This is a genomic window from Desulfitobacterium dichloroeliminans LMG P-21439 (assembly GCF_000243135.2).
Lineage (GTDB): Bacteria > Bacillota > Desulfitobacteriia > Desulfitobacteriales > Desulfitobacteriaceae > Desulfitobacterium > Desulfitobacterium dichloroeliminans.
Genome location: NC_019903.1, coordinates 1194776 through 1252446, shown reverse-complemented (window position 1 = coordinate 1252446; position 57671 = coordinate 1194776). Strand labels below are relative to the sequence as shown.

Here is a 57671-nt window from a genome sequence, read left to right as displayed (position 1 = left end):
CCGACCTGACAAAGGATCTCGAATGGCACCGCCTAAGCAGGTAGCCGCTCCCCCGAAGGGCTCTATCTCTGTGGGATGGTTATGGGTTTCATTCTTAAACATCACGAGCCATTCTTCGGTTTTGCCATCGACATCAACATCTACCACAATACTGCAGGCGTTAATCTCATCGGACTCATCCAAATCCTTTAGGATTCCCTTTTTCTTTAACTCTTTCATGCCGATCACGGCCAAATCCATTAAACAAACATCTCGCCCCTGTACCTTATCCCCGTATACAAACTCTCGGGAAGCAAGATAATCTTCATAGGCATTGCGGATAGGTGAGCTGAAATCCCCTTCCTCGATGGCAATGTTTTGTAGCTGGGTGAAGAACGTAGTATGCCGACAATGATCGGACCAGTAAGTATCAATGACGCGAATCTCCGTGATGGTAGGGTCGCGTTTTTCCTCATCTCGGAAGTAGCCTTGACAGAAGGTTAGGTCCTCCGGACTCATAGCAAGCCCTGCCCCTTGATAAAATCTCTCTAGCTCTCCACTGTTCATCTGGGTAAAACCTTCGATAATCTCGACATCATTCGGAGTTTCTACTTCTAAGGCCAGACTTTCTGGCTTTTCCAAGCTGGCTTCCCGAGATTCTACTGGGTTAATGGAATAATTCTTAATGCGGTTGAACTCATGATCTGTTAATTGTCCCTTCAGAACAATTACCTTCGCTGAAAGCACTTCCGGCCGCTCTTTTTGAGTGAGAATCTGAATACATTGGGCCGCTGAATCAGCTCGTTGGTCATATTGACCAGGCAGATACTCCATAGCAAACACGCGATCTGAAGAGGAAATCTCTAGCTGTTCATCATAGATGAAGTCCACAGTCGGCTCTGCGAAGATAATATTCCGGGACTGAGCATACTCTTCATCGGTAATTCCGGCAATATCATAGCGATTAATAATTCTTAAGTCTTCTAAGCCTTTCATACCAAGATTCTCTTGGATATCCTGCAATAATCCTTGGGCTTCGATATTAAAGCCACGCTTCTTCTCCACATAAAGACGCTTAACAGCTTGCTCTAACATGATTACCTCCTAAATTAAATCCTTTGGTAATTAAATCCTTTCTTCCTATCCTTCCCCAAAATGCTAACAGATAATGAAATTAAAAATGCCCAGACGGATAGATTCCACTTTAGAAAAAAGAGTGAAACCTTCCCGCCTGGGCTTTTGTCCCTTCGGTGTAATCCAACGGCAAAGCTAAGATCCACTCTTAAGTGAATCCACCTTTCTATCAACAACCATCAGACCTGTGCCGCTCGGGAAAATACCCTAGGCACACTTTCGCTCATAGTCAGGCTATTTACGGCAGCCCGGTAGAAACTTGCAGACCCTATCTCCGCGATTATATGAACGCAATATTAAGATGTTAAAAACTGACATGAGAAATATATCCTCTGAAATCATTGTAGCTTTTCTTGCTGAAATGGTCAATACTTTTTCGAACATTTCCCTGTTTTTAATCTGAAATGTTCGATTCTCGATTCATCCCTATTTCAGAATGTTTTCATTCATCAATGGTTAAAGTAATAATAATTTAACACAGCAAGGAGGTTAACTATGAACTTTGTAGATAAATTTAATGAGGACAAAAAGAAAGCAGAAGAAAATAAAAAGCATCAAGGTAAGGGTAATCCTGACCGAAAGCTGCCCAATAAGCAGCATAGCACCAATAAATAATATTCGATTCCAAAAAGGGAGTGTCCGTCTGGACACTCCCTTTTTGGATTAACTAAACATTTTCCATTTACCTTTCCCGTGACTGATTCGATAAACCCATCCCTCTCTATGTCCTCATATGCCCTTTTCGATAGCTTTTCTAATTCGTAGCCTTTTCGCAACACACAGTCACTCACCTGAATAAGATACCTCAGGCTCTCTGAAAGGAGGTCGGACACGTAATGACTCTCACTCCATTGGCATGGGTAAGCTTATCGGGAATCGATCCCTCTTTACCCGGAGATGTAATTGCTTATCACCCGGATCAAGAGAAAATCGTGGGGATGATTCCTGTGGGTATTGATCCTCGCTATTTGGCCTGGTTTCCTGCAGAAGATAAGATCTATGTTCCTAACTATGGTAGTGACACGATCTCAGTTATCCTTTGCAATTCTTTAGCTGTTATAAAAACGATTTCTGTTGGCAAAGGACCCCATGCCCTAGTCATTGACTCGATTGGTCATAGGGGGTATGTAGCAAACTCTGATGACCACAGCATTTCGATCATTGATCTACATCAAGATAGAGTAATCGCTACGATTCCTATGGATCTTAAGCCCCTTGGTCTTGTCCTCTCTGGCGATGGTAAGCGACTTTATGTGACCCAGCACTCCAGCCCCTCTGTTTCCCTAATTGATACGGATACAAAGCAAGTGGTCGCCACCTACCCTTTAGGTTCTTATCCCTACAATCTTGCCTTATCTCCCAACAAAGAATTGCTCTATATCGTTCTCAGCGGTGATAATCGAGTTTCTGTCTTCGATCGTGAGCTACAAAATACAATTGCTTTGATTCCGGTAGGCGCTAACCCGCAACGGATTGTCCATCATCCCCATAGACCGTTGGTTTATGTTGCTAATTTCGGAGATAACTCCATAAGTATTATTTCTACCAGCGAAAATAGGGTTCTAACGACTATCCCTGACATCCATGGTCCCAGGGATCTTGTCCTCGTCCCTGATGGGTCCAAGCTCTGGGTTACTAACGATTATCAGTTAACCCTTATCGATACAGAGGATCATACTGTAGAAAATATTCTCTATGCTCCACCCTCAGCACAAATCCGGCAAGGATTAGCTTATGGAGAATCTAGCCAAGAACTGATAACCCAAGAGGCTTCCCGGCATAGATCCCTAAGGCCCTCTTCTTTTGTAACAGAAAAGATCTATTTTAAACCGCCAAAGCCCTTTGATACTACTCTTCATTTTCAATTCCCCACCCCGACCGCCAAAGCCGAAGGACTAGTCTTTGCCAATCCGGAAGTCAAAGCGCATTCCGTGAGCATCCTCGCAATCCCTCAGCGTCCCAACTATTTTCATATAACCTTTTCCTTTCGAATACCCATCATAGTAACTTATAAGGATCATCTTAATCAGCTTCTAGAGCTACATGATACGATCCACCATGTTGCTTCAGCTGTAGAAATTCATCTGACCCCTTCCCGCGTCAGCGAAAACCTCAACCTAAAAATATCAACACAATCAGAGTTGATAGACAAGTCCCGCTTGACACCGGATTCCTTAGACCTCACCCTCCGAACACATCTTCTATCTATGCAGACGGTTCACTTTATAAAATAAATATTATAACTAAATTTGCACAACTAAATTGCATTACTAAAGTGCATGACTAAATCGCATAACAGTCGTTCCCCGATTAATCAGGCTCCTTAACCCAACTAGGGGCCAAGGAGCCTAATCTTTTCTTGATTGACAATAGAGATTACTAGCCTCACAGCTAAACCGTAATGATGGGTACAAAATCACCGCTTTGATCAATGATATGAGATTGCCTCTGAACAAATATGGAATTCACATTCCATGTATGATCCATGCGGTCTCCATGGCGCCTATAGACGTAATTATAGCGGTCTGCGCCATATATCGATATATCTTTCTTGGTGCAGTCCTGCAAAAACTTAATGTCCTCTCCTAAATTAACCGATTGAAATCTCACCTTGTTAAAAACTTCTCTTTTGACAATAAACGTTCCACCCGCTAAAGACGGACCACGCGTATAGCGATTTTCATAAAACGCTCCTTCGGCTGTCGAATAAGGTATAGCAACAGGCAAGCGAACTCCTAAAGCACGATTCGATTCGAAAAAAACAAAATGCACACCCTTGCCGACAATCTGAGCGTAAGTGTATTGAAAAGCTAACATGAGATCCTCTAGAAAGCAGGCCCCATAATAGTCGTCATCATCCATTTTTCCGATATAGTCATATTTCGCCAGATCAACCCCATAGTTGAGGCAATCTCCTAAAGTGTAGCCTTCATCCAGAGCCAAGAAACGGATTCCTTTCAAATCCTGAAACCGCTCATGATAAACTTGAGGGTTGACACGGGAGTTATTGATGATGACAATATACTCGACCTTAGGATATTGAATACGCCTAAGATTCTCAAAGATATTTTCAAGATATTTGGGTTTGGAGGTGGGTAAAACGATGGATACCCCAGGCCTCTCCGCCTGTTGGTATTTCTCCCGAATCAATCTGATCTGTTCCTTTTCTTTCTCCATTCGAGACCACTCAAACAATGCGCTCGCTCCAATCGAAAGTCACCCTTATGAATTGACAATTACTCTGCTCCATTCTATGCAATTGCTGCCTTTTGTCGCCACCCCCCAACAAAGATCGGAGTTCTTAAGCATAAAAAATCTATATCGCGTGAAAAAAAGGAATCCGTTATCTTACTGTGAATATATACACTTAAAGGGGGGAGACACTTGAAAAAAGGAAGCAAAATCGTACTCATATCCATACTCTTTTTCTTTTTTCCCTTTTTAGGAGAATATGCAATTAAAGCAAGTGAAGTTGCTCCCATCCTCACTTATCAAGGAGCCAATGGCCTAGAAATCCGCAGCTATGTTCCAAGCTACTCCAAAGAAAAGCTTCAATGGATTTATGACGAATTCACGAAAAACACCATGGGCGAAGAAGTTGCTTATTTATCCCATATCAATCTCTACCCAGATTATAGTCGAGGGAAACACACAGTAGGAATGTGGCATGGGGAATGGATTAATGAAAAACTCTCCCCCGACCGATATATTGACCTTTACGGAGTAGGCGACGATAATCCTTACTATTTATTGACCCTAGCTCATGAATATGGCCATCATTTCATTTATTATTACCTAAATAAAAAAGAAGATCTTCAAAATGATCTCTTAGCTTCCAACTATGCAAAAATCCGCGGGTTAAACCAATACGAGGAGCTGAACCAGGGCGAACATCGGTGGGCAGCTTCTGAGATAGCCGCAGAGGATTATGTTCAGTTCTTTGGCAGCCCGACTCTAGCCCAAAACAGCACATTTCAGTACAGTCCCCAGGAAAACACAGCTATTCCCTTAGCCTGGGAGGTCCCCGGACTCTATGATTATTTTGTAGAGCTCTCCGGACTTCAGGGAAAAGCTGACCGGGAAGCTCCCGCTAAACCCTTCCTTGAATTTTTAGAAATTACTCCTGAAGAGCTTATTTTTAGGTGGCAAGAGACAACCGATGATTCAGCAGAGCCTCTTATTTATACGACTGTCGGGGTTACGTATCCTGAAAAAGGCTCTCAACTCAATTTCCTCATGAATACTACGAAGGATAACCAAGAATTTCGCTCATCCATCAATCGAAATCAATTAAGTTATTATAATGTTGAAGAAGTCTTGGTTAAGCTAGTTGTTATGGATCAAAGCGGAAATGCCGTTTCCAGTGAAATTATGGTCGATTTAAATAACCCAGAAGAATCCTTCACCTATATTTTTCCTGGTCAACGAATTGGGGGAGAAAATCGTTATCAAACTTCAGTGGCCATTTCCCAAACAGCCTATCCTAATGGTTCTTCCTACGCTATTTTGGTCACTGGTGAAGATTTTCCAGATGCCCTCTCGGCAACCCCCTTAGCCAAAAAATATAATGCCCCCATCCTCCTCACCCCTCCCGAAGCTCTTGATCCTAATATTGCTGAAGAGATCAATCGTTTAGGCGTAACGAATATCCTTATTATCGGTGGTACCGGAGTAGTCTCACAAGGAATCGAGCATACTCTAACTGCTCATGGAATCTCTACCCGAAGAATCGAGGGTGCCACGCGCTACGAAACCTCACTGGCGATTGCCGAGGAGCTTGGTGATTTCCAAAAAATCTTCGTCTGCACAGGTGAAAATTTCCCCGACGCTTTGTCGGCAGCCGCAGTAGCAGCCAATGAAGGCATACCCATCCTGCTAACCCCAGCCCATGACTTACAGGAAGGATTAGCAGAGTTCATCAACAAGCAAGAACTCACCCAAACTTATGTTGTTGGCGGCACTGGAGTGATTAGTGATCAGGTTTTTGATCAACTTCCACAGGCCAAGCGTTTGTCGGGAGGGGATCGCTATGAGACGAACTTAGCTATCCTTGAAGAATTTCGTTCCAAACTCACCGGCGATACCGCCTATCTTGCTACAGGAATGAATTACCCTGATGCTCTCTCAGGATCTGTCTTAGCCGCCGAAAGAAAATCCCCTATACTATTGATTGGATCCGGTGAATCAGCAAAAGCCAAAGCCTATCTACGCGCTGCCGAATTAATCGATCTAAAAGTACAGGTTATCGGTGGCGATAGCGTAGTTTCCAACAGCTTGTTAAAAGGGTTGTTTGATTAAATTAAAACCATCGACGAATACATTGCCGCCCAGCCCGAAGAGGTTCAACCGCTCTTGAACCAAATTCGCGAGACTATAAAGGCCGCCATCCCAGACACCGAAGAGAAGATCTCGTGGAGTATGCCCACCTTTTGGCGCAAGCATAATATCATTCATTTCGCAAGCTTCAAAAACCACATCGGCCAATACCCAGGCCTTATCATAGGTGCAACCCTGAAATTTGCAACTAAATATTAGTTGCAAATTTATTGCATAATGCTATACTAATATCAAAAGAGGTGAGGCAGTGGGAAAGAAAGAGAAATTGATTGAACGATTGAAAAGTCAGCCGAAAGATTTTTCGTTTGATGAGATGCAGAGTGCTCTTGAATCAATGGGTTTCGAATTATTCAACAAAGGCAAGACAAGTGGGTCTCGAGTGAAATTTCTTAAAGACAATATAGTCATCAGCCTGCATAAGCCGCACCCTCGCAAAGAATTATTGGAGTATCAGATAAAACAGGTTTTAGCAATCTTGGAACAGGAGGATTTAATATGAGTAATCTGTTAGAGTATAAAGGATACTTTGGCACTGTCGAATTTTCCGCTAATGATAAAGTGTTGTTCGGGAAGGTTATTGGATTGAACAGTCTGATTTCCTTTGAGGGCGAAAGCATTGAAAGTCTGCAAAAGGATTTTGAGGCTGCAGTCGATGATTACCTTGACTTATGTGCAGAGAAAGATTTAGAGCCGGAAAAAGTATATCGCGGAAGTTTTAATGTACGTGTTACTCCTGAACTTCACAAAAATCTGGTACTATATTCCGCTTCTCATAGTCAAACATTAAATGCCACTGTTGAGGAAGCCATCAAACACTATATTTTGCACAATTTATAATATTATTTTGTACTGAAAAACAAACAACCTCGGAAACCCTTTAATTTCAAGGCTTCCGAGGTTTTCTTTGTCTCTATTCCCACTCGATCCCAAAATCTATAACTTAAACAATTTTGTATAGATTATTTAGTTCATGGTATTTCTAATATATCAGTTATCCATATATTTTGGGCTCTCTTATTTTTTGTTGCCAGATTGTTGCCAGCATAATAAACTTTCAATTTCCTCTGCTTCAAGGTAGCTCTGGCAAACCAAGTTCCTTCAAGAACTGATTATGCTTTGCCTTTGCCCTTTTTATGGCATCTTCAGTTTCGTCAAGGTTCTTTTTCACATCCGCAAGATCAACAATTTCTTCTTGCGCAGCTGTGCTCACATATCTTGATATGTTGAGATTGAAACCGTTCTTTTCTATCTCTTCCATTGACACGCGACGAGAATATTTCTTGTCCTCTTCTTTACGGAACTGATAGGTGTCAACAATCTTGTCGATATGCTCTGGTAGCAAGACATTTTGACGCTTATCTTTATCAAAGTATTCGCTCGCATTAATAAATAGCACGTCGTCGAATTTCTTGCACTTTTTAAGCACAAGAATGCATACCGGAATGCTTGTTGAGAAAAAGAGATTTGCGGGTAACCCAATAATAGTATCGATATTCCCATCTTTGAGTAGCTTCGTTCTGATTTTTTCTTCTGCGCCACTACGGAATAAAACACCATGAGGCAAAATAATTGCCATTGTGCCTTCATCACTCAAAAAGTGAAATCCATGTAGCAGAAAGGCAAAGTCAGCCGCTGATTTTGGGGCAAGTCCATAGCTTTTAAAGCGGAAATCTTCAGCCAGGGTATCGTTAGGCTCCCAACGGTAGCTGAAAGGAGGATTTGCTACGACTGCGTCACATTTCAATTTTTTTGCCGGGTTCATCTCGTTTAAGATATCCCAGTCATTTAACAGTGAGTCCCCATGAAAGATTTGAAACTCAGAATCCTTAAATCCATGAAGAAGCATGTTCATGCGTGCAAGGTTGTAAGTTGTTATGTTCTTTTCTTGCCCATATATCTGGCTAATACTGTTTGGTTCAAGATGCTTTTTAACATTGATTAACAGCGAAGCTGAACCACAAGCAAAGTCCAACAAATTATTAATATATAGCTTTTTGCCTGTACTGGGATCTTGGCTATCAAGTATAACAATGCGTGACAGGATGTTCGAGATCTGCTGAGGAGTATAGAACTCTCCAGCTTTTTTGCCTGAGCCTGCCGCAAACTGGCCAATCAAGTATTCATAGGCATTTCCCAAAAGATCGGTTTCGTTAGTAAACTCAGAAAGCCCCTCGGCAATTTCAGTTATGATTGAACACAGCATGGTATTTCGAGCTTCATAATTTCTTCCAAGCTTGTCAGAATCGAGATTGACCTCGGAAAACAAACCGCGAAATGCGCTGTCAAAGGACTCATTTTCTATAAACTTAAAACCTTCTTGCAAAGTTCGCAAAAGATACTTGCTTTGAGTGCGGGCTAATTCGTATATGTTGCTCCAAAGATAGTGAGGTTTGATTACAAAATGAACTTTACGACGCATTTGTTTTTCAAACATCACAATTTGATCTAAATTTTTATTATACCAAACAATAAGCGGGGTTAACTTTTTACTTTCAAACAATACAAGATGATCGTCAATCATCATATTTTTAACATTTTCCTCTAATTCCTGTTTGATAAAATAATCCGTTACCTGTTCTTTCAATACACTAATAGTCTCGTCTTGTTTGCCAGCATTATTAATACTTTCTATTTCATTTTCACATTGCAAATAATCGCTGCCAAGTTCTTTTTTTGCTGCTTCCTCATAATTGTCAGACAGATAGCGCAAGAAAAGAAAGGACAGCATATAATCACGGAAGTCATCGGGATTCATGGCCCCGCGCAGCTTGTCGGCTATAGCCCATAGAGTTGCGCCTAATTGTTTTTGTTGTTTGTCGTTCATTCTTGTGCCTCCTATGCCTCACCAAATAATTCGGTGTTGAATTTGTAAGTTTCTAAAAATCCGTTCAGAATTTCTTTGAAAATCCTCTTATTATCTTCAACCATTTCAACGGGTTCAAATATTGAATATGCTCCGTGACTTAACAGGTTTGTCATTCGTAAATGGATAGAACCATCCAAGTCTGTTTCGTCTTGCTTAATACAAGCAGAAAATTTATCAAACCCATGAAATGAGGCTGTTTTTTCAAGGATATTTCTTAGAATATTAAAATGATAGGTATAAAGCTTTCCTGAGTCTGCAACCTCTTTCAATTGCTTCAACAGTTCGACATGATGAAAAAAGGGAGTATCCCCGGTATCACGAACAATGTATTTACTAGTATCACCTTTTTTGCTAAGAAAGCGTTTGACTGTGCTGTCGCGTTTTAGCTCGTTATACATTACATTGAAAAACAAAGCATGGTGCGTAGAGACAACTATTTTCATCTCACTACTCTTAATCAGTTGCGCAAGATGGCAAGCGACAGCGACAGCGTTATTATCGTCTAATGATGATATTGGATCATCTATATAGATATACTTGACCCAATCATAAGCAGGTTCTCTGTCAATTGCCAATTGAGCCACTGCAAGGAAAAAACACCAGATAAAAATGTTTTCTTCCCCGCGAGAGACTTTAATTCGGTCTTCGGTTACTGTGGAAGTTCTCGTTCTAACCTCTCGTGAAAAAGCAACATATCCTTCGTCGAAGAATAGTGTAAAATTAAAATCCGCATATATATCTAGAAGCAGGCGAATACGGGTATCGATTGCAAAGCCATCTAACCCTCTAAAAAAGCGGGAATCCTTGTTAAACAACAACCTTCTATCAGTATCTCCATCAAGATCATTGTTCCAAGTAAAAAGATCCTCTGTAAACGCATTATAATAAAGCGTATCTGCCGTTTTTTCATCGGTTCCGCGGATAGGCTTCTTGCCTAAGTCTTTAAACGCACTGGAAAGCCTTGTTTTTCCGGTTCCATTATACGCAAACAGGAGATAGCACTTTTTATCACCAAGTGTATCACGTATATTTTGTGCTAACTTTTTCAGGTTTGGAAAAGTTTTGCTGCTCATTCGCCCACCTCCTCAATAGAAGGGAATAGCCCTTGCATTAAGCCTTTTTTGTGGAGTTTCAATGCTTCAATCTTTTTGGCTTGCTCGGTTATGATGTCATCAATGCCGGTAAGGCAATCAGCAATTCTTTGTTGTTCTTCAAGCTTCGGGAAATAAAGCTCAATTGACTTAACTATCTCCCCTGAGAGGTTTCCTTGTCCGCCCTGTATATATGTTGAAATTATCCAGAATTTCTTATGAAATAGGTATTGATATACAAAAGCGTTGATATTTTCAGGTCTTAAACAAAGGATAGCCTGATTTATGGCTCCATCAATTTTACACAAGGACACTTCACCACTATTGGCACCATATAATGCAACTAACACATCTCCTGCTTGAACCATTTTAGCGGCAGAGTTATCAAGGCCTGCTTTGGTAATAAATAGTTCTGTTGTTTCTCGGTCAATTTCAGCAGACCTGATAAAGGGGATGTTGCCATTGTAATATTCTCTTTTTGAAGTATCGGGAGTACCTCCACTAAAAGAAGCACATGAAGAGCCTATCGTTTTCTTTTCCCACTCCCCGCTATCCCTAAACTCCGGGAACCTCCACTCAGGTACAGATTTTCCCTCAGCGGGAAACAGCTTCTGCATAAGACCTTTTTTGTGCGCCTTGAGAGACTCAAGTTTTTTGTCTTCTGCGGTGATAAGGTCATCAAGTGAAGAAAGACAATCGGCGATTTTTTGTTGCTCTTCTTTTTTCTTTGGGGTAGGCAGAATAATGCTAAAAAAATCAGAAGCGTTGATATTCAGCAGTCCGTCGCTTCTCGCACCACTCGTGATAAACTTTTTCAATTGCTTACCATGAAAATTGTTCTCAAAATACCCTTTATAAAAACTCGATACATAGTTTTCATTAAAATGAAAACTAATAAAAGCATTGGGCACAGCGGCTTCGTCATACTCTTTAAGCTCATATATACAGCCTTGTGGAAACTTCTTGGAATTACCCTTGTTGTAAGAAAAATCTCCTTTTTTCAAGAAAATGTAGTTCTCATATTGCTTACCAGAAATATCTCGACTAAATTTTTCAGCTTGCGAAACAAAGCCTACTCCTGCTGAAATGCTCAAAGTCGTGAGTTGCCTATCGCCGACTTTCTCCGTAAGCCTGTCAGCTATTTCATCAAGTTTATATACTTGCCATTCACCGGTCAATACAAATTCCGGGAACCGTAGCCTCGGCATCAAAGCCGTTTTGTTATTATTATTCATATGCATTTAACCCCGCAATCACACGTCCTCCTGTAAGTTTTTTTAGCAAGGGAATCAAGTCATCCATCAACTCAAGTTCTTTCTTTGTCCGGTCTCTCCAGGCAAGATTTAACGGAGCCAACAAGTCACTCAGCTTTTCGCCATCAAAAATCATGCGACCTATAATTTCATCCACAAAGACTTGCAACAATGCCGGATGTAAGCCATGCTTGACGGCGAGCGATGCCATTTCCTTTGCCGATTTTTCATCTTTGAATGCCTTATAACCTTCTTTTATTGCCTTTTCGTCCAACCCTTTTCCAGCTTCCAGCGTATTAATATACTCAATAATATCATCGCGCTCATCCATCATGTTTGAATTTGAGCTAAGCAAACCAATGAGCTGTTCACGGCTCATTTTTTCTTTCTTAGGCACATCGGGTTGCGTATATTTTGAAATCAAAGACATGATATAATCATAATCAATTATAGCAGAGGAAAACAGAACAAACTCGAAATCGATCTGTTCAATAACAGGGTCTTTATCTTCAATATTCTTACCCTGCTGCGCTTTTAATTGCTGAGCGGTTTCAATATAAACACCACGGAAGGCACGCAGAGTATCCTCCGGCAATAGCTCTTCAATTTTTGCCACTTGCTCTTCTTTGATATCTGTATATTGGTCAAGCTGTGTTTTGAGGCGCTGCACCTCTTTGAATTTATTGATAAATTCACTTCGTGCGGCATCTCCTTTCAGATTGTTCACTTGTTCAGGCTTGTACTCAAGCCCTTGCGATTCCATAAACTTCTCGAGCACGGTGACTGCCTTGTCCAGCATATCTACGACAACAGGAGCTGGGTCAACAAGCCAGATTTCTTTTGCTCTGCTGCTGTTATCTTTTCCGGAGAACAGCGCAATTGCTTCATTAACCTCTTTTTCTTGTCCTCTAAAGTCAAGAATATTTCCATATGGCTTTGTGTCGTTCAGAATGCGGTTCGTTCTTGAAAACGCTTGGATTAATCCGTGCTGCTTTAAGTTTTTATCGACATATAGGGTATTAAGATATTTTGAATCAAACCCGGTTAAAAGCATATCCACCACAATTGTTATGTCAATTTTGTTTTTGTGAGGATAGTCCGAGTTGGGATATTTTTGGTCTTTGATGCGTTGCTGTACATCCTGATAATACAAATCAAATTCATTAGTACTGTGACTTGTGCCATACATCAAGTTATAGTTATCCATAATGCTTTTAAGGGCCGCCTTTTTCTTCTCCGGCTCTTTTTCATTATCGGCTTTCTCTTGCTGCAAATCTTCTTGCAGCTGCTTTACATCCTTGTTTCCTTCGGCTGGCGGAGAAAATACGCAGGCGATATTCAGCGGCACAAAGTTCTCGCCCTCGTCCTTGCTGCGATCGTCCTGCAATGATTTAAAGAGTTCAAAATACTCAATTGCATCGTTGATAGAAGCAGTCGCAAAAATCGCATTGTATCGTCTGCCGTTGGTTGCGGCGTCATGCTTCGAAATTATCGCTTCGACCACTGCTTTTTTACTCAGAACGTTTGGAGCTTTTGCAGCTTTTTTTACGTCCTCTGGCTTAAAGTAGTCAATGTGAAAGCGGAGCACATTGCGGTCATCAATGGCGTTTGTAATTGTATAGGTGTGCAGCTCCTTTTGGAAAACATCTTCCGTTGTTACATAAGAGCCAACTGTACCATCAATTTTTTTGTAAGTAGCATTATCTTCAAATATTGGCGTTCCGGTAAAGCCAAAAAGCTGCGCCTTTGGGAAGAAGTTTTTTATCGCCTCGTGATTATCACCGAACTGAGAGCGATGGCATTCGTCAAAAATAATGACTATACGCTTGTCAGTAAGCTTTGCTAATCGTTCCTTGTAGGTTAATTCGCCTCTTTTCTTTTTCTCCTGATTGCGTTTGCTATCTTCGTCGAGAGCGAGACCAAGCTTTTGAATTGTCGTAACAATAACTTTATCACGATAATCATCGGAAGTAAGGCGTTTCACTAAGCTTTCTGTATTCGTATTCTCTTCAACACAGCCTTCCTGAAATTTATTAAACTCCAAGCGTGTCTGTCTATCAAGATCCTTTCTATCAACAACAAATAGGCATTTTTCTATTTCAGGATTATCCTTCAAAAGCGTTGATGCTTTAAACGACGTAAGTGTTTTTCCGCTTCCAGTTGTGTGCCAAATGTAACCGTTGCCGCGATTCTGATCGATGCAGTCTACAATAGCCTTAACGGCATAAATCTGATAAGGACGCATAATCATCAATCTCTGCTCACTTACAACAAGCACCATATAGCGGCTTATTAGTTGCCCAAGGGTGCATTTAGGCAGAAACTTTTCAGTAAAATCATGAAGATGCGTAATTTTGTTGTTGTCTTCGTCTGCCATTTGATAAATTGGCAAAAACCGCTCGTCGGCATCGAAACAGAAATGTTCCTTTGGATTATTAGCAAAATAATATGTGTTGCTCTCATTGCTTACAATAAAAAGCTGCATAAAGCAAAGCAACGAATTTGTATAGCCGTTACCCGGATCATTTTTATATTCTACAATCTGTTCCATTGCCCTTTTAGGTGTAATTTGAAGTGACTTAAGCTCCACCTGAACAATGGGAACTCCATTTATAAGTATAATGACATCATAACGGTGATTGCTGTTTTCTGTGTTAATGCGCATTTGGTTTATCACTTCAAATTCGTTTTTGCACCAGTCTTTGATATTAACAAGGGTGTATTGAAGTGGCGTATCATCATCCCGTTTGAAGGTGTTTACTTCCCGTAAAGTTTTGGCCGCAGTGAACACTTCTTGTGTGATAATCGTATCTCTGAGACGCGCATATTCAGAATCGCTTAACTTTACACGATTTAGTCTTTCAAAATGTCCTCTAAAATTAGCTTCAAGTGAGGCCCTATCCCTAATGTCTTCGCGGTACGTGTATTTTAAATCCTGAAGCTTATTGATAAAAGATTCTTCAATTTGCTTTTCAGCTTTCATTATGGATCTCCTCTCAATTTGATTTTCGTACCAAAAACCGCTGATTCGTAATTCCGATCAGGGCAATCATTTATGTCCAGTAAATCAAGAGTCTGTCTCTTCAAATTCACAAATATCATCCAGCGTACAGTTCAGCACTTTGCATATTTTCCCAAGAACCTCCATTGTGACATTCTCGCCACGACTGAGCTTACGAATTGAAAATGAGCTGATGCCAGCCTGTTCCATCAATTCTTTCTTCTTCATATCTTTATCAATCAGGAGCTTCCATAACTTTTTATAGCTTGCTTTCATTTGGACACCTCTCTGTCGTGATTGGAATATGTAATACTAAATATTGTAACATCAAACATTGGTCAAATCAACCAGAATCATATTGTTCAATACATTATTATATTTAGCAAAACATATAAAGCTATTATTATGCAGCTGGTGCTGAATACAGACCGCCCTTTATCTATTTCGTTTATACAAGCGATTTGTTTGCAATATCAAATAAAAAAGTGCCGCCCATGAGATTGCTCCCTCAGGCGGCGTTATCAATAAGCTCATCTTTCAAATGGTCTGTATACCGTGACAGCTTTCAGGTATTTCTCCGGCTCCCAATTCAGTATTAGATTGGCATATGCTTTCGGGTCATTATAAATTAGCCAGTCTAGTTCCGAACGTTCAAATCGGTTGTCGGCGACCTCATTTTCTGCCGCTGTGCAATTGATGGATATCATTGTGCTATCGCCGAGCCGTAGCTCTACGCAACCTGTATCCATATTAAATTCGCAGGATATAATGTTTTTCATTGTATTACCTCCATGATTTTATTCCATATTCTTTCAATGTCCTGGACGCCTCTTGAGGTTATTTGTTATAGGGGAAATCATCGTAAAACCCGGTCATGCATTTGTCTGGAAATACGTTTTTGCTCTTTTTCAACCCTTTCCTGCTTTCTGACCGCTTCGATAGTTTCCGCTACACGCTCGGGGCCATAAGCGCGACAGACGCGCTCATAATTTTCTGCCACATTCCTTAACTCTTTATTTTCAGAAAAGACGTCTTCCAACCTATCAGAAAGTGTATTATTCTTTCTTATTTCCCGTTCATATGAAGATTGAAGTCTATCAAATTTGCTGACAAGGTCAAGGTATGCGTTATACACCGAGCGCAGGACTTTCACGATTCCCGCCAGAAGTGGTTTAACTTTTTTCTCTCGGTAGTTTCTGGCGCTTTCCAGCGCCCCAGCTTCCGGAAGCAATTTTTCCGGATCATCGGAATATTTTGCGGCAAGCATCTCCATCTTTTCGACTTTCGGAGCAAGATCATTCAGCCGGTCTTTTGCCTCCTTCGCTTCATTTTGAGCATCAGCTTTTTCTTCCTGAAGATGCACAATTTCAGCCTGCACCTCGGTTTTGGCTGCATCCAACTCTTCAAGCCGGTGCTTTTCCTGCTCGACCTTGAACTGCGTAACGGTCAGGTGCTCCTCAGAGCTCCCGCGCTCACCGCGCTCCACATCGTTATACCCGGCTGCTCGCATAAAATTAAAAACATCATCTTGAAGAACACTATAGGATTTTCGCAGCACCGGCTTGCCGTTCTTTTGTAAAATGGGGCTACCGTCGTCGTCAAGTGCAGGCTGAGACAGCCACTTTTTGCTGCTGCTCACCTGCATAACAGTTTCCTTAACCGTGCCGACCAGGGAAGGGTCTTTGCATCGCTTCGACCAAAGTACTTCTTTCTCCACAACGGGGATATATACTACATGCATATGATAGTGGAAAACTTCCTGCTTCAATGCTTCGGACATGGCTCTGTTGCGTTCATCGGCGTGCATAACTGCCGAAAGAATATACTGCGCACCACCAACGATCTCGACGGCTGCTTTATATGCGTCCGCATAAAACTGCTTGGCAAATTCATAGCCGCCGTGATTGTGGAAGTATGCTGAGTTTACATCAAAGATCAGCTCGCCGTAAAGGTTGGCTTCATCTTTCAGGCCTCGGGTAGATATCACTTTGTCAGCTTCCATTTGAGTGAACATCTTTTCATAATTGTTCGTCGGCGATTTGAAATGAATATTGAAATCGCAGCGCTCAGGCACGATATCCGGATTTATATAGGATTCTTTTTCGCGTTCATTATGTCTTTGTGTGTTGCCGATTTTTGCATTTGACAGGTTGACATTTCTTGCACTGATTCGGTCAACACCATCGTTTCTTGCCATAGACGTTGCACCTCCATTTTTGAGTTTATAAATACACAGTAAGCCACCGGGGAATGCACTTTTTCAAAGTGTAATAACCCACTATGACACTTTCATCCCTGCAGGCTGCAAAGTGCCGTGGGCTGCCTGTGGGCAGGGGGTAAGCTTGCGGCTTCTGCGGAAGCCTCTGCCGTGGTTAGCAAGTGCACTCCACTTTGCAAACCAAAACGGACAGCAACCTGTTTTTCGAAACACTCCGCTGTCCGAGGAAGAGAAAAACCGTGATAATTTTCTCTGCACGTCCTCGTAGAAATCTACAGATTACTCCGTGAGGACGAAGATACGCATGGGCTCCCATGACGATCGTGTCGATGGTGACGGTATTTTTAACACCAGGGCCACTCCCGGAAACATCGTCACGACCGACACGCTTCTGGTGAAATAAGCATTAGTCTGATAAATCTCCCTGAGTGGGTTCGGCTACTCTCATAACGGATATCATATTCCTGCATGAGCCGCCCAGCCTTTACGTTTAACCGCAGTGTAAGTACGTTGGGTTTTATATCCAGGTTGAGTGCAGCTACAAGCTCCGTAGGACTGCCAAACCATTCCGGTTTTTCTGCTGTTACCAGCCGGGAAAGAGAGTCCAGAATCCTATCCGGCGGCTCTTTCAACATCTCAGTTTCTGCATGGTCTAGCATCCAGATAAGCCGTTCTTTATCTCTCTGGAGGTAAAGCCGCTGATCCGGTTGATCACGGCCCACAATATCCAGTGTCGCATTGAGGTCTGTGCGATTTTCCTTTTGCAGAAGGAATGCGCCGTCCGCGCAACCGAGAAGTCCGGTCGTACCGGATATCCTTTCAAAATTGTCACCGGCAGGCTGCTTTCTGGTGTGATGCACCAGCAACAGACAGATACAATGCCTGTCCGCAAATTTCTTCATTTGACCAACAATGTCATAATCATTTGCGTAGCTATATACCTCGCCGCCGATCTCGCGTATTTTTTGCAAAGTGTCGATAATAATAAGCTTTGTGTCCGGGTGTTCCCGCATAAATTTCTCAAGCTGCTCATCAAGACCGTTTCCGATCTGTTTAGCATAGACGGCAAAGTAAAGATTATCTGTCCCCTCCACTCCGAACATACGGAACATACGCTCCTGCAAACGCTGGTAATCATCTTCAAGGGCAAGATATAGTACGGTGCCCGTGTGCACCTCAAAATTCCAGAGCGCTTGTCCCGTGCTGATGTGATAAGCGAGCTGTGCCACAAGAAATGACTTTCCGACCTTTGGAGCACCCGCCAGAATGTAGGCGCCGGAGTAGAGCAGACCGCCTATAATAGGTGGTCTGCTCTGGTAGATATTTTCATAGAGTTCATTCATGGACACTGTATGAAGATAAGCCGGGTCGTTCATTTGCTGCATCATCCGCAGCATCTCTTCGTAATTTTTCTCTGGAGGATTGTTTTTAAAATTTTCTTCTGTTATACTTTTCTCAGAGTTTTTTGAAAGCGGCTTTTCCCCGTCTGTTGGCGCAGACGGAACCGGGACAGCCGGTTTTTCTTTTTTAGTCGCCATGCGTTTCCTCCTTCATTCCGTCCATAATGGTGGCAATCCAGCATATTGTGTCGAGCAGTTCATCGTTCATACCGGCACCTGCTTCAATGCGCTGCAGTTCATCCAGCACGGCGGAGAGCTGGTTACGAAGCGCCTTATATACTCTCGGATTACCTTGCACTACAACATCCTTGCAGAGCAGTCGCCGGGTGATGTAATCCTGCTTGGTCAAGCCGGTGAGCTTGACGGCAATCTCGATTTGCTCATCTTCTTCCGGCGAAACACGGAATGCAACGGTTTTGTTCCTCCAGCGATTATGATTGTCTTTGTTTTTTAATGACATGGTTAATCTCCTTTCTCTGTACGCTCAAAGTCCAGCCTGTTCGCCATCTCCGTCTGTCTTGACGGGAATAGATGCGCATAATTGTAAGTAATGTCGATACTTTCATGACCGACACGGTCAGCGATTGCAATGGCCGAAAATCCCATATCTATCAATAGTGAAATCGCGCTGTGCCGAATGTCGTGAATTCTGATGCGCTTGACGTTGACCACCTTTGCACCTCTATCCATCTCGTGATGAAGATAATACTTTGTGATCTGGAAGATGCGATCATTTGGCTCCACATCGTACAGTGAATTGATATAATCTTGCATCTCCCCACATAGGAACTGCGGCATTTTTATCGTGCGGTTGCTTTTTTCTGTCTTCGGATCAGTAATTACATCGCGCCCCTTTAGCCGCTGATATGATTTACTGATTGTGACAGTGCCTTTCTCAAAATCGAAATCGGCGGGTGTCAATGCAAGCAGTTCACCTTCACGAATTCCACACCAGTAGAGCATTTCAAAAGCATAGAAGGATATAGGCTTGTCCATCATGGCATCGGCAAATTTTAAGTACTCATCTTTTGTCCAGAATTGCATTTCCTTGTTCTTAGCTTTGCCCATATTTCCGACTTTAGCTGCCGGGTTTTGTGACAGGCCATAATACTTGACTGCATGATTAAAGATGCAACTGAGCTGGTTATGCAGCGTTTTCAGATATACCGGAGAGTACGCCTTCCCATGCTCATACTTACAGTTAATCATCTCATTTTGCCAGGCAATGATCTCCTTAGGCTGAATCTCACACATTTTTCGCTTCCCGAAGTAGGGTAGCAGCTTCGTGCGGATAATATGCTCTTTGGTTTCCCATGTGTTTTCCTTGATGCGGCTGCGCATATCGGCGGTATAGGTTTCAATAAAGCTCTCAAATGTCATATCCAAATCAGCTGTTGCCTTTTGAAGCTGTTCACGTTCCCATGCGAGGGCTTCACGCTTCGTGGCAAAGCCACGCTTTTGCGTTTGCTTGCGATTGCCTTTCCAGTCGGTATAGCGGTAGACAGCGCGCCAAGTATTGGTGTTCGATTCCTTATATGCCGCCATTCGATCCCTTCCTTTCCAGATTAACAGGTTCGCCGTAGCAAACCATTTTTTCGAAATACTTCTTGTTGACCCTGCCCGCTATGGTCAGGTAGCCCATGTCTTTAAGCTGCTTGTTGAGTCTTTGAACAACTTTGTAGGCATATGATTTTGATACACCTAATTCTGCCGCCACCTCATCAACGCGCAAGAAAGAGTTACTCATTTTTCCCCTCCTTTTACTGTTTGCCATTCTCTCCTATACAGTTTCCTGACAGGCAACCTTAATCAGCTCTGTGTTGCTTTCTCCATTAGCAAGCCCATTTGCATTATGAAAAGTCATGCCCCACTTTTTCAAAAGATAGCTGCTTGGATAGTCATTCAATTTTATTATTAAACAAATTTGTTTAACTTTATTTTGATAATACTAAACATATTTGTTTGTGTCAAGAGGTTTACAAGATAATAACTAAACTTTTTTGTTTATATTCTCTTGTGTATTCTTAAACAAATATGTTATTATACTTACAAAGAACTCATTTACATGTGATTGGAGATAGTAATATGGCTATTGGTGAAAGAATCCGGTTTATCCGCAACTTGCGGGGCATGACGCAAAAATATCTCGGCTTGGCTGCCGGTTTTGATGAAAGAACTGCTGATGTTCGTGTGGCACAATATGAATCGGGGACCAGAACACCGAAGGACAGCATGATCAATTCACTGGCAGTTGCTCTGGGTATCAGCCCAGAGGCCTTAACAGTACCGGATATTGATTCTTATATTTGTGTCATGCACACGCTGTTTGCACTGGAAGACCTTTACGGATTGAGAATAAAAAATCTAGATGGAGAGCTTTGCATTACACTTGATAAATATAATAGTCCGTCTTTTTCAACTATGTTTGATATGTTCAGCACATGGCAAAAAGAGTATGATAAGTTCAAACGCGGTGAGATTACCAAGGATGAATACGATGATTGGCGTTATAACTATCCAAAAATAGAAGCTGGACAAAGCAAATCTTCAAGAAATACAAAAAGGGAAGCGATAAAAAATGAATAAATACGAATCGCTCTCGGTAACTGATAATATTAATAAAGATGATCATCTCTATCGATACATATCGTTAGCACAATTCATTTCCTTAATTGAAAATCAAAAACTTTTTTTAAGGAAAGTTAAGTCATGGGACGATACATGGGAAGCACCCGACGATCAATTGCCCATTATTATGGATGATGGTTCCGAAAGATACGCTGAATCTTTAATTGTTACATCTACTGTTGGTCAATGCTGGACTTATGAAAAAGATTCAGATGCAATGTGGCGTATATACTCGTCAAATCGCCAAGGGATAATGATTGAAACAGATGTTGATAGCTTTTTTGAAATTGATAATTTAAAAAGAGCCGTTCTTGCAAAAGTGATTTACTTTAATAAAAGCAACTATATAGAAAAACGTTATGAAATAGCAAATAATAAATCCTATCATTATGCCGGCGAGATGGCACTAAAAAGAGAAGCCTTTAAACATGAAAACGAAGTTAGACTTTTAGTATGTTTACAAGGATATAGAGATATAGAAAACTGGTGGGATATTCCTGTTGTAGGATTTAACATAAATCCAAATACATTTATTAAATCAATTACTTTTGATCCCAGAGCTGATGAGTGGTTTGTCGATGCAATGAAAAAATACTGCCAATCGAAGGGTTTAATATGTCCGATTGGAAAGTCCACTCTCTATGAAAGAAACTTCTATGAGGAGGCTAAAATTGTTAGACAGTACAAAGTCGTAACCGAGACAGATAAAACTAAAAAATAATGTGCAAAAGAGCTAACTGACACTCAAAATCAGTTAGCTCTTTTCATATGAATAATACAATTAGTGTTGCCAAAACGTTGCCACGGGAGCGTTTGAAAGTCCGAAAAACCGCATAGTTACTAGCTTTTTACTGTCCTACAAATCATTCCCACTCAATCGTGCCAGGGGGCTTGGAGGTTATGTCATACACTATCCGGTTGACACCCTTCACTTCGTTGACGATGCGCGTAGATATTTTCTCTAGGAGGTCATAAGGCAGTCTTGCCCAGTCGGCAGTCATGGCATCCTCACTGGACACCGCACGGACGACGATAGGATACTCATAGGTCCGTCCATCTCCCATTACGCCGACGCTTTTAATAGTAGGAAGTACAGCAAAGGATTGCCAAACCTCTTTATAAAGTCCTGCGTTGCGAATCTCTTCGACGATAATGGCATCCGCTTCTCGGAGAATATCTAACTTTTCCACCGTGATTTCGCCAAGAATCCGGATTGCCAACCCCGGTCCCGGGAAGGGCTGCCGCCAAACGATTTCATCAGGAATTCCTAGTTCAGCTCCTACTTCTCGAACTTCATCCTTAAAGAGCATGTTCAAAGGTTCGATCAGCTGAAACTGCATATCTTCGGGAAGTCCGCCCACATTGTGGTGACTTTTAATGGTCTCCGCCGTATCGGTTCCACTCTCCACGATATCCGGATAAAGTGTGCCTTGTACTAAGAAATCAATCTCACCTATCTTGCGAGCTTCATCTTCAAACAGGCGAATAAATTCATTGCCGATGCCAATCCGCTTGGTTTCCGGATCAGAAACTCCGCCAACCTTAGCCATAAAACGTTCCTTGGCGTCTACGCAAATCAGGTTGAGATGGAATTGCTCAGCGAATATTTTCTTAACCTGTTCAGGCTCATTCTTGCGCATGAACCCATGATCGACGAAGACACAAGTCAGTTGGTCTCCGATGGCCTTATGAACAAGGACGGCAGCCACGGAAGAGTCCACTCCGCCGCTCAGGGCGCAGAGCACCTGACGCTCTCCCACCTTCTCCCGGATTGCTTTGACTTGAGCATCAATAAAGGATTCCATGGTCCAATCTCCATGGCATCCACAGATATCAAATAAGAAGTGCTTTAACATGGTTTGCCCATCAGGAGTATGCTTGACTTCAGGATGAAACTGAACTCCATAGAAGTGGCGTTTCTCATCCATCATTGCAGCGACTGGGGTATGATGGGTATGGGCAGCTATTGCAAAGCCTTCCGGCAGCTCTGCTACCGAATCTCCATGGCTCATCCAGCATTGCCGCTCTCCCTCTAAACCTTCCCACAAACCGCTGGCTTGATCTACATAAAGTAGCGCTTTGCCATATTCACTGGCTTCAGGATGGATAACCTTACCCCCCAGTTGTGCGGTCATGAGCTGCATACCATAACAAATCCCGAAGATCGGAATTCCCAATTGGTAAATGGCCTTATCCACTACAGGAGCGCCTTCTTGATTGACACTAGCCGGTCCTCCAGAAAAAATAATGCCTTTCGGGTTCCTCGCCTTAATCTCTTCTACGGGAGTTTTATATGAAATCATTTCTGAGTACACATGGGCTTCCCGGACACGTCGTGCAATGAGTTGATTATATTGACCACCAAAATCAAGTACCAATACGAGCTCTTGAGCCATCCTTTTGCCTGCCTCCCACATCAACCTCTTTTTTAACCTTCAGATAAATAGGCTTCCGGTTTTAGTATCCCCACATAAGGCAAATTACGATACTGTTCATCAAAATCGAGACCATAACCAACTACAAATTCATCGGGTATTGTAAAGCCATTATACTCCGGCACAACATCTGCCTTACGTCGGTCAGGCTTGTCCAGTAAAGTAGCAACCTTTATACTAAGAGGATTCCTTGCCACTAAGTTTTCCTTCAAATATTTTAAGGTTAGCCCCGTGTCGATAATATCTTCGACGATTAAAATATGTACATCCTCGACACTCCGCTCCAAATCCTTCATGATTCTCACTACACCAGAAGAATGAGTCGAAGCTCCATAACTGGAAACAGCCATAAAATCATACTTCAAAGGAGTTTTGATTTCTCGAATTAGATCTGCCATGAAGGGGACTGCCCCTTTAAGAATCGCTACAACTAGCAAATTCTTTCCTTTATAGTCACGGGTAATTTCTTCACCCAGCTCAGCAACACGTTTTTGAATCTCCTCACGGCATAATAAAATTTTGCCTATTTTCTCTTCCACCCTATAAACACCTCCACAGATAAAAAACATTCTAGACATAAAATTATATCAGAGTATTGCTAAAGTAGTCAAACAAAAATCGAACGTTTTCCATTCATCAAGGCCTAAAATTCGGAAGAAAACGCAAGAGGCTCCTCAGAAGTTCTGAAAGCCTCTTGGTAATAATCTATTGTACTTCGAAACGATACATTACTGAATGGGTACGGAGATATTGATCTTTTCGCCGTAATCTTTAAAATTCATTGTTAAGGACATCATCTGACTATCGGTTTTGCTTTTCGCTTCAATGACTACCCGGTGAATCAGTTGATCTCTTTTACCTATAAACACAATATAGGAAAAGTCAGTCCATCCATTCTCCATCGCTTGATTCTGAACTGTGGGGTTGAATTTGATCACCCAAGTCTTGAGATCGTCGAGTTTTTCTTGGCCCTGCAGCACCACCTCACCGTACTCCTTAAATTGCAACGATGCTAATGGATTGAGCTCCGCCAGAAAGACTTCATGGGCAGCCGGGACACTTGGATAACGAATCCACCGTTTCGTAAAGGGGTCCTTCATATAGAGCCCTTCAGTCGTTAGTATCATCTCCACATCTGTGCCCACGATCTCCCCTGAGATTCGAGTGTTCTCACCGTCCTTTTCTCCTATGATTTCATTGAGTATGCGATCTTTTCCTTCTACCATTTGATGTTGGATCATCGCGTAGCGAAAAGAGGTCGCCTGAGTCAATTCTTCTAGGCCGTGTGTTAGCAATTCTATTGGGTCGGGTTTCCATAAAAGTTTCCCCACGATACCCCCGATGAACACGGTGCTGATTAAGATGAGTAACAGTATTCCTCTTTTCTTCATATGCTGGCCCCCCTGGCGGAGTTCTTATCACACTTTATGTGGTTCCAGGTTGCCCTATTCCATGGAAATTTTTACTCTTTAATAGTATAAGTCCGCGGATAAGTTCGTTAAATCCGTAAAAAGTATCCATAAATCTGCTCAATCATTTATTAATGAGGTCTTGGGGGTAGCAAAATAGAAACGTAAAAGCAGGAGGGTTTGCAGATGTCATAACCCTCCTGCTTTTATTTTAAGCAACTAATTGATTCATCATAAGTCAACCTATCATCGGAATTGGCAACGTGTGCAAATTCCCTTTGTGCCATTACTTAATTATTTCAATGCGTTATTTTTGCAACATGAGGTAACCAACCTCGATTAATCATCAATTGCAAGAGACGATAGTTCCAATCTAAGCTTTCATCCAGGAATCTGCGAAACATCATTCCGATATGCAATTGATAGGAATTCTGTAGAGCTGCTAGGATATTGACCTGAGCCGCTTTGGCCATTGTCCCGACTGCGGCCGCAATTTCCATATCGTTCATTCGAGCATCCTCAGGAATATTCAGATTTCCCTTTTGTAATTGGTGATTGGTGAAGTGGAATTGAGGCACCTCCGCATTGCATTCTTTCAAGAGTCCTTCGCACTCTTCGATTAAGGGTCTAGTAAGTTTTTCCATAGCTTCTACAATGCGTTCTTTCAGTTCAGAATCTTGGGCGTGGTTATACATAATCTCCAGGGTACATAGATTATGTCGCCCTTGGGAGATTATTCCGTAAATTGCTCCACCCTCAAGATAGTTAACTGGTTCTCGATCTATCATGCCTTGTACGGTAGCACGAGCAGCGGATTGAACTTTGTCCATTACAGTCATGAGTATTCCTCCTTGAAATAGCTTTCCATAGCTATTAATGTACAAAATTATATATTTTATTCTCTTAAAGGAAATTCGATATATGGTGAAATAGGCTATCACATTCTTGGACATGTTTGAATACTCTATATTAGGCATTATCCTTATTGATTCGAGGAGGTGAAACAACTTGTATTGCAACACTTTGGTAGCTTCTCCTCTGCCAGCAATCATGCGATTTATTGCAGCTTTAATTAGGTTTATCTATAGGGTTTTCACATGATATATAAACCTTAAAAGTGCACTTTTTGGGACGCAAAACTATAAGACTTGTTTACGTGGATACCATCAAAACTATTAAAAAGAGGCCTCCCACAAGTTCAGCGAACTCATAAGAAGCCTCTAATCTTGTCCATACCTGTCTAGGGTATGGATATTTCTATTGGAAAATGGACTACATCATGCCGCCCATTCCACCCATTCCGCCCATGCCACCCATACCAGCCATAGCAGCGCCGTTATCTTTGGATGGGATATCAGAAATCAGGCACTCTGTGGTCAGGAGCATAGCCGCTATGGAAGCAGCGTTTTGCAGAGCAGAACGTGTTACCTTCGCAGGATCAACGATTCCGGCCGCAATCATATCCTCATATTCCTCGGTAAGTGCGTTGAAGCCAACGCCACGTCCGGCATTGCGAACTTTCTCAACGACAATCGAACCTTCGAAACCTGCATTGTTAGCTATTTGACGGAGAGGTTCCTCAAGGGCTCGACGAACGATGGCGACACCGGTCTTTTCATCTCCTACCAATTGGAAGCTGTCCAGAGCTTGAGCCGCATCCACTAAAGCAGTACCGCCGCCAGAGACGATTCCTTCTTCAACTGCGGCGCGTGTAGCAGCTAAAGCATCTTCAATGCGGAGTTTCTTTTCTTTCATTTCAACTTCAGTAGCAGCACCGACTTGGATTACTGCAACGCCACCAGCTAATTTAGCCAGACGTTCTTGAAGTTTTTCTCGATCGAAATCAGAAGTAGTTTCATCGATTTGTTTTTTAAGGGCTTCCACTCGCCCTTTAATATTGTCTTGGGAACCAGTTCCTTCAACAATTGTAGTTTCTTCTTTCGTAACACGAACTTGGCGAGCACGTCCCAACATTTCGACGGTGGTGTTTTCCAATTTCAACCCAAGATCTTCGGTGATAACTGTACCGCCAGTAAGAACGGCGATATCTTCTAGCATTGCTTTGCGGCGATCACCGAAACCAGGCGCTTTTACGGCAACGCAGGTAAAGGTACCGCGAAGTTTATTCAGTACGAGGGTTGCTAATGCTTCACCTTCGATATCTTCTGCAATAATCACTAATTGACGGCCAGCTTGAACGACTTTCTCAAGAACGGGGAGAATATCGGCAATGGCGCCAATCTTTTTATCGGTGATTAAGATGAAAGGATCATTTAAAATAGCTTCCATCTTGTCAGTATCTGTAATCATGTATGCGGAGATATAGCCACGGTCAAATTGCATACCTTCAACAACTTGCAATTCTGTGGTCATTCCTTTGGCTTCTTCTACTGTGATTACGCCGTCTTTGCCGACCTTCTCCATAGCGTCGGAGATAAGAGCACCGATTGTGTTATCCCCGGCAGAGATAGAAGCAACTTGCGCAATAGCTTCTTTGCTTTCGATTGGCTTAGCATTGGTTTTAATATCATTGACGATAGATTCAACAGCTTGCTCAATCCCGCGCTTAATCCCCATGGGATTTGCACCAGCCGCTACATTTTTCAGTCCTTCACGAATGATGGCTTGAGCTAAAACAGTCGCCGTGGTGGTTCCGTCCCCAGCAACATCATTGGTTTTGGTCGCAACTTCTTTGACAAGTTGTGCTCCCATATTTTCAAAAGAATCTTCTAACTCGATTTCCCGAGCGATGGTTACACCGTCATTGGTAATTAGGGGCGCACCAAATTTTTTATCTAATACAACATTGCGGCCTTTAGGTCCGAGTGTGATACGAACAGCTTCAGCCAAAGCATTGACACCACGCTCTAAGGCATGGCGAGCTTCTTCATTAAAAATGATTTGTTTTGCCACTTTAAAGTTCCTCCTAACAATTTGAATAAATAAGTCGATAAAGTCAGTTATAAGTAAGCATTTACTATTTCAGTCCATAAGTGAGTAACAAGATATAGGTTAGCCAATTACCGCTAAGATGTCATTTTCTTTAAGAATGAGATACTCTTGACCGTCATACTTAACTTCAGTACCGGCATATTTGGAATAAATAACGCGATCACCGACTTTAACATCTAAGGCAATGCGCTCTCCTTTTTCCACTCTACCAGGTCCTACTGCGACGATTTCACCTTCTTGAGGCTTTTCCTTAGCCGTGTCTGGCATGATGATCCCGCTTTTTGTTTTTTCTTCCATGGGGAGTGCTTTGATGACTACCCGGTCTGCTAGAGGTTTAATGTTCATTGAAGAAAGTCCCTCCTTAAGAACTAAATATTTTTGTAATTGTTAGCACTCATTCCTATTGAGTGCTAACATCATACTATAATAATATGCAAGGTTGATGAAGAAATCAAATCCTGCCAGAAGCGTTTTTCCTAGATTTATGCTTGAAAATCTCCATTTCCCTCGCATTATCTACCCCTTATTGCCCTGATCTGAAATTGACTGAATCTCTTCCCTTCGGCTTGCAATCACTAAAGAGTATATTGACCAGACCCCGGGGGATTTATTCATAAATTTGGTAAAAAATATAAAAAGAGAGAACACCCGATTTAGCATTCGAGTATCCTCTTCATGTTTACCACGATGAATTTAAACACTTAGCTTCTCATAGCGTTTGCGTATCTCTAACAAGGAGGAACCTATAACATTTTGAACAAGGCTGTGTTCAAGATTTAAAAGATATATCTTTGTTTTTCCTATTTTTAAATTTGAGTCGGCATATTCTCGTTCAAGAAGAATTCCCTCTTTTAAGACATGACGAATCAATTCTTTCACCTGTGACGTAGTTGCTCCTAAGTGCTCTGATAAGGCGGTCCGCGCTTTGGTAGAAGCGATATACGTCATGCTTAACTGAAGGTTTGCTAGAATCAAAATTCCTTGTACAAGATCTTCCTCGGCATTATATTTGAAGCGTTTTTCTTCGGTAAGAGTCTCAGTAAAAAAATCCCCAGAATCACTAAACGTTTGGAGATTGTGATGCATGTTTCCATGGGCACCAATGACCTTTACCTCTTTTCCCCAGGCTTTGATTTTTCGGACCAAAGGTAAAAAATCACCATCCCCAGTCATTAGGAGGATTACATCAAAGGCAGAGGTGCGAGTCAGCAGGATTTCTTGGGCTTCCAGAATGAGTTCGACATCCGCTGCATTTCGCCGTAGCAACGTATTAGAAAAACTGTTCTTACCATAAACATGACGTGTATATATATTAATTTTTTCAAAGGAAGTCTGAGCCCGCCAGAATTCCTCGCGATCAAAGTTAGCATAAAGATAAATAGCCGATAGTATATAGTTATTATTTTTAACATAAAGTTGGAGGGATTCCATGAGAATTTCAGGAGTTAATTCATACCCTTGATTAAAGAGTCCAGTCCATATATTTTCATAATCAACAAAAGCAATAGCCTTCAAAACAAAATCACCCCCGTTTCCACTTTTGCTTACTATAGCGTACGCAGGATTAGGACAGGAGTGACAAGCACAAACATTTATTTAGATTGCATCAATTGCTTTTTTCTTATGCGTGATAATTCAATCTTATTAATGGGAAGGAGTTGCGCACTCGCTAGCCTCTCCTTTTAGAATTTGGATCCCATGAGGCAAAGCAGGTACAAGGGCTACCCAACACTCTTTAACTGCTTTAGGAGAACCTGGCATATTGATGATTAAAGTTTTTTTACGCAAGACTGCAACAGCCCGACTTAACATCGCTTTGGGAGTGATCTTATAGCTTTCATATCGCATTACTTCAGCAATCCCGGGAACCATGCGATCAGCGATAGAAAGGGTGGCTTCTGGAGTAACATCACGAGGTGAGAAACCTGTTCCCCCAGTAGTTAGAATAAGATCTAATCCATCCACATCCACCCACTTTTTCATGGTCTGTGCCAAAATCTCTTGATCATCTGGCACGATGGTATAAAGAACCGCTTCTCCGTCAATCTCTTTGACGAGATCTTTCAGTACAGCTCCAGAAAGATCCACTCTTTGTCCTTGCGAGCCTTTATCACTAGCAGTAATGATCCCTACTCTTAGCATTGCTCCATTACCTCAATAGCATCTCCGACGCTAATAGGTCCGCCTTCCAAAACGCGGATGAATATTCCTTCCTTAGGCATGACACAGTCTCCTGCTTGATAGTATATAGCACATCGAGTATGGCATTCTTTCCCGATCTGAGTCACTTCCCCTACACTAGTATCGCCAATCTTGACTTTTGTGCCAATGGGCAAGCTGACCAAGTCAATCCCCTCTGTGGTTAAGTTTTCAGCAAAATCCCCCGGCCCTACATCAAGTCCCATATCTTGCATTTTCTTAATGCTTTCCATAGCCAATAAGCTCACTTGACGGTGCCAATCTCCACCGTGAGCATCTCCTTCAATCCCAAAATTAACTTTGAGTACCCCTTCGCCCACATTCTTCTTCCGCATTCCTTTTTTCTCGCTAGTGCATACTGCAATAATTTTTGCCATTTTCATTTCCTCCAAATCTTTGTTCGATAATTTATATTAACCGTCAATCTCTTCCTTACGGACAAAATGCCCACTCTTGCCCCCGGTCTTCTCCATAAGACGAATCTCTCCGATGACCATCGTTTTGTCGATAGCCTTGCACATGTCATAGATGGTCAAAGCTGCTACACTAACGGCCGTAAGCGCTTCCATCTCGACCCCTGTTTTTCCGGTAACCTTGACAATTCCTTCGATTTCGATGGTCCCGGGGGGGACAATCTCAAAGTTTAGTTTTGCTCCAGTAATAGCTAAGGGGTGGCACATAGGAATAAGCTGAGAGGTTTGCTTAGCTGCCATAATTCCCGCAACCTGTGCGACCGCTAGGACATCGCCTTTGGCAATCTGACCTGAGCGAATCCTCTCTAAGGTTTCGGGTTGCATTTCTACCTTACCTCGAGCAGTAGCTACCCGCATGGTCTCCGACTTATCAGAGACATCGACCATCCTAGCTCTTCCTTCTTCATCAAAATGCGTTAACTCCATAATTATCCTCCAATCTGGGACATAATCCGCTGACCTTGCCAGGCTTCATCGTTCATGTGATGTTCAGCCGGCTTATGCCAAATAGCTTCTGCCAAAGCTTGTTTGACTTCTTCATCGCTCTTGTTGGATCTCAACAATGAGCGGAAATCTAATTCTTTCGCGCTATGCAGGCACAAACGCAACTTACCATCGGGAGTTAAACGGACCCGATTGCAGGTATTACAAAAATGCTTGCTTAGAGCGCTGATAAAGCCAATGCTGCCTTTAAAACCATCAGAAGTAATATATTCTGCAGGACCACCGCCTCGAATATCATGAGTCGGTTTTAGCCCCTCTAAACCAAGGCGCTCTTTCATCTCATCAATAGAAACAAATTCGTTACGCTTATCCGAGCTAACTCCAATAGGCATGAGCTCAATAAAACGCACATGGAGCGGATAATCCCGAGCCAATTCCATAAAACGTGGTAGCTCATGGGTATTTAAATCGCGAACTACCACCACATTAAGTTTTACGGGATGAAGACCAACCTCTAAGGAGCGATGAATGCCTTCTATAACTTTTTTGACATCCCCTCCACGAGTTATTTCTTTAAATTTTTCGGGATGAAAGGTATCTAGACTAATATTGACTCTGCTCACTCCGGCCTTTTTTAAATCCCCAGCCATCTCCGGAAGAAGCAGACCATTGGTCGTAATCATCAAATCCTCTACTCCAGGGATCTGCGATGCTTTCTGTAAAAACTCGAGAACTCCCGCCCGCACTAGAGGCTCTCCCCCTGTGATGCGAAACCGTTTGAATCCCAGCGAAGTGCTGATCTGCATGACGCGTAAAATCTCCTCAAAGGTCAATATGGAATCGTGGGGAATCCATTGGACTCCTTCTGCTGGCATGCAATATTGACAGCGTAGATTGCACCGGTCAGTAATGGAAATTCTCAAATATTCAATCTTTCGTTGATATTGATCTTGCATAGATTTTCCCATCCTTTGCCTCTTACTTACTTTCTACCCTAGAGTAATCAAAAAAAGCTCCACGGTCTGTAAAACCGCGGAGCTTTCCCGCATTCCCTACAGACTCCTTTCCAAATGGGAGGCATGGCCGTTTCCAGTCATACCCGGTGCTTTCACACTGTCTGGACAACCATCGTAAAACATTAGGCCGCCAGCTTCGGAGCATAAAACGTATTTAGTTAAGTAATAATACAACTCTTGTCAAGATAGTCTCTGCATCTTTACTACATTTTTTTATATATTCAGTATACACCATTTTGCCACTTATGAAAAGCCATTAGAACACCCTACTCCAGTGAATAATGCTCAGAATCGTATCATTTCATTGCAATTGCTGTTTTCGCAGTGCTAAACACTCTTGAGGTGTATTGACACTACTTAAATAACGTTGAATCTCTGGAAAATCTTTAAAATCCTCTTCAGTTAGATAGTGAACACTACATAAACGAAAAATATCCCTCAGGCTTAAGCGATGAGCAAGCAGCTGTTTCTCAAAGACGGTCAGACAACTTTTATGGTAATAAGCATGGAGAGGATAAAATCCTCCAGCGATCTCGGGGGCTAAGATATCCTTACCGTCAATTTCCTCGGCCATAAAACGAATAACATCTGAGTTCAATAAGGGCATATCACAGGCTGCAAAAAATGTGTAATCATAGTGAGCTACTCTCAGGCAAGCTTCTAACCCTCCCAAGGGGCCTTGATTAGGATAGTTATCTTTAATCACTTGCACATCATAGTTAGCGTATAACTCCGGATGATTACTGCTAATGACAACTTCCGAAAAAACCCTGTGAAATATAGCCAGACTTCTCTCAATCAGTGGCACACCATCCCATTCGATAAAGGCCTTATTACAGCCCATGCGAGAACTTTTCCCACCTGCTAAGATGATTCCAGTCATGGGCAGAAGGGTTTGACTGACAATAGCACCCATCTATCATTCTCCCTTGTATCTATCAATGAATTAAACTTCTTTCACTATTTTAGCACAGATAGGCCCATTTTATAAAGAGAGAGTGCCTAAGTATGCACGTTTTACATAGCTTGGCACTCTCTCTACTTATCCACTCCGTTGAACTTAGAAATCTGGCTTGTTTTGCAAGCATAGCCGTGTTATCCATTACGCAATAAGTCAACTAAGCTTCACTTATTGTGCAGGTTGCATAAGTGGTTCCACCCGCACACCACAGACTTTATACTCATAGGTCTTTGTTACTTTATCATACGCCCCATTAGTCAAGACATTCGTTGGTGACTCCTTGTAATGCAGGGTCATAAAGAGAACTCCTGGTGGGACTCGTTTGGTTACCCAGACCTTAGTCACTACCTCGCCGCGGCGGGAAACTACTTTAACTTTCTCACCGTCTTGGATACCCAATCGTTTAGCATCCTTAGGATTCAGTTCCGCCAATTCCTCTGGCGCGTGTTCATCCAGCGCTGCCGAGAAACGGGTGGAGATATTGTAATGTTGCAGTTTGCGGCCCGTGGTCAGCAGGAATGGATACTCTTCATCAGGCAGTTCATCCGGCAGCTGATGTTCAATCGCCATGAACAAGCCTTTGCCGCGAGTAAACTTCCCTTCATGCAGGAACTTCGTTCCCAGATGCTCAGCATGGGGAACGGGCCATTGCAGACCCTGATTGCCTAGACGCTCATAAGTGATTCCGGCAAATGCCGGGGTCAGCGCGGCAATCTCTAGCATGATCTCCGCCGGAGTCTGGTAAGCCATCGGATAGCCCATCCGCGTGGCCAATTCGCAAATAATCTCCCAATCAGCCCTCGCATTGGCGATAGGCTTAATTGCTTGGTTAACCCTTTGCACCCGTCGCTCGGTATTCGTAAAGGTACCATCCTTTTCTGCAAAGCTGGCTCCGGGCAGAATTACATCGGCCAGTTTGGCGGTCTCCGACATAAAGATGTTTTGAACAACCAGAAAATCTAGAGTCTCCAGACTTTTACGCACGTGATTGGCATCGGCATCGGTAAGCACAGGGTCTTCACCCATTACATACATTGCTCTCAATTCCTGTGAATCTAACATATCAGGAATCATAAAGCCCGGATTGGGGTTAAGAGTAACTCCCCAAGCCTCTTCAAACTTAGCTCGTACGGCATCGTTGGCAACGTTCTGATAACCTGTGTATACGTTGGGTAATGCCCCCATGTCACAGGCTCCCTGCACATTGTTCTGCCCACGCAGAGGGTTGACGCCGGAGCTTTCCTTCCCTATATTGCCTGTCAGCATCGCTAAATTGGCCAAGGACATCACATTATCCGTGCCGTAAACATGCTCTGTAATACCCAAGGTGTAGAATATTTGAGCACGGTCTACACTTGTGTAGAGGCGAGCAGCCTCAGTCATCAGCTCGATCGGAACCCCAGTGATTTTGCTAACTTCTTCCGGCGAAAAAGCTTTAAGATTTTCCAAGAGTTCTGCATAACCTTCGGTCCGCTCCTCGATAAAGGCACGGTCCTCCCAGCCGTTCTCCAGTATGATATTCATTATCCCGTTGATCAGGGCAATATCCGTGCCCGGCTTTAACCTCAACCACACATGGGCATCCTCGGCCAGTTCAATCTCCCGGGGATCAGCAACAATAAGCTTGGCTCCCCTAGCCAGAGCTTGCTTCATCTTAGTTCCAATGATTGGATGGGCTTCTGTGGTATTCGAACCGATGACAAACATGACTTGGGCATTAGGTATTTCATTAATGGAATTAGTCATCGCTCCTGAGCCAAATGAAGTGGCAAGACCTGCCACAGTGGGAGCGTGTCAGGTACGGGCGCAGTGATCGACGTTATTGGTGCCGATCACCGCGCGCATAAATTTTTGCATCAGGTAATTTTCTTCATTGGTACAACGAGCTGAACTAAGGGCAGCTATAGAATCCGGTCCGTATTGACCTTTGATCTCTGTGAACTTGTCAGCGATTAAACCAAGAGCTTCATCCCAGCTGGCCGGGACGAAGTCTCCATCTTTTTTGATCAGTGGGGTCGTTAAACGCTCAGGACTGTGAATCAAGTCCATCCCAAAACGTCCTTTGACGCAGAGAGCTTTACCATTCACTGGTGCCTCAGGATTGGAGGTTACCCCAATTACTTGGCCATTGCTGACATTCAAATCAAAGTTGCAGCCTGTACCACAGAAAGGACAGGTGGTCTGGACTTTTTCGATGTTCCAAGCCCGACCCTGGCCAACCATCTTTTTCTCCACCAAGGCTCCTACAGGACAGACAGAAACACAAGAACCGCAGAAAACGCATTCCGACTCACTGTAAGGAACATCAAAGGCCGGTCCCACCTGAGAATCAAAGCCCCGTTTAAAGAAATCTAACACGCTACGTCCCTGAATCTCTTCGCAGGCCCGCACACATTTGCCGCAGAGGATACATTTATTCGGATCTCTGAGAATAAAGGGATTGCTATCATCAAGGGGAAGTTCACGTCGATCCCCTCGGTAATCCTCGCCGGTTACCCCATATTCATAAGCATATTCAGCAAGGGAACAGTCTCCCATCTTCTGACAGGTCATGCAATCCAAGGGGTGGTTCGCGACTAAGAGCTCTAGAATCACCTTGCGGGAATTGCGCACTTTTGGGGTCTGTGTTTTGACAACCATTCCTTGGGTCACCTGAGTAACACAGGACGGGGGCAGATTACGCATGCCTGCGATCTCGACAATACAAAGACGGCAGGCCCCTGCATTGGTAAGTTCCGGGTCCTGACAAAGGGTCGGAACCGGGATATCGTGCATTCGGCATGCTTCTAAAACTGTGCTTCCTTTGGGCACTACAACTTCTTTTTCATCAATGGTTAAATTAAGCCATTCCACCAAATCCACCCCTTCTTTTAGGCCCGGAGGACCGCGCCAAATTTACAGGAATCCATACAGCTTCCGCAACTGATACATTTATCCCCATCAATAACATAGGGGGTATTCTTATTCCCGGTGATACAGTTCACCGGACAATTCTTGGCACAGAGACTACATTTCTTGCATTTCTCGGGATCAATCGAATAGGACAGGAGATTACTACAGGCTCCCGCTCGACATTTTTTAGCTTCGATATGCTCGACAAACTCTTCGCGGAAGTATTTTAAGGCGGCAAGGACGGGATTAGGTGCATTCTGTCCTAAACCACAAAGAGAAGTCTCCTTAATGGTGCGCGCCAGCTGCTCCAGCTTGTCCAGATCTGCCATCTTCCCCTCACCACGAGAAATCCGATCAAGCATCTCCCACATTCGTTTATTGCCCTCACGACAGGGTGTACATTTGCCGCAAGACTCCTCTTGGGAGAAGTTCACGAAAAATTTAGCAATATCCACCATACAGGTAGTCTCATCCATCACGACCAGACCACCGGAACCGACCATAGCACCAGCTTGAGCTAAAGTGTCATAGTCGACAGGCAAGTCCAGCAACTCTGCAGGCAGGCAGCTACCGGAGGGGCCACCGATTTGCACAGCCTTAAACTGCTTACCGTCAGCGACCCCGCCGCCGATATCAAAGATAATCTCCCTAAGGGGCATGCCCATGGGAACTTCTACTAAGCCGGTGTTATTGACTTTCCCTGTCAAAGCGAAAATCTTAGTTCCTTTACTCTTTTCAGTTCCGTACTGAGCATACCAAGGGGAACCATTCCTCAAAATATGAGGGATGTTCGACCAAGTCTCTACGTTATTGATATTCGTTGGTTTACCCCATAAACCGCTTTGAGCCGGAAAGGGTGGACGGACCCTAGGCATTCCTCTTTTTCCTTCGATAGAGGCCATCAAAGCCGTTTCCTCACCGCAGACAAACGCCCCGGCCCCCGCGTAGATTTTCAGGTGGAAGCTAAATTCCGAACCAAGGATATTATCACCCAAAAAACCTGCTTCCGTAGCTTGAGCGATGGCAATCTGAAAATTTCTAATCGCTAAGGGGTACTCAGCACGGCAATACACATATCCTTCATCGGCACCGATCGCGTAAGCTCCGATCAGCATGCCCTCAATAACCGATTGCGGATCTCCTTCGAGAAGACCGCGATCCATGAAAGCTCCCGGATCACCTTCATCGGCATTGCAGATTACATACTTCTTATCACCGGGGTTAGTTCGGCACAAGCTCCATTTCAGACCTGTGGGAAACCCGGCGCCGCCGCGTCCCCGTAGACCTGATGCCTTCACTTCCTCTATAACCTCATCTGGCGTCAGTTGCAAAGCTTTCTTTAAGCCTTCGAATCCACCCTGTGCCAAATAATCCTCGATTTTGTTGGGATCAATAAATCCACAATTTTTAAGCGCTATGCGGCTCTGCTTGGCAAAAAAGTTAATATCCCCATAGGTGACTGCCAGCTCGCCTGTTAGTGGTTCCTTATATAGAAGTCGCTCTACCTTTTGATCTTGAGCCAAATCTTTCTCAACAATCTCACGCACATCTTCCGCTTGGATGTGGCGATAGAACTTTTTCTCAGGTTCGATGAATAAGGTCGGACCTTGTTCACAAAAACCATGACAGCCGGTGGCTATTACATCGACACGTTCTGTCATTCCTTGCCTTGCAATCTCCGCCTGGAGTAAGTCGATAATTTTATTAGCTCCCGAGGCCACACAGCCTGTTCCTGCACAGACAAAAACTTGCTTTCTAGCTTCACTGTTCATCCCTATTCCTCCTACTTATACTCTGCCAGGATTCCCGGGATTTGCTCCGGATTTAGTCGACCATGTACATTGCCATTAATGGACATTACAGGAGCTAAACCACAGGCTCCAATACAGTTGACAATTTCCAGAGTATATTGTCCATCGGCTGACGTCTGTCCGTCTTTGATCTTCGTTGTTTTCTCAATAGCCTCGAGAACCTTGGCTCCTCCACGAACATGACAAGCCGTACCGAGACAAACACTGATGACATTGCGCCCCATAGGGGCAAGTCGAAACTGAGCATAAAAGGTGACTACACCGTACACTTTGGCAATAGGAATACGCAAGCCCCTACTTATACGTTTGATAACATGCTCAGGTAAGTATCCATATAGTTCTTGTGCTTCCTGCAGTACGGGAATTAGCGCCCCTTTCCCATGCTTAAAGCGAGCGATAATACCATCCAATTTTTCTTCTTTTGGATCGATAAGCTCCTTGCACTCCTGACACACTATTATTTTCCTCCCCTTTTCCTTTTTTCCAAAAAACAAAGCGTTAATCAAAACGCATGATACCCCGTTCCGTGATTAAAGCATCTATCTTTTTATCGTAAACCTCAACCGGGATACTTTCGACAATCTGGCAGTGAAAAGCGAGTGCTATCTTAGGTGTTGTTTCTCTTACACGTTCAAATAAACGATCATAATACCCCCCACCATAGCCTAAGCGATTCCCTTGTCTATCAAAGGCTACTCCAGGGACAACTATACAATCAATTTCTTCAGGAAGAACACGTGTGAGACCTTCTAATTTCGGTTCACGAATCCCCCACCTTCCCGGTTCAATATCCTTTTCCAAATCACGGATCTGGGATAGAATAAGCATTCCTTTTGGGGCACAACGAGGCAGAACTAGGCGCTTCCCCAAATCAAGTACTTGCTGAGTCAATTCAGTAGTCTCAATCTCATCGCGAAAATTCAGAAAGAGCATGATTGTGTTGGCTTCTAAAAACTCAGGGGTCTGAGTCACCAAACCCTGAATCTTCTGGCTATACATAGTCCGCTCATCCCGATTCATTGCTGCGCGAAGGGATAGAACCTTTTCGCGAAGTAATCTTTTAGCTTCAGCCACTCTATAATCCCCCAAATCACTAATGATTAAATGTCAGACTATTAATTGAGTTCGGCATATTTTAGAGTATTCCTCCTACTATCATTGATTTTATCCTAAAACTAGGGGAACTAAGACAGGAACAAGAAGGGATAAAGAAAGTCCGCTGATTATGGCCACGATTCCAATCCCCTTCGGACCGACGGCAACCAGTACAGGTAAAGTCGAATCCATTGCCGTAGCACCACTGGGAGCTACCAGTGCGAGAGGACCTAGCTTCTTTGCCAAAAAAGGAGCAAAAATAATTGCTAAGACTTCTCTAAAAATATTGCTTAAAAATGCGATTGTTCCCAAAGAAACCGAATGGAGATCAGAAATCAGAACTCCTGATAAACTATACCACCCAAACCCGGCTCCGACTGCCCCACCTTCTCGAAAATCCCAGCCGAAGCATAGGCCAACCGCCATGGCCGCAATAATACTCCCCAGCACTACACCAAAGGGTGCTAAGAACACCTGCCAACCAACTTTGATCATATGTTTCCAAATCTCACGATTCATTCCCAAATCAATCCCAACCATGACGAGGGTAAAATCAAGGGCAAGATCCGTAATCAAAGGTAAAGTATTCGCCCACGTTTCGGGAAAAAAGGTCATGCCCCATAGAATTCCTAGGGCAAACGCCCCCATTATTGCACCAGTCATCCGGTGTGGATGAGCTGTCTCTGTAGCACTAACCTCCATAGTATCGTATTCGGGAAGCAGAGGAGACTTCCCGATAAATAACTTCTCAAGCAATTGTACTGTCACCACACTGCCTAGAATTGCAGCGACTGCAAAGATAAAGGCCTGAAACCCAAAGTTCCCCAATTGGGAAAGGGTATTTCTGTCTACACCAATGCGTAGACCCATGGTTAATAAAAGGATCAGAACCCCAAACATCATTCCTTTTCCCGCCTGATCAAGGAAGATTTTCGGCAACGCGCGGAACCACCCCATCACCGCTCCAAGGATAAGGCATGCAAACAATACCCACATAGTTGTTCTCCATTCTTATGAAAATTCAATAACGCACGTTTTCATTTTATATCGAACAGCAGGAAAAAGAAAAGGTATTTGTTCTATTACCACTCTTGGAAAGTTATCCCCATCCTCATCCCCGTTAAATTGCTCGGCTTCCCAACTTATCCACACTATCCACAGGACCTGTGGGTAAAGTTCCCCAATTTATCCTCAAATCCTTGAAACTCCTCAATCCGCTAATATCAGTTACTCACAAAGTTATCCACATTATCCACAAAACAACTATCCACAGAACATATTATCCCCCCAAAGAGTCTACTTCCCGAATGGCCTATTACGTAATGACTACTTCAACCTATTTTAAATTCCCTTTTCTTGTTATACTAAAGTTTATCTACTCAAAAAACCATTATTTTTTATCCTGAAAATACCTAAAAGCCCTTAAGATTCACTGATTCTTAAGGGCTTTTAAGGTATTTTAGACTAATCCAAAGTAAGAAAAGGTAATTCCGAGGAAAAACGCCCAAATAGGTACGGAACGGAAAACCATTTTAATACCGGCCAAGAAATTATTCTTCCCCTGATTAGCAAACCGATAAAGTGGCTGCATAATCATAAAAATCGTGAATGAATTACCAATATCGTAAAGAATGAGACGCGTTAACCCCGGATCGCCATAAGAAAGGTAGAAAAACAGACTCAGAAACAACATAATATTGCTGTTCAAAGGGGTTGAGACAAAGATGCATTCCGTATCTTTTTCCAGTTTGAATCTCGGAGCTAGCGACCGAAAAATCCCATACATAGCTAACTGGATTAAGATGGCAACGAAAGGGAACAAAAACGACTGTGATACTGCTTTAGTTCCGCTTGCTGAATAAAATATGGTTGCCGGAAGCGTTATATAGAGCACGATACGTGATAAGACCTGTCCTGCCTGGTCCTCCGAATAGGAAAAATATCTTTTAAATAAATAGCCCGAAAGAAAAAAATCGCAAGTGCAAAGATAATCATATAGTGTTTCCTTCTTCATCTACCGATTGTAAATACCTTGAAATGCACAGGAATGGATGTCATTTTTGAGACATCCATTCCAATTTATTGCTAAACAAGAGCCAATCCCGGTATAGCATTTAAATCCCAAGGAGCGTAATCCTTAGCCAAATAACGATAATACCCAGCTGTGGCGATCATCGCTCCATTATCCGTGCAGAGAATCGGTGGAGGATAATGAAATGCAATTCCGCGTTTTTGGCTCTCCTCTGTCAACCGCTCCCTTAGTAAAGAATTTGCAGCCACTCCTCCTGCAAGGACTAGCGTCGGAGCCTTAGTTTTATCTAACGCCAAAAGGGTTTTGCGCACCAGTACATCGACGATAGCTTCTTGAAAGGAAGCAGCTACGTCTTCGACCTTGACTGTTTCTCCCTTCATTCTTGCCGAATTTAAGGTGTTAAGGACCGCAGACTTAACCCCGCTAAAACTAAAATCCAAACTCCTGGGTTCCAACATAGCTCTTGGAAATTCAAAAGCATGTGGATTCCCTTCTAAAGCAGCCTTTTGAATATAGGGACCACCCGGATAACCCAGTCCCAAGGTCCGAGCCACCTTATCTAAAGCTTCCCCAGCGGCATCATCCCGTGTATGCCCCAGGACTTGATACTTCCCATGCCCTTCGAAATACACCAAGTGAGAATGACCCCCAGAGACGAGAAGAGCCAGCAACGGGAACTCTAGCTCCGGATTGTGGAGGAAGTTGGCATAGATATGACCTTCTAAATGATTAATTCTCAACAAAGGTATCCCTGCAGCATAGGCCATGGCCTTCGCTCCAGCTACCCCCACTAAAAGAGAGCCCACGAGCCCTGGCCCATAGGTCACAGCAATTGCGGACAAATCGGCAAAATCCATATTTGCCTCATCTAAAGCCTGCTCCACTACCCCTTGCAGATGGAGAATATGTTCCCGAGAAGCAACTTCCGGTACAACTCCACCATATTTCTGATGGGTTTTAATTTGGGACGAGATCACATGGCTGAGCAGATCTCGACCATTTTGGAGCACCGCAGCTGAGGTCTCATCACAGCTTGTCTCTATCCCTAATATATTAATATCCTTATCATTCACTGGCACGACCTCCCGGTGGTTGCACTATCGATAATCATTAGCAATATCAAGCCACATAATTAAAGCGTCTTCTCGATTATCCGAGTAATATCCTTTGCGCACCCCCGCAGTCGCAAAGCCTAATCGTTCATAGAGTCTTTGAGCACTAGCATTTGTAGCACGAACTTCAAGGGTCATCCGCTCCATGCCTTCTCTAACCATAAAATCGATCACAGAACGCATGAGGAATTCCCCCCGTCTTTTCCCTCTATACTCAGGGGCAATGGCGACATTAGTGATATGGCCCTCTTCAAGTATGAACCATAGCCCCATATAGCCAATAACCTTTTCCTCGTATTCTAGGCAAAAATAGCGGGCATATTCATTATCCCTCAACTCTCCAACAAAGGACTGAGGCGCCCAAGGGACGGGAAAGCATGCTTGCTCGATTTCCATAATCCTTGGCAAGTCCTTTTCTTGCATGGGACGAATAATCATTTCCCCAGACCTGCCTTCTCTTTCTTAGCCCAGTTCATCTCGGCTTCAGATAGTCGAATGTAATAAGGTTCTACCAGCCCATGTTGCTGATTATTCTCCCATGCATTCCATACACATCGGGCCGTATACCCCCCTCGAGGCAGGCCTAAGTAGTCAGGCAAGAGAACAGCTCGCTCACCTAAATAGTCCTTTATATTTTCCCCGTAGCGCAGAACGGCATCGCCCACAAAAATAAAATGATGATTCTGTGCCGCCAATTCTTCGAGCCAACGCTCCGGCTCAATGGCAAAGGGTTCCCTAGTGCGCACTGGCTTTAGCTCTGCCTCGGACCAGTAGTACTGGGCTGTATACCATTCATTCTTACGAGCATCTAAGATAGGTATAATGGCTTCCTTGCGGCTATGCCCAGCCCAAGCTAAGGAATCTAATGAAAGCACTCCAACTAAAGGTACCTTTAATACTTGTGCTAACCCTTGAGCTGTGGCAATCCCAATACGTATACCAGTAAATGAGCCTGGTCCCCGTACTACACCAATAAAATCCAAATCCTGAAGTTTCCAAGTCGAGGCTTTTAGAACCTGATCCAAGACTGGGATCAGGCGTTCGGAATGATTTTTGGTTGAATGCAAAAAACCTTCCGCCACCAAATGACCGTCTTCAGCCAAAGCTAAAGCCGTAACTTTGGTGGTAGTATCAATGGTAAGATATTTCATGAGACCTCCTCGAATTCCTTTAGGCGTCTCTCCCAGTCATCTGTGTTGGACCGGAAGCTGATGTTGCGCGGTTCCTCGCCTGATCCTTCAATACGAATTTCCAAGCAATCCTTCGGCAAGATATCTGCGGCAATCTCCGGCCATTCAATCAGACAAATAGCATCTTCTTGGAATGCATCCTCAACCCCGATGATCTCCACCTCTTCGGGATAACGCAGCCGATATAGATCCATGTGGATTAAACGAATAGGCTGAGAGTGCGCAACCCCCGCATATTCGTTTTGAAAGGTAAAGGTCGGGCTGGTCATAGGTTCTTGAATAGCCAAAGCTGAGCCAATTCCTTTAGCTAAAGCAGTTTTACCCGCACCCAAATCACCCATGAGGCAGATTACATCCCCACCTTGTAGCAGTTTACCAAGCTTTACTCCTAAGAAGTGGGTATTCTCTGCATTTAGACTTTGGACCACTAGATTCATTTCGAACCTCCTTACCTGTCGGCTAGTCGGTTATCACTTGACCGTTAATAATGACGGTTTCCGGTCGTGCTTTTAAGACAAAGGGGTGTTCACTCCAAAGCACGATGTCGGCATCTTTACCCACTTCAAGGGAGCCAACCCGGTCATCCACACCCAAGATTTCTGCCGGATTAATGGTAATTGCCTTTAAGGCCTCTTCTTCATCCATCCCGGCTCGAGCAACAAGAGCTGCACAGAGCGGTAGTTGTTCAATGGGGGTAACAGAGTGGTCAGTGATAATGGCCACCTTGACTCCAGCCCGGGTAAGAATCCCAGGGGTCTCAAAGGATTTATCCTTTAATTCCACCTTGGCCCGATTGACAAGTACAGGACCGACAACAGCAGGATAGCCATATTCAGCAAGCACATCCGCAATCTTATGGCCCTCTGTGCAATGCTCTATGATTAAATCCACATTAAATTCTTGAGCAATACGGATAGCCGTCATGATATCATCCGCACGATGTGCATGTGCGCGCAGGGGAATTTCCCGCTTAATGACGCGAATCATGCTTTCCATTCCTAGATCTCGTTCCGGGAACTTTTCCGGATCCTCTATACCTTGTTCTAATTTCTCCAGATAGGTTTCAGCATCGACTAAAGCTTGACGTAGCAGAGATGCTGTTGCCATACGAGTCATGGGCATTTTCTTTTGCTCTGCTCCATAAACCGCTTTGGGGTTCTCGCCAAAAGCCACCTTCAAACCTGCAGGTTCTCGCAAAACCATCTTATCTACGACCTTGCCGGCAGTTTTCAGCACGACACCGGTTCCTCCGATCACATTGCCGCTACCCGGAGTGGAAAACACCGTTGTAACCCCTCCTAAACGTGCATCGCGAAATCCTTCATCTTCAGGATTAATACCATCAATTGCACGCAATTCTGGAGTTACAGGCTCTGTCATCTCGTTGAGGTCATCTCCCTCGTGCTGGTAAATCTCCTCACCAAGGCCTACATGGCAATGAGCGTCAATAAAACCAGGTAGAACCAGTTTACCTTCAGCTTCAATAACTTTTGCGCCTTCAGGAGCAACTAACTCCTCGCCCATGGCCTTAATCCGAGTACCTTCCACTAGGATGCTTCCTATAAATTCTTGGCCTTTCATGGTCTTGATGCGACCATTATGAATAAAAAGGCTTGTGTTTACGTTCATACTTACCTCCGAAAATCTTTATTCTCATTGGGAATTATTTCGGGTCGTGCAACTTCACTCACACCGGAACTTCGGCTTTACAAGGTTAGTGTACTTGTTTCCGAAGGAGCTCTGCTAGATAGTGACCAGAGCATCTTTAGGTATTTCTCGCATAGAGAGGCTCACTCGCTCTCGCCCAGAGTCGATGCCTAAAACACGGACTTTGACAATATCTCCGACAGAAAGCACTTCCATAGGATGTTTAATAAATTTTTCACTGATCTGAGAGATATGCACTAAACCATCATGTTTAACTCCGATATCAATAAAGGCTCCAAAATCTACGATATTTCTGACGGTTCCTTCCATGATCATGCCGGTTTGCAAATCTTCAAGATGGGTAACGTCTTGACGCAATTTAGGTTTTGGTAAATCCTCCCGTGGATCCCGGCCAGGTCGCTGGAGAGCGGCCAGAATATCTTTGACTGTAGGAACCCCTGCACTAAATTCTTGAGCACATTCTTCTGGACTTAGTTGGGCAATCCCTAGGCGAACTTCATTAGGACGTTCTTTGAGATCCTCGATGGTAAAACCTGCTTTATGCAAAATATTTCGGGCAAGCTCGTAGGACTCAGGATGCACTGGTGTGTTTTCCAGAGGATTAGTTCCTTCTGGGATACGAATAAATCCAGCACACTGCACATAAGTCTGTTCACCAAGGCGAGGTACCTTCTTTAGCTGATCCCGTTTTTGGAATTTCCCGTGATTCTCTCGGTATGCCACAATATTTTTAGCAATGGTCGGTTTAAGACCTGCTATATATTGAAGAAGGGAGGGTGAGGCGGTGTTTAGATCGACACCAACAGCATTAACAGCCGATTCCACCACTCCATGCAAGGACTCTTCTAGACGCTTGGGTTGAACATCATGCTGATATTGTCCGACTCCTACAGCCTTGGGTTCAATTTTAACCAGCTCAGCTAAAGGATCCTGCAGACGCCGAGCTATGGAGACTGCGCTACGCAAGGAGAGATCAAAATCCGGGAACTCTTCTCCTGCTAGCTTAGAGGCAGAATACACTGAAGCACCCGCTTCACTGACGATTATGTACTCGGCCGCCATGCCACTTTCACGGAGTAACTCTGCTGTTACTTCCTCAGTTTCCCGAGAGGCTGTACCATTACCGATGGCGATCACATCCACCTGGTATTTTTCCATCGTCTTTCTAAGAATATCTTTAGCTTCTTCCCGCTTATTTTGGGGAGGATGTGGATAAATTACCCCTACGTGAAAGAGCTTACCTGTGTCATCGACTACAGCATATTTGCAACCGGTCCGGAAACCCGGGTCTAACCCCAGTACCACTTTCCCACGCACCGGAGGTTGTAGTAAGAGTTGCCGTAAATTCCCGGCAAAGACCTTGATCGCTTGTTCTTCTGCCTTTTCGCTTAGAGAAGAGCGAATTTCTCGCTCAATAGAAGGTGCTATTAAGCGTTTATAGGAATCCTCTGCTGCTGAACGCACGATTTCCGCTGCAGGCCCTTGCTTCACAAAGACCTGTTCAATTAAGAGTAGAATGCGCTCTGCAGGAACTTCCACTTTTACACTGAGAAGTTCTTCCTTCTCGCCACGGTTCAGAGCAAGGATGCGATGAGGAGGTAGCTTTTTCACAGGCTCTCGATAATCGTAATACATCTCATAGGCTGAGCGTTCTTCAGCTTTTTTCGCAGAAGCTACCATATCACCAAGGCGAAACGTTGCTTCCCGTACCCTTTTGCGCATCGTGGCATCATCGGAAATCATTTCCGCGATAATATCCGAGGCACCGTCAATTGCCTCTTCAGAAGTTTCTACTCCGAGTTCCTCATTGATATATTTCTGAGCTTCTTCTAACGGTTGGGCTTTAGGATATTGCTCTATAACCCACAGCGCCAAGGGTTCTAATCCCTTTTCCCTTGCCACCGTTGCCCGCGTCCGACGTTTTTGCTTATAGGGGCGGTAAATATCTTCCACTTCTTGAAGAATAGTTGCCTTGGTTATCTGAGCGGTCAACTCATCTGTTAGCTTTCCTTGTTCTTCAATCAAACGCAAAACTTCACTCTTGCGATGTTCTAAATTTCTTAAATATTCCAAGCGTTCCACAATGCTCCGCAGGACATTTTCGTCCAACTCCCCAGTTGCTTCTTTACGATAACGGGCGATAAAGGGGATCGTATTTCCTGCATCTAAGAGTTGAATCGCCTCGTTGATTTGATGGGTTCGAATACCAAGTTCTTGCGCGATGATTTTTGAAAATTCCAAAGGATAATCCCTCCTGATCGTTCTCAATTTTCTATTATATCATTCTTTCTCCAAAAAGCTAAAGAAAGATGGGAAAAGCAAAAAACAGACCCTATTGAGAGCCTGTTTTCAATCTTTACTAATAGCCACCTTGCCTTGAGTCAATGAGTCTAAACCGCTCAGAGGAACGCGCATCTCACTTTTTTCTAAGCAAAATCCGTTAGCATCGATAAGATTGATGTTCAGAACTAAATCGTCGCCTATTTGTTCAAAATCTATGACCTCTTGATTGAGCTTATGATCGGCTGGATATAGGATTTCTCCCTTGCCCGCGGCTCGATGTATCTTAACCAATTCTCCTCCCTTAGATACCGTTCCATGAGCAAAACCAATAATCGTAATGAATTCATCGTCATTAATCCAGAGAATTTTCTTCTTCGGAGTATATTTACCTTCAGGAGCGTAATAATCCCACAGCCTTACTCTATACTCTTGGTCCAGCTGCAGTCGCGACCAACTACTGTTTGCACTATCTTTGATATAAATATCCCCGATGGTTTCCCACTCATCTGGATAGATATAAGCTGTGTAGCGCTTATCTGGGGAACTTCCATGAACCACATAATTTCCCTGAAGAATAAAGTCAGGAACATAGGGATTGGTAGTCACTCGAAAAAGTTCTTTTGTTGGCGCAGTGCTTTCTGACCGCAGGGACTCTCCTTTTACTAGGCCGCTATTTGTTTCACTTGGATTCGCTACTACAGCGGTCTTTACCTTCTTCACATATGCAGCATAATTGGCTCTTTGTTCTTGCATTCTTTGCTGAGGAGTTTGGTCAGGATTGGTGACTAGGGTTTCTGAATAAGTCAGTTCCTCTGCACTAGGTCCCCTAAAGGCATTTAAAGGAAAGATACCAAAATTCATGAACGCAACACATAGTGCCATTCCTAGGAAAAATAGGGCACCGCGAATAATCCATCGTTTCCTGATAGGGCTCCCTCCTTAATTTCATCTTCTGCCTAAATTAGATATCCCATTATTTACCATTATCTTATGACGAATTCTCTATCTCTATGCCTCTATCCTTCTTTCGACGAAGATATGTCATATCAACTGATAAATCGTGTAGATTAAAAACAAACCAACAAAAAACGAACTAGCCTATACTAGTTCGCTAAAAACACTACAACTATGAGTGAGTCATCAAGTAAAACTATGATGAATAGAGGTAAGAGTGATATATTACAGACACAAGGAATCCATTAATGAATATGCAGTCCGGTGTTTAAACTGCCGCTCCGAAAACCCTCTAGATCTAGGGTAACATAGGTAAACCCTAATTCCTTAAAAGGTTTGACGATATCCTCAGGGTCCAGCTCCATGAGTTTTGGAAAGTCTTCTTGGGGGATTTCCAGTCGAGCCATATCTTGATGATGTCGGACTCTTAAATTCCTAAATCCCAGTTCCTTCAGCAAGGATTCTGCTCTCTCGACTCGCTGAAGCTTCTCAAGGGTTATTTCTTCTCCATAGGGAAAGCGTGAGGATAAGCACGGGCTGGAGGGTTTATCCCAAGTCGAGAGCCCCATTGCCTTGGAAAGTTGACGGATTTCCTCTTTGGTTAAACCTGCTTCTTGCAGCGGGCTTCTTACCCCCAATGCTCTCGCAGCCTGCATCCCAGGGCGGTAATCCTTTAAATCATCTTTATTACTACCATCTAGAACCCACTGGATCTTCTTTTCTTGAGCAATGGCCAGAAGCTTTGAAAACAACTCGTTCTTACAATGGTAACAGCGATTTTGGGGATTTTTCACGAACTCCTCTTTGGTCATTTCCTCGGTCTTTATGATTATATAATTGGCCCCAAATTCTTTCACCTGCTGTAAAGCATTATTATAATCCACAGTAGGCATTGTCTCCGAAGCACCAATTATGGCAAGACAGCTATCTCCTAAGACCTCATGGGTTACTCTTAGAAGAAAGGTACTGTCCACCCCACCCGAAAAAGCAACCACAGCAGATTCCATTTCCTTTACTATTTGCTTCAATCGATTCAACTTTTCTTGCATAATTACCTCCTGCAGCTTTCCCATAAGTCATTCATCCATTTAGAGCAACAACTCTTTTTACGCATCTTCCTTAAGGGTTCGCTTCAAAAATCCTTTAAGATTCTTTATGGTTTCATTAATTGTCTCATGCTTCACACCTGTAGCATCAAATTTCACCCAAGAAAAGATTAACTGTACACAGACTCCGATTCCAAAAGCGGAAATAATTGTACCCATCCCGACGGGTCCGCCTAAAAGCCACCCTACTATGCACACCACTACCTCAATCGTTCCACGACACACTCCGACCGATAATTTGGTTAAACGTTCCAAAGCAACCATTAAGCTGTCCCTCGGCCCCGCCCCGAAACCCGAAGCAATGTAGAGATAGGTAGAAAAGGCGCAAATAAAGAGCCCAAGGATTAACATAATAAGCCCTGATCCAAAACTCTGCATCTCAGGGATAATTTCCAATAATATATCCATATAAATACCAATGGCAAAAATATTAACAATCGTCCCAAAGCCTAACTTCTCACCTAACAGTACAACCACAGCACTGATCACAAGGCTCGCTACTATAGAAACACTCCCGATAGACATCCCGATCGTATCGGAAATACCCCGATGGAATACATCCCAAGGAGCATATCCCAAATTAGCCTGCATCGTCATGACAATTCCCACGGATAATATAAATGTACCCAATACTAAGTACACAATCCTCTTTATATAACTCATCTTTATCGTTCTCCTCATTTAGCCCATTATTTACAAGCCTATTATCTGTGTACCCATCATTGTAATGAAAGCAACTCCATCATATCGTGAGTTGCTTTCTCTCGTTAAAAAAGCCTCGATAAGATAAATAACAGGCTATGAACGAGGAAATAGAAGTAGTAGAAAGCAGCATGAATGTCACCATAATCTGATGCTTAATTGCTGACAAATGCATTCACCCCTATGAGTAAGTGTAGCATTTTGTTGATCCATTATCCAAAATTTGATTTTTTATTTTAAGTTTATTTTTTGATCCACCAATGCTCCTATACCCACCCCGATGGTGTAAGCTGCTAAATCCCTCCACAGAAAACCATATCCCAATACTAACCCGCCCAACGTGGTTTGCCTTAGGGCGTCAATCCACGGAGCATGATAGAGTTGGCTGATTTCAATTCCATAAGCAAAAAGTATGGCTATCGCTGCAACCCCGAAAGTTTCTTTGTTTCGAAAGATGCAAGCAAATAAAAAGAAAATCATAAGAGCCCACAGAGCATCCCCTAAGTAAAAGTTGATAACCTTAGGTAAATACCCTGAAAATTGCCGACTCCCTAGGCCTAGCAGCATCGTGATCACTACTAGGGCAAGGTAAGTCCATCGATTTCTTTTGACAACCACTGTTCTATCCTCACTTAGTTCATTTTCTCTATTTCATAAGACTCATGGATGAAGACACCTTCTGCCTCACTTTGGGCTGCCAAAACCATCCCCTTAGCTACAGTTTCTGCACCAATTGGTTTATACTTCCTCAAGGAGCCTGCAAAGAGGAAGGGCAATCCTTTACTAATCAATGACGACACTGATTCACCCACCCGAAATTCTTTTCTATCTCCCAATAGCAAAGAGGGCCGAAAGATATGTAGAGAACCCATCCCTATTTTCTCAAGTTCCTGCTCGAGGATGCCTTTCATGCGGGAGTAGAACACCTTGGATCGGGCATTTGCCCCCATCGAACTAATCACGAGGAACTTTTCAGCCCCCATTTCCTTGGCGATGCCAGCGATTTCCAGCGGATATTCCACATCAACCTTTTTAAAGGCCTCTTGAGTTCCGGCTTTCTTAATAGTTGTTCCTAAACAGCAGAATACGTCGTTGACTTTGAAATAAACCTTATACTGAGCTAGCTCATCAAATTCTAGCACTACCTCTTCTACTTTCGGATGTTTTAATTCAAGGGATTTTCTGACAAAGATGATTACTTTCTCATATTCCGAGTCATTTAATAATAGGCCAAGCAGTTTAGCTCCTACCAAGCCACTGGCCCCAATTAACAGTGCAGATTTTCTTGCCACAGCTATTCCTCCTGTTCAGGATTCGTCATTTGACAGACTACCTCTAGAATTCCCAGACAAGTCACCATAAATTAATCTTGGGAAGCTAACGATTTTATTTAGGCCGTCTGTCATGATATACTGATTCATTGACAACGTCGGTTGATTTACGCATTAAGCTAGGAGGTTTTACTCATGCAACATAAATTTTCGAGAACGGAAATTCTTATAGGCAAATCAGCTTTAAATAAACTTAGTGAAAGCACCGTCATCATTTTCGGTGTTGGAGGGGTGGGATCTTATACAGCTGAAGCACTGGCACGGGCTGGGGTAGGCCATTTAATTCTAGTGGACTACGACGAGATTTGTTTGACTAATATCAATCGTCAGCTTCATGCCCTCTACTCCACTATTGGCAAAGCCAAGGTTGAGGTTATGAAAGCACGAATTCTAGACATTAACCCTAAAGCGAAGGTGGAAGCCATCAAAGAGTTCTTTTCTGCCGAAAATGCAGAAAGCTTCCTAGGCAGTAAGCCTGACTATGTGGTGGATGCCATTGATACTGTCTCAGGTAAAGTTACTCTGGCCAAAGAATGTATCCAAAGAAATATTCCCCTCATCTCCAGTATGGGAGCCGGTAACCGTCTCTCCGCTGAGAATTATCGGATAACGGATATTTCCAAAACCAGTGGTGACCCTCTGGCGAAAGCTGTACGGAAATTACTGCGTAAGGAAGGGATAACCAAAGGGATCAAAGTCGTTTATTCTCCGGATCTCCCCCTTACGCCGCTGCCTACGGAAGCCGATTGCCGGAATAACTGCATTTGCCCAGGTGGAGATGCCCATTGTGCAATCAAACGGCAAATACCCGGTAGCATTTCCTTCGTCCCACCGGTGTCTGGACTTCTTATGGCTGGGCAAGTTGTTAATGATCTAATCGCAGATTGTGAGCGTGTTAGTGATTAGTCATGGATAAAATTCGTGTGAATGCCTTCTTCCTTTTCAGGGAACTGCACTCCGGCTTTGATTCCTGCCTCTTTACACTTTAAGAACCAAGCCATATTCCTTGCGAGTATACGCATTATCTGCAGACCTTCTAAATCCTTTTTGACATCCTCAGGCGTAACCCCGTGGACCATATTCCAATAGCGGGAGGATATTACAGGCATCTGAGCTATGGTGAAGTATTTGTTAAGTTGATCAAAAGCGGCTGTTGTCCCAGCTCTCCTGGCAGAAACAATAGCTGCTGCTGGTTTTAAGTAAAAGGTATTTCTACCAGCATGAGAGTCTGCATAAAAAATCCGATCCATAAAAGAAGTAATCGCACCACCCGCTGCTGCATAGTGCACAGGAGATCCAAAAACAAATCCATCAGCTGCTTGAGCCAGATCAAGAAACTCGTTGACAGAGTCAGGGAAGATGCAATGTCCTATTTTTGCGCAGGATTTGCAGGCGGTGCAGCCAGTTAAAGGTTTTGTTCCTAGTTGGAAAATCTGTGTAGCAATTCCTTCAGCGTTCAGGGTATTGGCCACTTCTTCTAGGGCAACATATGTACAACCATGGGCATGTGGGCTACCATTGACTAATATCACATTCATCATTATTGACCTCCTTTATAATCGTGTAATTATTTACATATCAAGGATATACATCCTCATAGTAGCTTATCACCTGAGATTAGTCCTAAGCAAGAGTATTCGGTAAATAGAGAGTAAACAATTCATTAATAAACTCCAAAGCAAGAAGACCCAGGGCGAAAAATGATATGCGTCTCCTAGGGGAGCATAGCAATACGCTTGGGTCTTCTCTTTCTTAATTTATTGTCTCTGGAGTTATGCTTCTTGGACACCTACAACTTCGTATCCAACTTCTTCAATGGCTGCTTTGATAGCATCGCCGCTTACATCTTGGTTTGCTTCGACTATAGCATGTTTGCCTTCAAGACTTACTTCAACCTGAGTTACTCCATTCAGTTCACTTAAAGCCTCCCGAACATGATTCACGCAATGTCCGCAGCTCATTCCCTCGATCGATACTTTCTTTTTCATTTGATTTGACTCCTTTCAAATACCGTTAATTATATCTAATCTGCATGTGTATTGGCAGATTATTACTAAGTCCTTTAAAAACTAACGAACGGGTTTAAACCCTTTCAAGCGTAATGCATTCAATAATACAGATACAGAACTAAAACTCATGGCTGCAGCTGCAAACATGGGATTTAGTAAGGGTCCGCCAAAAATGTAGAGAACTCCCATGGCAATGGGTATACCTAGGGTATTGTAACCAAAGGCCCAGAATAAGTTTTGTTTAATGTTCCGTATTGTGCTCTTACTCAAATGAATCGCTGTGGGTACATCCATTAGATCACTTCGCATCAGAACAATATCTGCGGATTCCATGGCCACATCTGTTCCTGAACCGATGGCTATACCGATATCAGCTTGGGCCAGAGCCGGAGCGTCATTAATACCGTCCCCTACCATAGCCACCTTTTTTCCTTCGGCCTGTAGCTTTTTAACTTCATTGGCTTTATCCTGGGGCAAAACTTCGGCTAAGACTCTGTCTATCCCTACGTTTTTAGCAATAGCTTCAGCAGTTCTCTTATTGTCACCGGTAATCATGACGACTTCAATGCCCATGTTATGAAGCCTTTCAATGGCTTTTTTACTATTCTCTTTTACCGTATCCGCTACAGCAATGATGCCTGCCAGTCTATTATCCATGGCGATATACATCGGAGTCTTGCCTTCTTCAGCTAAGCGATCTGATGCTTCTTCCATGTTCTCTAGAGATACCTTGCTTTCAACCATTAGTTTTCTGTTACCCAGCAGAAGGTGTTTTCCTTCGATATCCACTTCAATTCCATGCCCTGGAATGGCTTTAAAGGAATCGAGCTTTTTAAATTCCAAGCCTTTTTCTTCTGCATCTTTGACGATAGCCTCCCCTAAAGGATGCTCTGAACCCTTCTCTGCAGAAGCAGCCAGTTGAAGCAAATCACTTTGAGTTATCCCATCGGCCACCAGCACATCGGTAACCTTGGGTTTACCTTCGGTGATCGTACCGGTTTTATCAAAGACAATGGTCTTTATCTTATGAGTCGTTTCTAAAGCCACACCGCTTTTAATCAAAACCCCATGTTCAGCTCCCTTGCCTGTCCCCACCATAATTGCAGTTGGAGTAGCTAAGCCTAAAGCACAGGGGCAGGCGATGACCAAGACCGAGATAAAGATGGTTAAGGCAAAAACAGTGGACTGCCCGCCTATGAAGTACCAGGCTAAAGCGGATAAGGTGGCAATCCCGATAACGATGGGAACAAAGTACCCGGAAATGACATCGGCAAGTTTAGCTATCGGGGCCTTGGAACCTTGGGCATCCTCAACGAGCTTGATGATTTGGGCTAGTGCCGTATCCTTCCCGACCCGAGTCGCTCGATATTTAATGGTTCCGTTCTTATTAATACTTGCCCCAATAATATTGTCTCCGATATTCTTTTCTACCGGTATGCTTTCCCCAGTAAGCATGGATTCGTCTACGGCCGTATTTCCCTCGATCACTTCACCATCAACAGGCATCTTTTCACCGGGTTTGACGATAATCACGTCTCCGACTTCAACCTCATCGATGTTGATGACAACTTCTTTTCCATCTCTAACGACAAGGGCTGTTTTGGGTGCAAGTCCCATCAGTTTCTTGATGGCTTCTGAAGTCTTACCTTTTGTAACAGCCTCTAGATATTTACCCAGAGAAATTAAAGTAATAATGGTCCCCGCTGCTTCGAAGTAGAGCTGATCAACATAGGCTGCATTTCCGCCAAAAACCTGCACGATAGCATATAATCCATATAGAAAGGCTGCCGATGTCCCCATGGCAATGAGGGAATCCATATTAGGACTTCCCCGGAATAAGGATTTGAAACCTACTGTAAAGAAGCGTCTTCCTGCAATCATTACAGGAATCGTTAATAACAGTTGAGTGAGAGCAAAGTTAAGCGGATTCATCATGGGATCGATGAACAGTGGCAGCCTTAATCCTATAACTTCACCAAACATATGCCCCATAGCCATATAGAGTAGGGGGACTGTGAAGATGGCCGATAATAGGAATCTCCTCCAGAGTTGCTTCCTTTCTTCCTCTTTCCGCTCTTTATCAGTGTCAACTGTAGTCTCTTCTTCTATAGCCTTATATCCCGCTTTTTCGATGGCCTTCTTTATATCCAAAACTTTTACAAGTGATGGTTCATAGTTAATGGTCAGCTTTTCCGTGGCCAAATTCACATCGGCTTCATTTACACCTTCAAGCTTCCGCGTAACTCTTTCTACCGTTTTAGCACAAGCCGCACAGGTCATCCCTTCAATTTTCATTGTTTTGCTGAGTGCATCAGTAAGTGCCTTATAGCCTGCCTTTTCTACTGCAGCTTGAATATCTCCAACGGTCAGCTTATCCTCGTCAAAACTAATATTGAGCTTTTCCGTCGCTAAATTGACATTGGACTCCGTAACTCCTCCGAGTTTTTTGGTGACCCTTTCTACCGTCTTAGCGCAAGCTGCACAGGTCATTCCTTCTATTTTTAATGTTTTACTAGCCACATTTATCCCTCCCTGATATTTTGTCCATTGCGTGGACAAGTCAACTAGGCTTCTGGTGGAGTTTTAACTCCACCAGAACAAGTTTCCTTTATCGTTGTTTTAATATACCCAATTATGGATTTCACACTACCTTTTCATGCGGAATATAGTTTTCAATAGTTCGTCGATGACTTCATCATCACCCTGACTTAAACGATCCTTGACACAAGATTTAAAGTGCTTTTCCAGTAACAACTTAGACACACCATCTAAAGCAGATTGCGCCGAAGTGATCTGATTCAGTACATCATCACAATAGACATGCCTTTCAATCATGCCTTTAACACCACGAACCTGCCCTTCAATTCGATTCAGGCGATTAATTAACTCTTTAATTATCTTTTCGTCATGGTGGGCTGTTCTTGTACCGCTGGTTTCAGTTTCACAGGTAGAACAGTTCTCATTGATTTCGTCACCCATAAGACCCAACTCCTTCGCTGAGTTTATATAGTATAGGGGGGTACCCTATTTCTTTCTACATTTGCATTCTAGACTAGATTTATGATTTTGTCAAGAATTACGTTTGAATTTCCGGACAAATTCACACGATATTCAAATTATCTTCTCAAGCTTTTCATAATCTTAAGCTAAGCTAATAGTGTTAGAAAAATCCAAGTTATTGGATAAAACAATTGTTGGAGGGATATACATGAAAAAGAAAATTGCCTTAGGAGTCCTCACATTATCTCTTATGATCGGTGGAGCCACAACGGCTTTTGCCCAAACAGACTTGTCTAAAGCTGGTGAACTTAAAGACCTCTACAGCCAAATGTTTAATTTGCAAAAACAGATTGTTGAGAAACAAGTAGAAGCCGGTGCAATGAACAAAGAGGACGCAAAATCGGCTAAGAAATTTATCGATCAAAACCAAGAATATCGTAATCAAGCCATTGATAACGGAGACCTTGGAGGTTTTAATGGTCAACATTGCGGAGGCAACGGCCCAAATATGATGAATCAAGGCCCTAGTTCAACAAACTATAACCTTTAAAAGATCCCAATACTCATCTCCAGAACACATTAAATCCATCTCTGAGGTTTGTAAGACTTCCCCATTAATGTCTTAGCAAAGATTACTCCGTCAAAACCTCAAATCTAGAATTTATATCTATTAATGGCCGAACTACCTAACTAAAGGTAGCGGCCATTTTTAGGTATTTATGTACACGTTGATATAAACCAAATTGCACGCCGATGAGATTTAAGCCCAGAACTTACTTATTCTGGGCTTAAAAACTTGCATTATAAATAACTAGACTATGAATTGATCTACTTTCTTCTTTAAGTCTTGCAAAATCGTAACAAAATCTTGAATTTGCGTAGTTATTTCTACCATAGCTGCCGCTTCTTCTTGGCTTCCAGCTTGGATCTGTTCTGCTGACTGATTTACATTGCGACTAGCCAAAGATATCTCTTGAATCGACTTTTCAATAACCTGAGCCTCGGCAGAAATCCGCTGAATGGCTTGGTTAACCTGTTCAACTGTCGTTACAGCCTCGTTGGATGCATTTAATATCTGCTCAAATCCCTCCCCAGATTCCCGAACACTCTCCATCCCCTGCTCGACGACCTGAGTGGTAACTTGCATCACTTCCACAACATTTTGCATACCTTGACGTATCGATGAACTAATTAGGGCGATTTCCTTAGCGGAATTAGCCGATTGCTCTGCCAGTTTTCTGACCTCTTCTGCCACTACTGCAAATCCTTGACCATGACTTCCTGCACGCGCAGCCTCGATTGCAGCATTAAGCGCCAAGAGATTCGTTTGGGCTGCTAATCCCGTGATAATTTCAACAATACTCTGTATCTGTTCAGATTCCACTACTAATTGCTGAATTTTTCCCGTCATTTGCTGCTCTTGAAGGACCATCTTTCCCATCTGATCAATTGCCCTCTGGTTTGTTTCATTTCCTGCTAATGCCTGTATTCTATTTTGCCTTACGACATCTAGTGTCGTACTTTCCATTTGTTCAATTTGAATAATTCCCTCTGCTGTTCGATTAACAGCCTCTACGATGTCTTCAATGCCCTTCTGCTGAGTATGTAAATGACCTGCGACCTCCTCGATGGATGCCGCCATTTCTTCGGATGAAGCCTGGGCTCCTTCCATCTGAATGGCTAAAGTATC

General features: G+C 43.2%; 57 protein-coding genes, 1 pseudogene and 2 riboswitches (2 of these 60 running past the window's edge). Of the genes and pseudogenes, 10 read left to right on the top strand and 48 right to left on the bottom strand.

The features are described 5' to 3' along the window. A protein-coding gene (locus tag DESDI_RS05890) for a phosphoribosylformylglycinamidine synthase (protein ID WP_015261725.1) crosses the window boundary here: on the bottom strand, positions 1 to 1074 show its 5' portion. It extends 2772 nt beyond the left edge of the window; the window shows 1074 of its 3846 coding nt (coding positions 1-1074); it begins with the start codon at positions 1072 to 1074; its stop codon lies beyond the left edge, outside the window. Between the two features lie 245 nt (positions 1075 to 1319). Beyond that, positions 1320 to 1421, bottom strand: a riboswitch (purine riboswitch). A 187-nt stretch (positions 1422 to 1608) separates the two neighbouring features. On the opposite strand from DESDI_RS05890, the gene DESDI_RS05885 reads away from it, so the two are divergent. Together DESDI_RS05885 and DESDI_RS05880 are read left to right on the top strand one after the other, a co-directional pair. Continuing rightward, positions 1609 to 1728 (top strand): DUF4023 family protein, encoded by a 120-nt coding sequence (locus DESDI_RS05885; protein ID WP_015261724.1) that lies wholly within the window; start codon positions 1609 to 1611, stop codon positions 1726 to 1728. Between the two features lie 221 nt (positions 1729 to 1949). Next, positions 1950 to 3347 (top strand): YncE family protein, encoded by a 1398-nt coding sequence (locus DESDI_RS05880; protein WP_015261723.1) that lies wholly within the window; start codon positions 1950 to 1952, stop codon positions 3345 to 3347. A gap of 157 nt (positions 3348 to 3504) precedes the next feature. On the opposite strand, the gene DESDI_RS05875 is transcribed toward DESDI_RS05880, so the two are convergent. After that, entirely contained in the window at positions 3505 to 4290 is a 786-nt protein-coding gene (locus DESDI_RS05875; protein WP_242825445.1) for a glycosyltransferase family 2 protein, read from the bottom strand. Positions 4291 to 4497: 207 nt separating this feature from the next. Between DESDI_RS05875 and DESDI_RS05870 the strand changes: the two genes are divergently transcribed. The 4 genes and pseudogenes from DESDI_RS05870 (at position 4498) to DESDI_RS05855 (ending at position 7287) form a co-directional block, all read left to right on the top strand. Further along, entirely contained in the window at positions 4498 to 6411 is a 1914-nt protein-coding gene (locus DESDI_RS05870) for a cell wall-binding repeat-containing protein (RefSeq protein ID WP_015261721.1), read from the top strand. Positions 6412 to 6414: 3 nt separating this feature from the next. After that, positions 6415 to 6606 (top strand): annotated as a pseudogene (locus DESDI_RS17565) (iron chaperone); the annotation flags it as partial. A gap of 91 nt (positions 6607 to 6697) precedes the next feature. Continuing rightward, positions 6698 to 6949, top strand: coding sequence for a type II toxin-antitoxin system HicA family toxin (locus tag DESDI_RS05860; protein WP_015261720.1), 252 nt, complete (start codon positions 6698 to 6700; stop codon positions 6947 to 6949). After that, positions 6946 to 7287: a type II toxin-antitoxin system HicB family antitoxin gene (locus tag DESDI_RS05855; protein WP_015261719.1), complete on the top strand. Its 342-nt coding sequence runs from the start codon at positions 6946 to 6948 to the stop codon at positions 7285 to 7287. The genes DESDI_RS05860 and DESDI_RS05855 overlap by 4 nt, the downstream gene beginning before the upstream one ends. Before the next feature lie 232 nt (positions 7288 to 7519). On the opposite strand, the gene DESDI_RS05850 is transcribed toward DESDI_RS05855, so the two are convergent. The 11 genes from DESDI_RS05850 to DESDI_RS05800 form a co-directional block, all read right to left on the bottom strand. Next, a complete protein-coding gene (locus DESDI_RS05850; protein WP_015261718.1) occupies positions 7520 to 9274 on the bottom strand; it encodes a type I restriction-modification system subunit M in 1755 nt (584 codons plus the stop codon). A gap of 11 nt (positions 9275 to 9285) precedes the next feature. Next, positions 9286 to 10389 (bottom strand): AAA family ATPase, encoded by a 1104-nt coding sequence (locus DESDI_RS05845; RefSeq protein ID WP_015261717.1) that lies wholly within the window; start codon positions 10387 to 10389, stop codon positions 9286 to 9288. Further along, a complete protein-coding gene (locus tag DESDI_RS05840; RefSeq protein WP_041219770.1) occupies positions 10386 to 11642 on the bottom strand; it encodes a restriction endonuclease subunit S in 1257 nt (418 codons plus the stop codon). The genes DESDI_RS05845 and DESDI_RS05840 overlap by 4 nt, the downstream gene beginning before the upstream one ends. After that, complete coding sequence (locus DESDI_RS05835) at positions 11635 to 14643, bottom strand: type I restriction endonuclease subunit R (protein WP_015261715.1); 3009 nt, start codon at positions 14641 to 14643, stop codon at positions 11635 to 11637. The genes DESDI_RS05840 and DESDI_RS05835 overlap by 8 nt, the downstream gene beginning before the upstream one ends. A gap of 84 nt (positions 14644 to 14727) precedes the next feature. Further along, positions 14728 to 14937: a helix-turn-helix domain-containing protein gene (locus DESDI_RS05830; protein WP_015261714.1), complete on the bottom strand. Its 210-nt coding sequence runs from the start codon at positions 14935 to 14937 to the stop codon at positions 14728 to 14730. Positions 14938 to 15191: 254 nt separating this feature from the next. After that, positions 15192 to 15440, bottom strand: coding sequence for a DUF6061 family protein (locus DESDI_RS05825; RefSeq protein ID WP_015261713.1), 249 nt, complete (start codon positions 15438 to 15440; stop codon positions 15192 to 15194). A 77-nt stretch (positions 15441 to 15517) separates the two neighbouring features. Beyond that, positions 15518 to 16858: a plasmid recombination protein gene (locus tag DESDI_RS05820; protein WP_015261712.1), complete on the bottom strand. Its 1341-nt coding sequence runs from the start codon at positions 16856 to 16858 to the stop codon at positions 15518 to 15520. Between the two features lie 395 nt (positions 16859 to 17253). After that, positions 17254 to 18417, bottom strand: a complete 1164-nt coding sequence (locus tag DESDI_RS05815) for an AAA family ATPase (RefSeq protein ID WP_015261711.1) — start codon at positions 18415 to 18417, stop codon at positions 17254 to 17256. Beyond that, the gene (locus DESDI_RS05810) at positions 18407 to 18739 is read right to left on the bottom strand and encodes a plasmid mobilization protein (protein ID WP_015261710.1); all 333 of its coding nucleotides are present in this window, start codon (positions 18737 to 18739) and stop codon (positions 18407 to 18409) included. Before DESDI_RS05810 ends, DESDI_RS05815 begins: the two co-directional genes overlap by 11 nt. A 2-nt stretch (positions 18740 to 18741) precedes the next feature. Further along, a complete protein-coding gene (locus tag DESDI_RS05805; RefSeq protein WP_015261709.1) occupies positions 18742 to 19824 on the bottom strand; it encodes a site-specific integrase in 1083 nt (360 codons plus the stop codon). Continuing rightward, entirely contained in the window at positions 19811 to 20026 is a 216-nt protein-coding gene (locus DESDI_RS05800) for a helix-turn-helix domain-containing protein (protein ID WP_015261708.1), read from the bottom strand. The genes DESDI_RS05805 and DESDI_RS05800 overlap by 14 nt, the downstream gene beginning before the upstream one ends. Positions 20027 to 20364: 338 nt before the next feature. Here DESDI_RS05800 and DESDI_RS05795 point away from each other — a divergent pair, with 338 nt between their 5' ends. Both DESDI_RS05795 and DESDI_RS05790 read left to right on the top strand, forming a co-directional pair. Beyond that, the gene (locus DESDI_RS05795; RefSeq protein ID WP_015261707.1) at positions 20365 to 20865 is read left to right on the top strand and encodes a helix-turn-helix domain-containing protein; all 501 of its coding nucleotides are present in this window, start codon (positions 20365 to 20367) and stop codon (positions 20863 to 20865) included. Continuing rightward, positions 20858 to 21628, top strand: coding sequence for a DUF2971 domain-containing protein (locus tag DESDI_RS05790; protein WP_015261706.1), 771 nt, complete (start codon positions 20858 to 20860; stop codon positions 21626 to 21628). Before DESDI_RS05795 ends, DESDI_RS05790 begins: the two co-directional genes overlap by 8 nt. A 142-nt stretch (positions 21629 to 21770) precedes the next feature. Here DESDI_RS05790 and guaA read toward each other — a convergent pair whose 3' ends face one another. The 30 genes from guaA to DESDI_RS05640 form a co-directional block, all read right to left on the bottom strand. After that, the gene (gene guaA, locus DESDI_RS05785) at positions 21771 to 23303 is read right to left on the bottom strand and encodes a glutamine-hydrolyzing GMP synthase (protein WP_015261705.1); all 1533 of its coding nucleotides are present in this window, start codon (positions 23301 to 23303) and stop codon (positions 21771 to 21773) included. A 32-nt stretch (positions 23304 to 23335) separates the two neighbouring features. Continuing rightward, positions 23336 to 23881 carry a hypoxanthine phosphoribosyltransferase gene (gene hpt / locus DESDI_RS05780; protein ID WP_015261704.1) on the bottom strand — a complete coding sequence of 182 codons (546 nt, stop codon included), beginning with the start codon at positions 23879 to 23881 and terminating at the stop codon, positions 23336 to 23338. Positions 23882 to 24070: 189 nt separating this feature from the next. Next, a complete protein-coding gene (locus tag DESDI_RS05775) occupies positions 24071 to 24733 on the bottom strand; it encodes a hypothetical protein (protein WP_015261703.1) in 663 nt (220 codons plus the stop codon). Between the two features lie 317 nt (positions 24734 to 25050). Next, the gene (locus DESDI_RS05770) at positions 25051 to 25590 is read right to left on the bottom strand and encodes a DUF3231 family protein (RefSeq protein ID WP_015261702.1); all 540 of its coding nucleotides are present in this window, start codon (positions 25588 to 25590) and stop codon (positions 25051 to 25053) included. A 433-nt stretch (positions 25591 to 26023) separates the two neighbouring features. Further along, positions 26024 to 27664, bottom strand: a complete 1641-nt coding sequence (gene groL / locus DESDI_RS05765; protein ID WP_015261701.1) for a chaperonin GroEL — start codon at positions 27662 to 27664, stop codon at positions 26024 to 26026. A 99-nt stretch (positions 27665 to 27763) separates the two neighbouring features. Then, positions 27764 to 28048, bottom strand: coding sequence for a co-chaperone GroES (gene groES / locus DESDI_RS05760; protein ID WP_015261700.1), 285 nt, complete (start codon positions 28046 to 28048; stop codon positions 27764 to 27766). A gap of 348 nt (positions 28049 to 28396) precedes the next feature. Continuing rightward, positions 28397 to 29218: an NYN domain-containing protein gene (locus DESDI_RS05755; protein WP_015261699.1), complete on the bottom strand. Its 822-nt coding sequence runs from the start codon at positions 29216 to 29218 to the stop codon at positions 28397 to 28399. Between the two features lie 129 nt (positions 29219 to 29347). Further along, positions 29348 to 29845, bottom strand: a complete 498-nt coding sequence (locus DESDI_RS05750; RefSeq protein ID WP_015261698.1) for a MogA/MoaB family molybdenum cofactor biosynthesis protein — start codon at positions 29843 to 29845, stop codon at positions 29348 to 29350. Next, entirely contained in the window at positions 29839 to 30279 is a 441-nt protein-coding gene (locus DESDI_RS05745; RefSeq protein ID WP_015261697.1) for an MOSC domain-containing protein, read from the bottom strand. Before DESDI_RS05745 ends, DESDI_RS05750 begins: the two co-directional genes overlap by 7 nt. 36 nt (positions 30280 to 30315) lie before the next feature. Next, positions 30316 to 30801, bottom strand: coding sequence for a cyclic pyranopterin monophosphate synthase MoaC (gene moaC, locus DESDI_RS05740; RefSeq protein ID WP_015261696.1), 486 nt, complete (start codon positions 30799 to 30801; stop codon positions 30316 to 30318). A 2-nt stretch (positions 30802 to 30803) separates the two neighbouring features. Continuing rightward, positions 30804 to 31775: a GTP 3',8-cyclase MoaA gene (gene moaA / locus DESDI_RS05735; RefSeq protein ID WP_041219768.1), complete on the bottom strand. Its 972-nt coding sequence runs from the start codon at positions 31773 to 31775 to the stop codon at positions 30804 to 30806. An 87-nt stretch (positions 31776 to 31862) separates the two neighbouring features. After that, a riboswitch (molybdenum cofactor riboswitch) is annotated at positions 31863 to 31989 on the bottom strand. Between the two features lie 147 nt (positions 31990 to 32136). Next, positions 32137 to 32751: a molybdenum cofactor guanylyltransferase gene (gene mobA / locus DESDI_RS05730; RefSeq protein ID WP_015261694.1), complete on the bottom strand. Its 615-nt coding sequence runs from the start codon at positions 32749 to 32751 to the stop codon at positions 32137 to 32139. Between the two features lie 213 nt (positions 32752 to 32964). After that, complete coding sequence (gene fdhF / locus DESDI_RS17560) at positions 32965 to 35649, bottom strand: formate dehydrogenase subunit alpha (RefSeq protein WP_015261693.1); 2685 nt, start codon at positions 35647 to 35649, stop codon at positions 32965 to 32967. A gap of 17 nt (positions 35650 to 35666) precedes the next feature. Beyond that, positions 35667 to 37460, bottom strand: coding sequence for an NADH-quinone oxidoreductase subunit NuoF (gene nuoF / locus DESDI_RS05715; protein WP_015261692.1), 1794 nt, complete (start codon positions 37458 to 37460; stop codon positions 35667 to 35669). Positions 37461 to 37471: 11 nt separating this feature from the next. After that, complete coding sequence (gene nuoE / locus DESDI_RS05710; protein ID WP_015261691.1) at positions 37472 to 37954, bottom strand: NADH-quinone oxidoreductase subunit NuoE; 483 nt, start codon at positions 37952 to 37954, stop codon at positions 37472 to 37474. Between the two features lie 43 nt (positions 37955 to 37997). Continuing rightward, positions 37998 to 38573 (bottom strand): 5-formyltetrahydrofolate cyclo-ligase, encoded by a 576-nt coding sequence (locus tag DESDI_RS05705; RefSeq protein WP_015261690.1) that lies wholly within the window; start codon positions 38571 to 38573, stop codon positions 37998 to 38000. Between the two features lie 90 nt (positions 38574 to 38663). Continuing rightward, positions 38664 to 39590 carry a LysO family transporter gene (locus tag DESDI_RS05700; protein WP_015261689.1) on the bottom strand — a complete coding sequence of 309 codons (927 nt, stop codon included), beginning with the start codon at positions 39588 to 39590 and terminating at the stop codon, positions 38664 to 38666. Between the two features lie 463 nt (positions 39591 to 40053). Continuing rightward, positions 40054 to 40608 (bottom strand): AEC family transporter, encoded by a 555-nt coding sequence (locus tag DESDI_RS05695; protein ID WP_015261688.1) that lies wholly within the window; start codon positions 40606 to 40608, stop codon positions 40054 to 40056. 71 nt (positions 40609 to 40679) lie between these two features. Beyond that, positions 40680 to 41699, bottom strand: a complete 1020-nt coding sequence (gene tsaD, locus DESDI_RS05690; RefSeq protein WP_015261687.1) for a tRNA (adenosine(37)-N6)-threonylcarbamoyltransferase complex transferase subunit TsaD — start codon at positions 41697 to 41699, stop codon at positions 40680 to 40682. A gap of 24 nt (positions 41700 to 41723) precedes the next feature. After that, a complete protein-coding gene (rimI, locus tag DESDI_RS05685; protein ID WP_015261686.1) occupies positions 41724 to 42176 on the bottom strand; it encodes a ribosomal protein S18-alanine N-acetyltransferase in 453 nt (150 codons plus the stop codon). Continuing rightward, positions 42173 to 42889 (bottom strand): tRNA (adenosine(37)-N6)-threonylcarbamoyltransferase complex dimerization subunit type 1 TsaB, encoded by a 717-nt coding sequence (gene tsaB / locus DESDI_RS05680; protein ID WP_015261685.1) that lies wholly within the window; start codon positions 42887 to 42889, stop codon positions 42173 to 42175. The genes rimI and tsaB overlap by 4 nt, the downstream gene beginning before the upstream one ends. Continuing rightward, positions 42886 to 43365 carry a tRNA (adenosine(37)-N6)-threonylcarbamoyltransferase complex ATPase subunit type 1 TsaE gene (tsaE, locus tag DESDI_RS05675; protein WP_015261684.1) on the bottom strand — a complete coding sequence of 160 codons (480 nt, stop codon included), beginning with the start codon at positions 43363 to 43365 and terminating at the stop codon, positions 42886 to 42888. Before tsaE ends, tsaB begins: the two co-directional genes overlap by 4 nt. A 22-nt stretch (positions 43366 to 43387) precedes the next feature. Next, positions 43388 to 44557 (bottom strand): amidohydrolase, encoded by a 1170-nt coding sequence (locus DESDI_RS05670; RefSeq protein WP_015261683.1) that lies wholly within the window; start codon positions 44555 to 44557, stop codon positions 43388 to 43390. Between the two features lie 114 nt (positions 44558 to 44671). Then, the gene (locus DESDI_RS05665) at positions 44672 to 46837 is read right to left on the bottom strand and encodes a Tex family protein (RefSeq protein ID WP_015261682.1); all 2166 of its coding nucleotides are present in this window, start codon (positions 46835 to 46837) and stop codon (positions 44672 to 44674) included. 108 nt (positions 46838 to 46945) lie between these two features. Next, complete coding sequence (locus DESDI_RS05660; protein ID WP_015261681.1) at positions 46946 to 47740, bottom strand: DUF4652 domain-containing protein; 795 nt, start codon at positions 47738 to 47740, stop codon at positions 46946 to 46948. Positions 47741 to 48078: 338 nt separating this feature from the next. Then, a complete protein-coding gene (larE, locus tag DESDI_RS05655) occupies positions 48079 to 48882 on the bottom strand; it encodes an ATP-dependent sacrificial sulfur transferase LarE (protein ID WP_015261680.1) in 804 nt (267 codons plus the stop codon). Positions 48883 to 48939: 57 nt separating this feature from the next. Beyond that, a complete protein-coding gene (locus tag DESDI_RS05650; RefSeq protein WP_041219297.1) occupies positions 48940 to 49602 on the bottom strand; it encodes a YczE/YyaS/YitT family protein in 663 nt (220 codons plus the stop codon). Positions 49603 to 49681: 79 nt separating this feature from the next. Then, the gene (locus DESDI_RS17840) at positions 49682 to 49816 is read right to left on the bottom strand and encodes an ABC transporter permease (RefSeq protein WP_427846160.1); all 135 of its coding nucleotides are present in this window, start codon (positions 49814 to 49816) and stop codon (positions 49682 to 49684) included. Positions 49817 to 49872: 56 nt separating this feature from the next. Then, on the bottom strand, positions 49873 to 50259 hold the full coding sequence (locus DESDI_RS05645; RefSeq protein WP_015261678.1) for a ribosomal maturation YjgA family protein: 387 nt from the start codon (positions 50257 to 50259) through the stop codon (positions 49873 to 49875). 14 nt (positions 50260 to 50273) lie between these two features. Continuing rightward, on the bottom strand, positions 50274 to 50933 hold the full coding sequence (locus tag DESDI_RS05640; protein ID WP_015261677.1) for an oxidoreductase: 660 nt from the start codon (positions 50931 to 50933) through the stop codon (positions 50274 to 50276). 174 nt (positions 50934 to 51107) lie between these two features. Here DESDI_RS05640 and DESDI_RS05635 point away from each other — a divergent pair, with 174 nt between their 5' ends. Beyond that, a complete protein-coding gene (locus tag DESDI_RS05635) occupies positions 51108 to 51878 on the top strand; it encodes a tRNA threonylcarbamoyladenosine dehydratase (protein ID WP_015261676.1) in 771 nt (256 codons plus the stop codon). Here the strand turns inward: DESDI_RS05635 and DESDI_RS05630 are convergent. From DESDI_RS05630 to DESDI_RS05615, 4 genes are all read right to left on the bottom strand, one after another. Continuing rightward, complete coding sequence (locus DESDI_RS05630) at positions 51875 to 52510, bottom strand: flavodoxin family protein (protein WP_015261675.1); 636 nt, start codon at positions 52508 to 52510, stop codon at positions 51875 to 51877. The genes DESDI_RS05635 and DESDI_RS05630 overlap by 4 nt on opposite strands. A 234-nt stretch (positions 52511 to 52744) precedes the next feature. Next, a complete protein-coding gene (locus DESDI_RS05625) occupies positions 52745 to 52960 on the bottom strand; it encodes a heavy-metal-associated domain-containing protein (protein ID WP_015261674.1) in 216 nt (71 codons plus the stop codon). Positions 52961 to 53041: 81 nt separating this feature from the next. Then, the gene (locus DESDI_RS05620) at positions 53042 to 55501 is read right to left on the bottom strand and encodes a heavy metal translocating P-type ATPase (RefSeq protein ID WP_015261673.1); all 2460 of its coding nucleotides are present in this window, start codon (positions 55499 to 55501) and stop codon (positions 53042 to 53044) included. Between the two features lie 126 nt (positions 55502 to 55627). Then, complete coding sequence (locus tag DESDI_RS05615) at positions 55628 to 55960, bottom strand: metal-sensitive transcriptional regulator (RefSeq protein ID WP_015261672.1); 333 nt, start codon at positions 55958 to 55960, stop codon at positions 55628 to 55630. 229 nt (positions 55961 to 56189) lie between these two features. Here DESDI_RS05615 and DESDI_RS05610 point away from each other — a divergent pair, with 229 nt between their 5' ends. Continuing rightward, positions 56190 to 56531: a DUF2680 domain-containing protein gene (locus tag DESDI_RS05610; protein WP_015261671.1), complete on the top strand. Its 342-nt coding sequence runs from the start codon at positions 56190 to 56192 to the stop codon at positions 56529 to 56531. Positions 56532 to 56792: 261 nt separating this feature from the next. Here the strand turns inward: DESDI_RS05610 and DESDI_RS05605 are convergent, their stop codons facing one another. Next, a protein-coding gene (locus tag DESDI_RS05605; RefSeq protein ID WP_015261670.1) for a methyl-accepting chemotaxis protein crosses the window boundary here: on the bottom strand, positions 56793 to 57671 show its 3' portion. It continues 810 nt past the right edge of the window; only the last 879 of its 1689 coding nucleotides appear in the window; the start codon falls outside the window, past its right edge; the stop codon is at positions 56793 to 56795.

Coding starts and splice junctions, on each gene's coding strand:
- DESDI_RS05885 (WP_015261724.1), top strand. CDS start 1,609: ATGAACTTTGTAGATAAATTTAATGAGGACAAAAAGAAAGCAGAAGAA.
- DESDI_RS05880 (WP_015261723.1), top strand. CDS start 1,950: ATGACTCTCACTCCATTGGCATGGGTAAGCTTATCGGGAATCGATCCC.
- DESDI_RS05875 (WP_242825445.1), bottom strand. CDS start 4,290: ATGGAGAAAGAAAAGGAACAGATCAGATTGATTCGGGAGAAATACCAA.
- DESDI_RS05855 (WP_015261719.1), top strand. CDS start 6,946: ATGAGTAATCTGTTAGAGTATAAAGGATACTTTGGCACTGTCGAATTT.
- DESDI_RS05850 (WP_015261718.1), bottom strand. CDS start 9,274: ATGAACGACAAACAACAAAAACAATTAGGCGCAACTCTATGGGCTATA.
- DESDI_RS05845 (WP_015261717.1), bottom strand. CDS start 10,389: ATGAGCAGCAAAACTTTTCCAAACCTGAAAAAGTTAGCACAAAATATA.
- DESDI_RS05840 (WP_041219770.1), bottom strand. CDS start 11,642: ATGAATAATAATAACAAAACGGCTTTGATGCCGAGGCTACGGTTCCCG.
- DESDI_RS05835 (WP_015261715.1), bottom strand. CDS start 14,643: ATGAAAGCTGAAAAGCAAATTGAAGAATCTTTTATCAATAAGCTTCAG.
- DESDI_RS05830 (WP_015261714.1), bottom strand. CDS start 14,937: ATGAAAGCAAGCTATAAAAAGTTATGGAAGCTCCTGATTGATAAAGAT.
- DESDI_RS05825 (WP_015261713.1), bottom strand. CDS start 15,440: ATGAAAAACATTATATCCTGCGAATTTAATATGGATACAGGTTGCGTA.
- DESDI_RS05820 (WP_015261712.1), bottom strand. CDS start 16,858: ATGGCAAGAAACGATGGTGTTGACCGAATCAGTGCAAGAAATGTCAAC.
- DESDI_RS05815 (WP_015261711.1), bottom strand. CDS start 18,417: ATGGCGACTAAAAAAGAAAAACCGGCTGTCCCGGTTCCGTCTGCGCCA.
- DESDI_RS05810 (WP_015261710.1), bottom strand. CDS start 18,739: ATGTCATTAAAAAACAAAGACAATCATAATCGCTGGAGGAACAAAACC.
- DESDI_RS05805 (WP_015261709.1), bottom strand. CDS start 19,824: ATGGCGGCATATAAGGAATCGAACACCAATACTTGGCGCGCTGTCTAC.
- DESDI_RS05800 (WP_015261708.1), bottom strand. CDS start 20,026: ATGAGTAACTCTTTCTTGCGCGTTGATGAGGTGGCGGCAGAATTAGGT.
- DESDI_RS05795 (WP_015261707.1), top strand. CDS start 20,365: ATGGCTATTGGTGAAAGAATCCGGTTTATCCGCAACTTGCGGGGCATG.
- DESDI_RS05790 (WP_015261706.1), top strand. CDS start 20,858: ATGAATAAATACGAATCGCTCTCGGTAACTGATAATATTAATAAAGAT.
- guaA (WP_015261705.1), bottom strand. CDS start 23,303: ATGGCTCAAGAGCTCGTATTGGTACTTGATTTTGGTGGTCAATATAAT.
- DESDI_RS05775 (WP_015261703.1), bottom strand. CDS start 24,733: ATGAAGAAAAGAGGAATACTGTTACTCATCTTAATCAGCACCGTGTTC.
- DESDI_RS05770 (WP_015261702.1), bottom strand. CDS start 25,590: ATGACTGTAATGGACAAAGTTCAATCCGCTGCTCGTGCTACCGTACAA.
- groES (WP_015261700.1), bottom strand. CDS start 28,048: ATGAACATTAAACCTCTAGCAGACCGGGTAGTCATCAAAGCACTCCCC.
- DESDI_RS05750 (WP_015261698.1), bottom strand. CDS start 29,845: ATGCTAAGAGTAGGGATCATTACTGCTAGTGATAAAGGCTCGCAAGGA.
- DESDI_RS05745 (WP_015261697.1), bottom strand. CDS start 30,279: ATGGCAAAAATTATTGCAGTATGCACTAGCGAGAAAAAAGGAATGCGG.
- moaC (WP_015261696.1), bottom strand. CDS start 30,801: ATGGAGTTAACGCATTTTGATGAAGAAGGAAGAGCTAGGATGGTCGAT.
- moaA (WP_041219768.1), bottom strand. CDS start 31,775: ATGCAAGATCAATATCAACGAAAGATTGAATATTTGAGAATTTCCATT.
- mobA (WP_015261694.1), bottom strand. CDS start 32,751: ATGGGTGCTATTGTCAGTCAAACCCTTCTGCCCATGACTGGAATCATC.
- nuoF (WP_015261692.1), bottom strand. CDS start 37,460: ATGAACAGTGAAGCTAGAAAGCAAGTTTTTGTCTGTGCAGGAACAGGC.
- DESDI_RS05700 (WP_015261689.1), bottom strand. CDS start 39,590: ATGTGGGTATTGTTTGCATGCCTTATCCTTGGAGCGGTGATGGGGTGG.
- DESDI_RS05695 (WP_015261688.1), bottom strand. CDS start 40,608: ATGAAGAAGGAAACACTATATGATTATCTTTGCACTTGCGATTTTTTT.
- rimI (WP_015261686.1), bottom strand. CDS start 42,176: ATGATTATTCGTCCCATGCAAGAAAAGGACTTGCCAAGGATTATGGAA.
- tsaB (WP_015261685.1), bottom strand. CDS start 42,889: ATGAAATATCTTACCATTGATACTACCACCAAAGTTACGGCTTTAGCT.
- tsaE (WP_015261684.1), bottom strand. CDS start 43,365: ATGAATCTAGTGGTCCAAAGTCTAAATGCAGAGAATACCCACTTCTTA.
- DESDI_RS05670 (WP_015261683.1), bottom strand. CDS start 44,557: ATGAACGTAAACACAAGCCTTTTTATTCATAATGGTCGCATCAAGACC.
- DESDI_RS05660 (WP_015261681.1), bottom strand. CDS start 47,740: ATGAATTTTGGTATCTTTCCTTTAAATGCCTTTAGGGGACCTAGTGCA.
- larE (WP_015261680.1), bottom strand. CDS start 48,882: ATGCAAGAAAAGTTGAATCGATTGAAGCAAATAGTAAAGGAAATGGAA.
- DESDI_RS05650 (WP_041219297.1), bottom strand. CDS start 49,602: ATGAGTTATATAAAGAGGATTGTGTACTTAGTATTGGGTACATTTATA.
- DESDI_RS17840 (WP_427846160.1), bottom strand. CDS start 49,816: ATGCATTTGTCAGCAATTAAGCATCAGATTATGGTGACATTCATGCTG.
- DESDI_RS05635 (WP_015261676.1), top strand. CDS start 51,108: ATGCAACATAAATTTTCGAGAACGGAAATTCTTATAGGCAAATCAGCT.
- DESDI_RS05630 (WP_015261675.1), bottom strand. CDS start 52,510: ATGAATGTGATATTAGTCAATGGTAGCCCACATGCCCATGGTTGTACA.
- DESDI_RS05625 (WP_015261674.1), bottom strand. CDS start 52,960: ATGAAAAAGAAAGTATCGATCGAGGGAATGAGCTGCGGACATTGCGTG.
- DESDI_RS05615 (WP_015261672.1), bottom strand. CDS start 55,960: ATGGGTGACGAAATCAATGAGAACTGTTCTACCTGTGAAACTGAAACC.
- DESDI_RS05610 (WP_015261671.1), top strand. CDS start 56,190: ATGAAAAAGAAAATTGCCTTAGGAGTCCTCACATTATCTCTTATGATC.